Raw genomic sequence first — 49,661 nt, forward strand, 5'->3', positions numbered from 1 at the left:
GTTGATACGCCTGAACGCCATGGCGCGGGATGGAACCCCGTGGAGGGATCAGCCGGTATGACGACGCCCGGATGAGGCGGGCTGCGCCCGCTCATCGGAGAGAGTCGAAAGACAGTTGGCTCCTACAAACACCCATCTCGTAGGAGCGGATTTATCCGCGATAGGCCGGTACGTCAGCTCGTGAGCCGTACCAAACCCGCAGGTCAGCGGTTCAGCAGTCTGGTCAGCCCGACCCGCAGCGGCGTCGGCTCATCCAGCGTGAACCGCGACAACAGCCGCTGGTTGTTGGCTCGGGAATGGCGGATGTCCCCTGAGCGCGGCGTCGCGTAGGTGACTTCAGGCGACCTGCCAACCACCGCCGACAACTCAGCCAGCAGCTGATTGAGCGATGTCGCCTGGTTCAATCCCACGTTGATCGCACCTTCAGCAGTTTCCGGCTGGTTCAGCGCCTGCACCAGCAACTTGACCAGATCGCCCACGTAGAAGAAGTCGCGAGTCTGCTCGCCATCGCCGAACACGGTGATCGGCATACCCTTTTCGATACGCTCGGCAAAGATGCTGATCACGCCTGAATAAGGCGACGACGGGTCCTGGCGTGGACCAAAGATATTGAAAAAGCGGAACACCACGGGCTCCAGCCCATGCTGACGACGGTAGAAATCCAGGTATTGCTCGCTCGCCAGTTTGTCCGAAGCATACGGGGTCAGCGGCGCTTTGGTGGTGTCTTCGACGATCGACTCGCCTTCGCCGTTATTGCCGTAGACCGCGGCGCTCGACGCGAAGACCACGCGTTTGATGCCAGCCTCGCGCATGGCTTCGCACACGTTAAGCGTGCCGATGAAATTGCTCTGGTGGGTGTGCACCGGATCGTCGACAGAAGCCTGCACCGACGCGACCGCTGCCAGATGCACAACCGCCTTGCAGCCGCTCGCGGCGCGTCGTACCAGTGTGGCATCGGCCACGTTGCCTTCGATCAGCTCGATCCGGGGGTTGTCGAGCTGCAGATTGGCGCGCTTGCCGGTCGAAAGATCATCGAGGATGCGCACGGCATGCCCTTCGGCCAGCAAGGCGTCGGCCAGATGCGAACCGATGAAACCCGCGCCGCCGGTGATGAGGATTGGAGCGTCAGCCATGTCGATAGTACCGGTCCAGCAAGCTCGGCAGGCCGGCGCGCCAGGCGCGAGGCTTGATGCCAAAGGTGTGAAGTATTTTCTTGCAGGCCAACACCGCATGCTGCGGTTCGTCGGCTGCGTCGGGACGCGCGGCGTGGGCCTGCGGCGTTGGCGATTCGATCGCCAGCGGGTGCAGCAGCCGGGCTTCGGTCAGGATCGCCTGACCCAGGGCGACCGGAGTCGTCGCCTCATGTCCGGCGTAATGGTAGGTCCCCCACAAAGGCGCATCGCAGTCCAGCTGCTTGAGCACGGACAGGATCACCCGTGCCGCGTCATCCACCGGCGTGGGATTGCCGCGTCGATCATCGGCGAGAAACAGTTCTTCGGCACGCTGGGCGCGGGTCAGAAATCGACCCAGCACGCCATCGATGCTGTCGTCCAGCAGCCAGCCGAAACGCACCAGCACATGTTGCGGGCACGCCGCCCGCACGCTTTGTTCGATGCGCCACAGTGCCTGGCCGCGCAGGCCGAGCGGAACCGGCTCGTCCTTCTCGCTGTAGGCGGTCGCACGCGAACCATCGAACACGCGATAGCTCGATGGCTGGACCAGAACGATATTGTGGTGCTGGCACAGCTCCGCCAGACGCTCGACGGAGCGCTCCTGGTGGGTCAGACGTGATTCGCTCACGTTTTCTGCCTGAAACCAGTCGAAGTAATAAGCCAGGTTGATCAGGGCATCGGGACGGGTGTCGTCAAGCAGTTGCGTCAGGCTCGCTGCGTCCCAGCCATCTTGTGGAGGACGTGGTGCGAGGAAATTAATGTCTTCCTCGGCACCCAGACGAATCAGCGCCTGCCCGAGGGCATTCCCGCCGCCCAACAGCATAAGGCGCATTCGCATAAGGTCAGCAGGCTCGGTATCAGAGTCATCGATGATTTGGGTAAAAAAACGCTTGCAAACATACCACGTTGGCCGCCGTCACCCAACAGCCTCGGCGCGTGCCCGTCGACGAACGAGCCGCGCCGTCAATGGCTGTCCTCAGGCGTTACCCGGCTTGTCCAAGCTGGGTTGCTCTGCGGCGGCAGGCACTGGCTGCGCTGCCGGTTGCGCCTGCTGCAATGCTGCCGGGTTCATGACCACTTGTGGATAAGTCTGGGCAAAGCGCACGTTCTCGCTTTTATCCACAAGTCGCTTGAGCCGCTCGTTGAATGCCCGGCCCACGGCATACTGCCCGCCTGAAGAGGTACGGAACTGTCCGGTAAGCACCACGCCGTTGAGGTCCATCCGGTCGACCCCGAACACCTCCAGCGGTCCTTGCAGGTTGTTCTTGAGCAGGATGTCTTCGGTGATCGACTGCCCGGTCTGGCGAATCAGCGACAGCGCCTCGTCGATGTTGGAATCGTAGGTGAACTGCACCGAGAAGAACGCATAGGCGAACTGACGGGACTGGTTGGTAACCGCCTTGATCTGGCCGAACGGCACCGAATGCACGAAGCCCTTGCCGTCGCGCAGGCGCACGGTGCGGATGGTCAGGCTTTCCACCGAGCCGGAATGTCCGGTGCTGAGCACCACCCAATCGCCCACCGAGAAGGTGTCTTCGATGATGATGAACAGACCGGTGATCACGTCCTGAACCAGTTGCTGCGAACCGAAACCGATTGCCAGACCGACCACCCCGGCACCGGCCAGCAACGGCGCGACGTTGATACCCAGGTTCGCCATCGTGGTGATGGCGCAGATCACCACCAGAACGATCTTGATCGCATTGCGCAGCAACGGCAGGATCGTCTTGACCCGCGTGCTCGGCGCCCGTGCGTGACGATGATTGGTCGGCGGCTTGAGCGCTTCCTGAATCGCGGTATCGAGCACTACCCACAATAGCCACGTCACCAGGAAAATCAGCCCGATACTGCTCAACGAGTCGCTGATCACCCGGCCGACGGTATTGCGCTGGGCGAACTCGAACAACGAGAAGCCCCAGATTCGCCCGAGGATTTCAATGAAGGACACCGCCAGCACGATACGCAGAACGGCGTACGCCAGGCTCAGCAGCCGGGCCTTGTAGACATGGCCGCCCCGCCCGGCGCCGTCTTCCACCGGTTTGAAAACCTGCTGGAAAACGGTGCTCAGGAACACCGTCGCGATCAGCAGAATGGTGGTGTAGAGCGCGCAGCGCAGCGCTTCCTGACTGTCCTCGCCTGCACCGATGAGATTGATGGCCGACACCAGAATCATCAGCAGGATGGGCAGGTGCCAGAGGTTGGAGAACACTTTGAGCGACTGCTGCAGTGCCGGACGCTGCATGCGGCTGCTCAGGGAGCGATTGCGAATCAGGTGCGCGATGGGCCGACGAACCTTGATCACCAGCATGCAGAACACGGCCGAAGCGAACAGTCCGGTGAATACCGCGACGCTGGTGGTGACGTTGCTGCCGATCTGCCTGGCGATTTGCGGGCTGGTCAGCGCATCGCTCAGCGCGGCCAGGAAGCCGATGATGAACAGCGGTCGGGGCGCGTATCGGCGAATCATGCGCACCGCGGCGCGCTTGTGGCCATAGTTGAACATCACGATGACGCAGAGCAGTACCGAGGTTGACACGATACCGCTGCTGGTCGCATATGCCAGACAGAGCGCCAGCGCCCGTCCCACCGAAGTCGGCATGAAGTGACTGACCCACAAAGTCAGCGGCAGGCAGACGATCGCGGGCAAGGTGAACGGCAGCACGTACTTGATCAGCGCCTTGCTGCGCTCGCGACCTTCGAAGAATCGTCGACGGCAGATTCTGACCGCAATGAATCGCCCAACAGTGGTCAGCAGCGCGAAGGCGCCCATCCAGACGACTGTAAGAATGAGAAAATCGCCCACCACACTCCAGGGAGAGCGCGAGGTGCGCTTGTTCACCAGCCGATCCAGCTCGCCGACGGCCCGGTCGGCACGCAAACGCCAGGCGTCCCACAGGTTGTCGTCCAGATTGAGTTTTTCCTGGACGTCATCGATACCTGAACTGATCGCGCCGAGCAGGCCACCTTGCAGAATGGGCTCGGCGGCGGCCTCGGTTGCGGCCGCTTCTTCCTTGGCCGGTTCCTTGGTTTCTTCCTTCGCGTCCTTGGCGTCCTTGGCGGCGTCCTTGGCATCGCTCTTTTCGGCTGCCTTGTCGTCCACAGGCGCCGCCGCGGCCATTGGCAGAGCCGGAACGTCAGCGGCCTGAAGGTGGAAACTGCCCGCGCAGAACAGCACACCTATCAGGATCAGGTTTCTCAGCGGTGGTAGCACGCAGTTTCCTCCTTTGTTGAACGCAGCCGCGCCTCGGTCACTAGGAACTGAGTCCCGGAGAGGCGGCAAGTTCGGTCAGCAGGGAAAATACGTGAGGCGTATTCCGGCCGCGTTACAGCGAGCGCCGACGCAGGTTGCCAACCACCAGCGGACCAGGCCCGGTCAGCGCCAGCCCGCCAAACAGGATGATCAACAGCCAGGCGAATTGCCCCTGATCCAGCGTCCAGTCCGGGTGCACGACGCCAAGCGCCACGGCAAGCACCGCCAATACCGGCAAGCAGGCCAGTCGCGCGTAGATCCCCAGCATCAGCAGCAACGGACACAACACCTCGGCGAACACCGCAAGCCCAAGTGTCAGATTCGCACCCAGCCCGAACGGATCCTCGATGCGCTGCAATTCGAGGTTCCAGTTCAGCAATTTCGGCAGGCCGTGCACCCAGAGCAACAACAAGGCGGCGCTGACCCGCATGAACAGCAACCCCCAGGCGATCGACGCGCCGGTCGGCTCAGAGATTCGGCCCATTGCCAGGCGCGATGTGATCGATGACATGCCAGTGCTCTCCGTCGGTTTGAACAGAACGCATTGAACGGCCGAGCGGGTCTGGCGGCTTGTAGGTATGTGCTGAAATCCGCTCGTGCGCACAAAAGCACATGCGGGCAATTTTTCATGACTGCCCCAGTCGATACTCTAGGTGCGCACCTGTCCGGCAGCGCGCCTAGAGCCCTCTTACAGGCGTTCACACATCAGCGATTCACCCCACAGAGGAACCCGCATGAGCACCTTCACTACCCGCGATGGCACCGAGATCTATTTCAAGGACTGGGGTACCGGCAAACCTGTTCTGTTCAGCCACGGTTGGCCGCTGGACGCCGATATGTGGGAATACCAGATGGAATACCTGAGCAGCCGCGGCTACCGGACCATCGCCTTTGACCGCCGTGGCTTCGGCCGGTCGAGCCAGCCGTGGAACGGCTACGACTACGATACCTTCGCCGACGACATCGCCGCCCTGATCGAACACCTCGATCTGCGCGACGTGACCCTGGTGGGCTTCTCCATGGGCGGTGGCGACGTAGCACGCTACATCGGCCGTCACGGCACCGAGCGGGTCTCGAAGCTGGCGCTGCTGGGCGCGGTCACTCCGCTGTTCATCAAGACCGAAGACCATCCGCAAGGCGTCGACAAATCCGTGTTCGACGGCATCAAGGCCGGCCTGCTCAAGGATCGGGCGCAGTTCATCGCCGATTTCTCCAGTCCCTTCTACGGCACCAACCAAGGCCAGAAGGTATCGGACGGCGTACTGACCCAGACCCTGAACATTGCGCTGATGGCATCGCTCAAGGGCACCGTCGACTGCGTGACTGCGTTCTCCGAGACCGACTTCCGCCCGGACATGGCGAAAATCGATGTGCCGACGCTGGTTATCCACGGCGACGGCGACCAGATCGTACCCTTCGAGGCCACGGGCAAACTGGCCGCCGAAATGATCCAGAATGCCACGCTCAAGGTGTACCCCGGCGCCCCTCACGGCTTTGCGGTGACCCATGCGCAGCAGCTCAATGAAGACCTGTTGGCGTTCATCGCCGACTGATCTTTCGGCACCGCGTGGCTGCGGCTTGCCGCAGCCCGTCCGCTTCTACCGGCAGTCGCATTGCCCGGCGTCGACGCTTCACTTATCCGACAGGATAATTGCCTCCCTCACGCGCTTGGTCTAGTTTGTCCACTCCAACGCACACGCGCGAACGGGACCGGCGGCCCGACCTCTACACTGGCAAGGAAAGGGACATCATGATCCGAGTGGGCCTGGCCTCAGTCTCCCTGGAACGGCGGGAAGCATTCCGCGACGGCCAGATGCTGCGCATGGGCGGCCGAGCCTTCGATATTCTGGCCACGCTGATCCGCGCCGAAGGCCGGATCGTCAGCAAGGACACACTCATCAGCCAGGTCTGGCACAACACGGTGGTTGAGAACAACAACCTCGAAGTCCACATCTCGCACTTGCGCAAGTTGCTCGGCGGCAAGGATTTCATCCAGACCGTGCCTCGTCGCGGTTACCGGCTGCAACCTTCCGATGTACCCGCCCCGACCAGCGCGGCAACACAGATCCACACCCCGCCTTCATATCGCGAGCCGCGTGCCAGTATTGGCACCGCGAATCCCGGCGCTTCAGCAACGGTCTACATCATCGACGACGACGCGCCCGTGCGCACGGCCTTGAGCCGCCTGCTGCGTGCCGAAGGCATTCCTCACGCGCTGTTCACTTCGGCGGAAGATTTCCTGGGCACCCCGCTCCCTTGCGGCCCGGCGTGCCTGTTGCTGGATGTCGACCTGCCGGCGGCAACCGGGCTGGACCTGCAAGCCGAACTGGTCCGCCGCGGCCTGCCCTGGCCCATCATCTTCATGACCGGGTTCGGGACAATTCCCATGTCCGTCCAGGCCATCAAGGCGGGTGCCGTCGAGTTTCTCACCAAGCCCTTCGACGACGACAAGCTGCTGTCGACCCTGCATCAGGTGATGCGCCAGGCGCACGACCAGCGCGAGGTCTGGCATCAGCTCAAGGGGATACGCGAGCGTATTGACCTGCTCACGCCCCGCGAACGCGAAATCTTCCTGCTACTGGTGACCGGTATCAGCAACAAGCAGATTGCCAATCAGCTGAACATCAGTGAAGTGACCGCCAAGGTGCACAAAAAACACATCATGGCCAAAATGCAGGCCCGCACACTGATCGATCTGGTCACTCAGTATCAACAGATCGACAGCAACGCCGTCGACGCCCGCGCGTCCTGACTCTGAGTTTTCGATGAGACCGAAATCCTTTTCAACCGCAAGCCGGGTCGCGACGTACTGCCTATGACAACCATTTGCGTGGTGGACGACGACCTTTCAGTGCGTAAAAGTCTGGTCAATCTGCTCAAATCCGCCGGTTATCGCGCGCTGAGTTTCGATTCCGGCGAAGCGCTGCTGGCGAGCCCTGAACTCACTGGTCTGGCGTGCGTGGTACTCGATCTGCGCATGAAGGGGCTGCATGGCCTCGAAGTGTTGAGAGCGCTGGGCCTGGCGGGCAATCGCGCGGCGGTGATCTGCATGTCCGCACATTGGGATGACCCGGCAATGGCCGAGGCCATCGGTCACGGTGCCAGTGCCTGCCTGCACAAGCCGTTCAGCGACGAAACCTTGCTGACCGCCATCGAGGAAGCGCTGCAAAGCGCCAGCGGCCATTGATCGACTGACAAGTTCCTCCGATTAAGGATTTTTAAGCTTCGCCTAAGGACTCTACGACCGCCATTTCGTCAGACTTTTCCTGTCACTTCGCAGGAGAGTTACCATGCATCCCACGGTCACCGCCCCCGATGAGTCTCTGGACCCACAGCTGCTCGGCCACTTCAAAAGTCTGCACAGCGCCATCCTGCGTCACAAGTGCCTGGTGTTCGGCGCGCAGCTGCTGGCCTTGCGCCCTGCCGAACAGCGCCCTCCCCAGCGCATCGCCCTCGCCCCCTGGCAGGAGCGCCGCGCCAAGGAGCTGATGATGAATTCGATCACTCGCCCCTTGAGCATCAGCCAGGTGGCCGAGCGCTGCTCGCTGTCGCGCAGCCACTTCTCCCGGGCGTTCAAGAAGAACACCGGGTACTCGCCTCAGGAATGGTTTCTTCTCGCCAAGATCGAGCGATCCAAGGCGCTGCTCGAATCGGGCATGGCGATTACCCAGGTCAGCCTGGAATGCGGATTCGCCGACCAGTCCCACTTCACCCGCACCTTCACCCGCAAGACCGGCCAGAGCCCGATGGCCTGGCGGCGCGCACAAAGACTGCCTGCCTGAAAAGCGCCGATTAAGGTCTTACCTGCCCCTGCGGGTAACATCTCAAGGGGCAGTCTGGTACGGGATCGCCTGCGGTCCGGGCTGTCGCTTAAGGACAAGGCGGTAACCAAATAAAAAACTGACCCCTTCTGTAAACAGAGTCAGCTCAAGCATGACTTAAAGACCCAGCTCAGTCAGACCTGGGTGATCATCCGGGCGGCGGCCCAGTGGCCAGTGAAACTTGCGCTCGTTCTCCTGGATGGGCATATCGTTGATGCAGGCGAAGCGGCGGTGCATCAGACCATCGGTTTCAAACTCCCAGTTTTCGTTGCCATAGGAGCGGAACCAGTTACCTGAATCGTCGTGCCACTCGTAGGCGTAACGAACGGCAATGCGGTTGTCGGTGAAGGCCCAGAGTTCTTTGATCAGACGGTAGTCCAGCTCTTTCTTCCACTTGCGAGTGAGGAAGGCCTGCGCTTCTTCACGATTGGTTGCAAACTCGGTACGGTTGCGCCATCGGGTGTCCAGCGTATAGGCAAGTGAAATTTTTTCAGGATCACGAGTATTCCAACCATCTTCGGCAAGTCGAACCTTTTTAATCGCTGATTCGCGAGTGAAAGGAGGAAGTGGCGGGCGAGCAGGTTCGTTGGACATGGGTGGACCTCCAATCTTTTTGGATCATTTAGTAAAGATGGTGTTTCTGGAACTTCAGGCGCTGACGCGTTGTTCATTACGCCTTGTCAGTGCGGCATAAACTTTCTTCCATGCAATAAAAAAGCGAAGCCAATGAATGGCTTCGCTTCTCATGTTTGCGGTTCTGAAAAAGCTGCGGGTCAGAACGGAATATCGTCATCGAAGCTGTCGAAATCAGCGGCGGGCTGTGGAGCCTGCTGCTGGGGCGCCGGGCGCGAATCGCGCTGTGGCTGCGAGTACGACTGCTGCTGTTGCTGCTGTGGAGCAGGACGCGATTGCTGCTGGCGTGGCGCGGAGTTGCCGTAGCCACCCTGACCTTGCTGGCCGTCGCCCTGCTGAGGACGGCCGCCAAGCAGCTGCATGGTGCCCTGCATGTCGACGATGATTTCAGTGGTGTAACGCTTGATGCCGTCTTTTTCCCACTCGCGGGTCTGCAGCTTGCCTTCGATGTAGACCTGCGAACCCTTGCGCAGGTATTCGCCGGCGATTTCGGCAACCTTGCCGAACATCGACACGCGGTGCCATTCGGTCTTTTCGACCTTCTGACCGCTCTGCTTGTCGGTCCACTGCTCGCTGGTCGCCAGACTCAGGTTGGTCACGGCGTTGCCGTTCGGCAGGTAGCGTACTTCGGGATCCTGGCCGCACGTACCGACCAATATGACTTTGTTAACCCCACGGGCCATGATGTTCTCCTAGGCTTCGCACGCTTGCTGCGCTGGATTGACCAGCTGTTCCAGTGACGCGCGATCCAATAATTTTGTATCCAGTTTGATATAGACGGCCGCCTCTTCGGCAACCACCACGGCATCCGTTACGCCTGCTACGGACATCAATCTTGCTGCCAGGCCCGCATCACGCTGTGCCTGGGGCGACAACGGCAGACGTAGACTGGTCACGTAGGGCGGTTCACGCATGGTCATCGCAAAAGCGAACCAGATGGCCGCCATGGCTGCTCCACCGAGGAACACCACATCGAGCCCGCCATGCTGGAACAACCAGCCGCCCAGTATCCCACCTGCCGCCGAGCCAAGAAACTGACTTGTCGAATAAACGCCCATCGCGGTGCCTTTTCCGCCAGCCGGCGAAACTTTGCTGATCAGTGACGGCAAGGACGCTTCGAGCAGGTTGAATGCTATGAAGAATACCACTGTCCCGATGACCAGCGCCCGCAACGTGTTACCAAATGCCCAGAAGTACAGTTCGGTGAGCATCAAGACCAGCACCGCACCCAGCAGTACGCGCTTCATCTGACGCTTCTTCTCGCCGTAGATGATGAACGGAATCATCGCGAAGAACGAAATCAGCAACGCGGTCAGGTAGACCCACCAGTGCTGTTCCTTGGGCAGGCCGGCTTTCTCGACCAGCGCCAGCGGCAAGGCGACGAAGCTGGACATGAGCATGGCATGCAGGACGAAGATGCCCAGGTCCAGACGCAGCAGGTCGGGATGGCGCAAAGTCGCGCCCAGTGCCTGCTTTGCCACTCCGGATTCGCGATGCAAAAGCGGGCCGCTGGCCTTGGGCACCACGAACGCCACGATCAGCATGCCCAGCAATGCCATACCGCCGGTCGCCAGGAACAGGCCTGACAGGCCAAAGGTACGGGTAACCAGCGGGCCAACCACCATGGCGACGGCGAACGACAGCCCGATGGTCATGCCGATCATCGCCATGGCCTTGGTCCGGTGCTGTTCCCGAGTGAGGTCGGAGAGCAGTGCCATTACGGCAGCGGAAATCGCGCCCGCGCCCTGCAGGACACGTCCGGCGATGATGCCCCAGATCGAGTCGGCACCGGCGGCAACCACGCTGCCGATGGCAAATACGATCAGGCCGAGGTAAATGACCGGGCGCCGGCCGATACGGTCGGACACGATCCCGAACGGAATCTGCAGCACAGCCTGAGTCAGACCGTAGGCACCGATGGCCAGCCCGATCAAGGCAGGGCTCGCGCCGGCCAGATCCATCCCGTACGTTGCCAGAACCGGCAGAACCATGAACATGCCGAGCATGCGGAAAGCGAACACCAGGGCCAGACCGCCTGCCGCGCGTGTCTCGCCACTACTCATGCGCTCGCTGAGGGGATCGTGCATGAAGAAACCTCGTGTGAACCGGCGGCGATTCTACCAGTCCCATCGATTGACAGGGTATATCGCGACGCTTTGACGCGTGCAGATGACAGAGTCTTCATCTTCAGCTCATCGCAACATGGATAGTGTGTATCCATCCAGTATTTCGCCGTATACTACTACGTTTTCGACGCCCGCCGTGCGAGGCCATTTTGGACAAGATCCTGATTCGTGGGGCACGCACCCACAACCTGAAGAACATCGACCTCACCCTGCCACGCGACAAGCTGATCGTTATCACCGGCCTGTCCGGCTCCGGCAAATCCTCGCTGGCTTTCGACACGCTCTACGCCGAAGGGCAGCGACGCTATGTCGAATCGCTCTCCGCCTACGCGCGGCAGTTTCTGTCCATGATGGAAAAGCCGGATGTCGATACCATCGAGGGATTGTCGCCGGCGATTTCCATCGAACAGAAGTCCACATCCCACAACCCGCGCTCCACCGTGGGGACCATTACCGAGATCTACGACTATCTGCGTCTGCTGTACGCGCGAGTCGGCCAGCCTCGCTGCCCGGATCACGACACTCCGCTGGAAGCCCAGACCGTCAGCCAGATGGTCGATCTGGTCCTGGCTCAGCCGGAAGGCAGCAGACTCATGCTGCTGGCGCCGGTCATCCGCGAGCGCAAAGGCGAGCACCTCTCGGTGTTCGAAGAGCTGCGCGCCCAGGGTTTCGTGCGCGCACGGGTCAATGGCAAGCTGTGCGAGCTCGATGAGCCGCCCAAACTGGACAAGCAGAAGAAACATACCATCGACGTGGTGGTGGACCGCTTCAAAGTACGTGCCGATCTTCAGCAACGTCTGGCAGAGTCTTTCGAAACGGCTCTCAAACTTGCCGACGGCATCGCCCTGGTAGCGCCGATGGACGACGAAGCCGGCGAAGAGACGATCTTCTCAGCACGCTTCGCCTGCCCTGTCTGCGGCCACGCGATCAGCGAGCTTGAGCCCAAGCTGTTTTCCTTCAACAACCCTGCGGGCGCCTGCCCGACCTGTGACGGGTTGGGGGTCAAACAGTTCTTCGACATCAAGCGACTGGTCAATGCAGAGCTGACCCTGGCCGAAGGCGCCATACGCGGCTGGGACCGACGGAACGTCTACTACTTCCAGATGCTGGGGTCGCTGTCGAAACATTACGGCTTCAGCCTGGAAGTCCCGTTCAAGGAACTCCCGGCCGACCAGCAGAAGATTCTGCTCAGCGGCAGCGGCACGCAAAAGGTCGATTTCCGCTACCTGAACGACCGTGGCGATATCGTCAAGCGCGCGCATCCTTTCGAAGGTATCGTGCCTAACCTCGAGCGCCGCTATCGCGAAACAGAATCGGCCACCGTGCGCGAAGAGCTGGCCAAGTTTCTCGGCACCCAGCCGTGCCCGGACTGCCGTGGTACGCGTTTGCGTCGCGAGGCTCGGCATGTCTGGGTAGGCGAGAAGACCCTGCCGGCCGTGACCAGCCTGCCCATCGGCGACGCCACCGATTATTTCGAAGTGCTCAAGCTGACCGGCCGCCGGGGCGAGATCGCCGACAAGATCCTCAAGGAAATCCGCGAGCGGCTTCAGTTCCTGGTGAACGTCGGCCTGGACTACCTCACGCTGGATCGCAGCGCCGACACGCTATCAGGCGGCGAGGCGCAACGGATTCGACTTGCGAGCCAGATCGGCGCCGGCCTGGTTGGGGTCATGTACATCCTCGACGAGCCGTCCATCGGCCTGCACCAGCGTGACAATGATCGCCTGCTCGGCACCCTCAAGCATCTGCGTGACATCGGCAATACCGTGATCGTGGTCGAGCATGATGAAGATGCCATTCGCCTCGCGGACTACGTGGTAGATATCGGCCCGGGCGCCGGCGTGCATGGCGGCCATATCGTGGCCGAAGGTACGCCGCAGGAGGTGATGGCGCATCCTGATTCGGTTACCGGCAAGTACCTGTCCGGACGGGTCAAGATCGAGGTGCCGGCCAAGCGTACCCCGCGTAACAAGAAGCTGTCCCTGACCCTCAAAGGCGCACGCGGCAACAACCTGCGCGACGTGAACCTGGAGATTCCGATCGGACTGCTGACCTGTGTCACGGGCGTTTCCGGCTCCGGAAAGTCGACGCTGATCAACAACACGCTCTTCCCGCTCAGCGCCACGGCGCTCAACGGCGCGACCACGCTGGAAGCGGCCACTTATGACAGCATCAAGGGCCTGGAGCATCTCGACAAGGTCGTGGATATCGACCAGAGCCCTATCGGCCGGACGCCTCGCTCGAACCCGGCGACCTATACCGGGTTGTTCACGCCGATTCGCGAGTTGTTCGCCGGGGTGCCGGAGTCGCGCTCGCGCGGTTATGGCCCAGGCCGGTTCTCGTTCAACGTCAAGGGCGGCCGCTGCGAAGCCTGTCAGGGCGATGGTCTGATCAAGGTCGAAATGCACTTCCTGCCGGACATCTACGTGCCGTGCGACGTCTGCAAGAGCAAGCGTTATAACCGTGAAACCCTCGAAATCAAGTACAAGGGCAAGAACATTCACGAGACCCTGGAAATGACCATCGAAGAAGCCCGTGAATTCTTCGATGCCGTTCCAGCACTGGCGCGCAAGCTGCAGACGCTGATGGATGTGGGGCTCTCCTATATCAAGCTCGGACAGTCGGCGACGACTCTCTCAGGCGGAGAGGCCCAACGGGTCAAGCTCTCCCGCGAGCTGTCCAAGCGCGACACGGGCAAGACGCTGTACATCCTTGACGAACCTACCACCGGGCTGCACTTCTCCGATATCCAGCAATTGCTGGACGTGCTCCACCGTCTGCGGGATCACGGCAATACCGTCGTGGTCATCGAGCACAACCTCGATGTCATCAAGACCGCCGACTGGCTGGTGGACCTGGGACCGGAAGGTGGCTCGCGTGGCGGACAGATCATCGCGACGGGTACCCCGGAACAGGTCGCCGAGATGAAGCAGTCCTACACCGGCCACTATTTGAAACCACTGCTATTGCGAGACAAGGCGTGAGTTAAACGCAGGAGCGTGCAGGCAATAAAAAAGCCCCCGGCATTTCGATGCACGGGGGCTTTTCTTTGTTGCACTCGGCGATCAGTACTGCGATTGCAGATAGTTCGGCAGTCCGATCGACTTGATCAAGCGCAACTGCTGCTCCAGCCAGTAGGCATGGTCTTCTTCCGTATCAGCCAGCTGGGCACGCAGGATGTCACGACTGATGTAGTCATTGTGCTGCTCGCACAGCTCGATGCCTTTGCAGAGCGCGGCTCGTACTTTGTATTCAAGACGCAAATCGCTCGCAAGCATCTCCGGCACAGTAGTGCCGACGTCCAGGTCATCCGGACGCATGCGCGGAGTCCCTTCGAGCATCAGAATCCGGCGCATCAGCGCATCAGCGTGCTGCCCTTCTTCTTCCATTTCGTGATTGATGCGCTCGTAGAGCTTGGCGAAGCCCCAGTCTTCGTACATGCGCGAGTGGATAAAATACTGATCACGCGCAGCCAGTTCGCCAGTGAGCAATGTGTTGAGATAATCGATTACGTCTGGATGGCCTTGCATCGCGCCAGATCTCCTTGCTGAAAGGCCATAGTTTGAACCAAGCGCCGGATCAGGTCACTGATAAAAACGCAATAAACAGACAACAGGCATCGATTTTCGGCCATCCAGAAGCGAAAAACCGCCCAATTGAGGGCGGTTCTGTTTATCACTTCGACTTAGCCAAGTGTAACGCCCAAGGCCTTGGCGATGCCTTCGCCATAAGCAGCGTCAGCCTGGTAGAAGTACTGCAGCTGGCGCTGCACCACGTCGCTGCTGACCCCTGCCATTGCCCCGGCGATGTTGCTGATCAGCAAAGCCTTCTGCTCATCGCTCATCAGGTTGAAGAGCTTACCGGCCTGAGAGTAATAGTCGGTGTCTTCACGATGGTCGTGACGGCCCGCCGCGCCGCTCAGAGCCAAGGCAGGCTCGGCATAGCGAGGATCCTGCTTGGGCGCATCGGCATAGCTGTTCGGCTCGTAATTAGGCGCAGCGCCGCCGTTGCTGCCGAACGCCATCGAACCATCACGCTGGTAACTGTAAACCGGGTTACGCGGCGAGTTGATCGGCAGCTGCTGGTGGTTGGTACCGACACGGTAGCGGTGCGCGTCCGCATACGCAAACACACGGCCTTGCAGCATACGGTCAGGTGACAGACCTACACCCGGGACCATATTGCTCGGGCCGAACGCCGCCTGCTCGACCTCGGCGAAGTAATTCAGCGGGTTGCGGTTGAGCTCAAGCTCGCCGACTTCGATCAGCGGAAACTCTTTCTGCGACCAGGTCTTGGTCACGTCGAACGGGTTTTCGTGGTGGTTGGCCGCTTGCTCTTCGGTCATCAGCTGAATGCAGACCTTCCACTTGGGGAAGTCGCCACGCTCAATGGCTTCGAACAGATCGCGCTGGGCGTAATCCGGATCGGTACCGGCGATACGAGCGGCATCCGCTGGAGCGAGGTTCTTGATGCCCTGCAGGGTTTTGTAGTGCCATTTCACCCAATGACGCTGGCCGTTGCCGCTGATGAGGCTGTAGGTGTGGCTACCGAAGCCGTGCATGTGGCGATAGCCATCCGGAATACCGCGGTCGGAAAACAGGATGGTGACCTGATGCAGGGCCTCTGGCGAGTGCGACCAGAAGTCCCACATCATCTGCGCGCTCTTCAGATTGCTCTGCGGCAGACGCTTCTGAGTGTGGATGAAATCCGGGAATTTGAGCGGGTCGCGAATGAAGAACACGGGGGTGTTGTTACCCACGATGTCCCAGTTACCTTCTTCGGTATAGAACTTGACCGCAAAGCCACGTGGGTCGCGTTCAGTATCGGCGGAGCCGCGCTCGCCACCGACTGTGGAAAAGCGCAGGAAGATCGGCGTCTGCTTACCAACGGTGTCGAACAGTTTTGCGCTGGTGTAGGGAGTGATATCGCGGGTGACAGTGAATGTACCGTGGGCGCCCGAGCCTTTCGCGTGAACGCGGCGCTCTGGGATATTCTCACGGTTGAAGTGGGCGAGCTTCTCGATCAGATGAAAATCGTCCAGTAGCAAAGGCCCACGAGGACCTGCAGAACGGGAGTTCTGATTGTCTGCGACCGGTGCACCACTGGCAGTCGTAAGGGTTTTGTTCTGGCTCATGCGATCTCTCTCGGTAGGCTGCCGGCTGTCCCGGCTTGAGCGAGAGTATTATTCAGATCAATCAATCCCTTCAAATTCATTAAGTTTTTTTAAGCAATAGCTTTTAATAATTACAGAAAACAAAAAACCGGGCGCTGGGCCCGGTTTCTTGTTCAAGACTGATGTCTTATTCAGCGGCTTCTACAGAACCACCGACAGGACGATCAACCAGCTCGACGTACGCCATAGGCGCGTTGTCGCCAGCGCGGAAACCGCACTTGAGGATACGCAGGTAGCCGCCCTGACGGGTTGCATAGCGCTTGCCCAGATCGTTGAACAGCTTGCCGACGATTTCTTTCGAACGGGTACGGTCGAAAGCCAAACGACGGTTAGCTACGCTGTCTTCCTTGGCCAGGGTGATCAGCGGCTCGGCAACGCGGCGCAGTTCCTTGGCTTTCGGCAGGGTAGTTTTGATCAGCTCGTGCTCGAACAGCGACACTGCCATGTTTTGGAACATGGCCTTACGGTGCGAGCTGGTACGGCTCAGGTGACGTCCACTTTTACGATGACGCATGGTTCATTCCTTACCAAACTGACGTTCGGTGATTACGACGATCAGGCCGTAGCCTTGTCGTCCTTCTTAAGACTTGCCGGCGGCCAGTTGTCGAGGCGCATGCCGAGGGAGAGACCACGGGAGGCCAGAACATCTTTGATCTCAGTCAAAGACTTCTTCCCAAGGTTTGGAGTTTTCAACAGCTCTACTTCGGTACGCTGAATCAGGTCGCCGATGTAGTAGATGTTCTCCGCCTTGAGGCAGTTAGCCGAACGTACAGTCAGTTCCAAATCGTCAACCGGACGGAGCAGGATCGGATCGATCTCGTCTTCCTGTTCGATTACCACTGGCTCACTGTCACCCTTGAGGTCGACGAACGCAGCCAACTGCTGTTGCAGGATGGTTGCAGCACGACGGATGGCCTCTTCAGGATCCAGGGTACCGTTGGTTTCCAGATCAATAACCAGCTTGTCCAGGTTAGTACGCTGCTCGACACGGGCGTTTTCCACCACGTATGCGATACGACGTACCGGGCTGAACGAAGAGTCGAGCTGCAAGCGACCAATGCTGCGGCTTTCGTCTTCATCGCTTTGACGCGAGTCTGCCGGCTCATAACCACGACCACGAGCTACGACGAGCTTCATGTTCAGGACGCCGTTAGACGCCAGGTTAGCGATTACGTGATCGGGATTAACGATCTCGACATCATGATCCAGCTGAATATCGGCAGCGGTAACCACCCCCGAACCCTTCTTCGACAAGGTCAGCGTAACTTCGTCTCGACCGTGCAGCTTGATAGCCAGACCTTTAAGGTTCAACAGGATTTCAATGACGTCTTCCTGTACACCTTCGATGGCGCTGTACTCGTGGAGCACACCGTCAATCTCGGCCTCGACTACTGCACAGCCGGGCATGGAGGACAACAGAATGCGGCGAAGCGCGTTGCCCAGGGTATGGCCGAAACCACGCTCGAGAGGCTCGAGCGTGATTTTGGCGCGGGTTGGACTGACAACCTGCACATCAATGTGGCGGGGTGTCAGGAACTCATTTACCGAAATCTGCATGGATGCACCTATTTTCTAGCCCTTACTTGGAGTAGAGCTCGACAATCAGGCTTTCGTTGATGTCGGCGGATAGATCACTGCGAGCTGGAACGTTCTTGAAAACGCCCGACTTCTTCTCAGTGTCTACTTCTACCCATTCTACGCGGCCACGCTGGGCACACAGTTCGAGAGCCTGGACAATACGCAGCTGATTCTTGGCCTTTTCGCGGATAGCGACGACGTCACCAGCGCGTACTTGGTAAGAAGGAACGTTAACGGTCTTGCCGTTGACGCTGACCGACTTGTGCGAAACCAGCTGACGCGATTCGGCACGAGTCGAGCCGAAGCCCATGCGGTATACGACGTTGTCCAGACGGCATTCGAGCAGTTGCAGCAGGTTTTCACCGGTTGCACCTTTCTTGCCGGCGGCTTGCTTGTAGTAGCCGCTGAACTGACGCTCGAGAACACCGTAGATACGACGTACTTTTTGCTTTTCACGCAGCTGGGTGCCGTAATCGGACTGGCGACCGCGGCGCTGACCGTGGATGCCTGGAGCTGCTTCGATGTTGCACTTGGATTCGATAGCGCGAACGCCGCTCTTCAGAAAGAGATCGGTGCCTTCACGACGAGCAAGTTTGCATTTTGGACCAATGTAACGAGCCATTTCTTACAGTCTCCTGGATTACACGCGGCGCTTCTTCGGCGGACGGCACCCGTTGTGCGGGATTGGCGTCACGTCGGTGATGCTGGCGATCTTATAGCCACAGCCGTTCAATGCACGGACAGCGGATTCACGACCTGGGCCTGGACCCTTGACATTGACGTCGAGGTTCTTCAGACCGTACTCCAGCGCAGCTTGACCAGCGCGTTCAGCAGCTACCTGAGCAGCGAACGGCGTGGACTTGCGGGAACCACGGAAACCCGAACCGCCGGAGGTAGCCCAGGACAGAGCGTTACCTTGACGATCGGTGATGGTGACGATGGTGTTGTTAAAAGACGCGTGGATGTGGGCGATGCCATCAACCACTGTCTTTTTAACTTTTTTACGAGGACGAGCAGCAGGTTTTGCCATGACTAAATTCCTGTCGTTGCGCTGGTGCGATTACTTGCGGATCGGCTTACGCGGACCTTTGCGAGTACGCGCGTTGGTCTTGGTACGCTGACCGCGAACCGGCAGACCACGACGATGACGCAGACCGCGGTAGCAGCCCAGGTCCATCAAGCGCTTGATTTTCATGTTGATTTCGCGACGCAGGTCACCTTCAGTGGTGAACTTCGCCACTTCGCCACGCAGCTGTTCAATCTGCTCGTCGCTCAGATCCTTGATCTTCGCAGCCGGGTTTACCCCGGTGGTCGCACAGATTTTCTGTGCGGTGGTGCGACCAACACCATAGATGTAGGTCAGCGAGATAACAGTATGCTTGTTATCTGGAATGTTAACGCCTGCAATACGGGCCATTCAGTGGGACTCCAATTGACAGCTACCTACGCCCCGGAAGCCAAGAAATAGGGCGCGAGATAATATCGCTGTAGTAACGATTAATCAACCCAGCAGCGCACTAGCTGCTGGGCTTGAGCACAAATCACAATCAGCCTTGGCGCTGCTTATGACGTGGTTCCGCGCTGCAAATTACTCGAACCACACCTTCGCGGCGAATAATCTTGCAGTTACGGCACAGCTTTTTCACCGATGCACGAACTTTCATCACCAACTCCTCGAACCTTATGGGTGCTTCAGCGCAGCATGCCGCCGCTGCCGTAGCCCTTCAGGTTGGCTTTCTTCATCAGGGATTCGTACTGGTGCGAAACGAGGTGAGATTGCACTTGAGACATAAAGTCCATCACAACCACGACCACGATCAGCAACGAGGTCCCGCCAAGGTAGAACGGTACGTTTGCCGCGACCACCAGGAACTGGGGAAGCAGACACACGGCCGTCATATAAAGAGCACCGAACATGGTCAAGCGGGTCAGAACGCCATCAATGTAGCGCGCAGACTGCTCGCCTGGACGAATGCCCGGAATAAAGGCACCGGACTTCTTCAGGTTTTCCGCTACGTCTTTCGGATTGAACATCAACGCCGTATAGAAGAAGCAGAAGAAAATAATCCCTGCACTAAACAGCAGAATATTCAACGGCTGACCAGGAGCGATCGACTGCGAGATGTCCTGCAACCAGCCCATACCTTCAGACTGACCGAACCAGGAACCCAACGAAGCCGGGAACAGCAAGATGCTGCTCGCAAAAATGGCCGGAATCACACCAGCCATGTTTACTTTCAGCGGCAAGTGGCTGGTCTGCGCAGCGAAGACCTTACGGCCCTGCTGACGCTTGGCGTAATGAACAGCGATACGACGCTGACCACGCTCAATGAACACCACGAAACCGATAATCGCTACTGCCAGCAGACCGATGGCGACCAAAGCGAAAATGTTGATATCACCCTGACGTGCAGACTCGAAAGACTGCCCGATCGCCCTCGGAAGACCGGCGACGATACCCGAAAAAATCAGCATCGAGATACCGTTGCCAACACCGCGCTCAGTAATCTGCTCGCCCAGCCACATCATGAACATTGCACCGGCCACGAAGGTGGTGACAGCCACGAAATGGAAACCCAGGTCGCCAGAGAAAGAGACGCCCTGCCCCGCCAAGCCAACGGACATGCCGATCGCTTGAACCAGAGCCAGGACGACGGTGCCATAGCGGGTGTACTGGCTGATCTTGCGACGACCAGCCTCACCTTCCTTCTTCAACTGCTCCAGCTGCGGGCTGACTGCGGTCATGAGCTGCATGATGATCGAAGCCGAGATGTACGGCATGATCCCCAGTGCAAAAATGCTCATCCGCTCCAGCGCGCCGCCGGAAAACATGTTGAACAAGCTAAGAATGGTCCCCTCATTCTGTCGAAACAGTTCCGCCAGACGGTCGGGGTTGATACCTGGAACTGGGATATGCGCACCTATCCGGTAGACGATAATCGCCAGGAACAGGAAACGCAGTCGAGCCCAGAGCTCGGACAACCCGCCTTTGCTGAGCGCTGAGAGAGCACCTTGCTTAGCCATTTATTCCTCGAACTTGCCGCCAGCTGCTTCGATAGCCGCGCGCGCACCCTTGGTGGCGGCGATACCCTTGATGGTGACAGCGCGAGTAACTTCGCCCGACAGCATGATTTTCACGCGCTGTACGTTCTGGTTAATCACGTTGGCATCTTTCAGGGACTGCACAGTTACGATGTCGCCTTCCACTTTAGCCAGCTCGGACAGACGCACTTCTGCGCGATCCATGGCCTTCAGGGATACGAAACCGAACTTCGGCAGACGGCGATGCAACGGCTGTTGGCCGCCTTCGAAACCTGGAGCAATGGTGCCACCGGAACGGGAGGTCTGACCTTTGTGACCGCGGCCACCAGTCTTACCCAAACCGCTACCGATACCACGGCCCGGACGATGCTTCTCGCGACGGGAACCCGGCGCAGGACTCAGATCATTGAGTTTCATCGATTAACCCTCGACTCGCAGCATGTAGTAAGCCTTGTTGATCATCCCGCGATTCTCGGGAGTATCCAGTACTTCTACAGTGTGACCGATGCGACGCAGACCCAGACCCTTAACGCACAGTTTGTGGTTAGGGATACGGCCGGTCATGCTTTTGATCAGCGTTACTTTAACGGTAGCCATGATCAGACGATCTCCTCAACGCTCTTGCCGCGCTTGGCAGCAATGGATTCAGGAGACTGCATGCCCTTCAGACCCTTGAAAGTGGCGTGAACCACGTTTACAGGGTTAGTCGAGCCGTAGCACTTGGCCAGAACGTTCTGGACACCAGCCACTTCCAGCACGGCGCGCATGGCGCCGCCGGCGATGATACCGGTACCTTCGGAAGCAGGCTGCATGTACACCTTCGAAGCGCCATGAGCGGACTTCATTGCGTACTGCAGAGTGGTGCCGTTCAGATCCACCTGGATCATGTTGCGGCGAGCAGCTTCCATCGCTTTCTGGATTGCAGCAGGCACTTCACGTGACTTGCCACGGCCGAAGCCAACACGCCCTTTACCATCACCTACCACGGTCAACGCGGTGAAAGTGAAGATACGGCCGCCTTTTACGGTTTTGGCCACGCGGTTAACTTGAACCAGCTTCTCGATGTAGCCTTCGTCGCGTTTTTGGTCGTTATTTGCCATAACTTAGAACTCCAGCCCGCCTTCACGAGCAGCATCAGCCAGCGCTTTGACACGGCCGTGGTACTTGAAGCCAGAACGGTCGAAAGCCACTTGCGATACGCCCGCGGCTTTAGCGCGCTCGGCGACCAGCTTGCCAACCTTAGTGGCCGCGTCGATGTTGCCGGTGGCACCATCACGCAGTTCTTTGTCCAAAGTCGAGGCGCTTGCCAGGACTTTGCTGCCGTCGGCCGAAATGACCTGGGCATAAATGTGCTGCGAAGAGCGGTGCACGCAGAGACGAACGACTTCGAGTTCGTGCATCTTCAGGCGTGCTTTGCGAGCGCGACGCAGTCGGGTAACTTTTTTGACGGTCATTTGCTATGCCCTACTTCTTCTTGGCTTCTTTACGACGGACGACTTCGTCCGCGTAACGCACACCCTTACCTTTGTAAGGCTCAGGACGGCGGAAGTCGCGGATCTCAGCGGCCACTTGACCAACCAACTGCTTGTCGATACCACGAATCAGGATATCGGTCTGGTTGGGGGTCTCAGCGGTGATGCCATTCGGCAGTTCGTAATCCACAGGGTGCGAGAAGCCAAGTGCCAGGTTCAGGACCGAGCCTTTTGCCTGCGCCTTGTAACCAACACCGACCAGCTGCAGCTTGCGTTCGAAGCCTTGGCTAACGCCCTGGACCATGTTGCTGACCAGTGCACGGGTGGTGCCAGACATCGCGCGGGCTTGCTGATCGCCGTTGCGAGCAGCAAAACGCAGCTCACCAGCTTCTTCAACAATCTCAACAGACGAATGGACGTTCAGTTCCAGAGTGCCCTTGGCACCCTTCACCGAAAGCTGCTGACCGACGAGTTTGATCTCGACGCCGGCTGGCAACTTAACGGGGTTCTTAGCTACGCGTGACATGCTTATCCCCCCTTAGAACACAGTGCAAAGCACTTCGCCGCCGACACCGGCAGCGCGCGCAGCACGATCCGTCATCACACCTTTGTTGGTGGAGACGATAGACACACCGAGGCCGCCACGTACTTTCGGCAGATCGTCGGAGGACTTGTACTGGCGCAGGCCTGGACGGCTGACGCGCTTAACTTCTTCAATGACCGGACGGCCTTCGAAGTACTTAAGCTCGATGGACAGCGAAGGCTTGGTTTCGCTGCTGATCTGATAACCCGCAATGTAACCCTCGTCCTTCAGGACTTTGGCTACAGCCACCTTCAACGTGGAAGACGGCATGCTTACGACGGGCTTTTCAGCCATCTGGGCATTACGGATACGAGTTAGCATGTCCGCTAACGGGTCCTGCATACTCATGGGCTAGACGCTCCTAATACAAAATAATTAGCCTTTCGGCTACAGCTTGTCGCAGAGATGTTCCGGGCAGGTAAAAACACGGGCTCAGGCGAGCCGGCAATTCTAGACCTCCGCCAGAAATGAATCAAGCCCCATAAGGGGCTTGATTCAAGCTCAGGCTCTACTCCCGGTCGGTTTCTGACGAAACCGCCGGGTTCGAACTTGATGTACGGCTTACCAGCTGGCCTTGACCAGACCTGGTACGTCACCACGCATTGCAGCTTGACGCAGCATGTTACGGGCGAGGCCGAACTTGCGGTATACGCCGTGCGGACGACCAGTCAGGCGGCAGCGGTTACGCATGCGCGCAGCGCTTGCGTCACGTGGCTGCTTCTGCAGAGCAACAGTGGCTTCCCAACGGGCTTCTGGACTTGCGTTCAGATCCACGATGATTGCCTTCAGCTCTGCACGCTTCTTGGCGTACTTGGCAACGGTGAGCTGACGCTTCAGCTCACGGTTCTTCATGCTCTTCTTGGCCATTTTCCTACTCCAATCAGTTGCGGAACGGGAATTTGAAAGCACGCAGCAGTGCGCGGCCTTCTTCATCGTTCTTGGCAGTGGTGGTCAGGGTAATGTCCAGACCGCGGAGAGCATCGATCTTGTCGTAGTCGATTTCCGGGAAGATGATCTGCTCTTTTACGCCCATGCTGTAGTTGCCACGACCGTCGAAGGACTTGGCATTCAGGCCGCGGAAGTCGCGGACCCGAGGCAGGGAGATCGACAGCAGACGATCCAGGAATTCATACATACGGTCACGGCGCAGAGTCACCTTGACACCGATCGGCCAGCCTTCGCGGACTTTGAAGCCAGCGATGGATTTCCGAGCGTGAGTCACAACGACTTTCTGACCGGTGATCTTTTCCAGGTCGGCAACAGCGTTTTCGATGACTTTCTTGTCACCGATCGCTTCACCCAGACCCATGTTCAGGGTGATTTTGGTAACGCGCGGAACTTCCATCACGTTCGCCAGCTTAAGTTCTTCCTTAAGCTTCGGAGCGATTTCCTTCCGGTAAATCTCTTTTAGTCGTGCCATGGTCTTCTACCTAGCAGTGTTCAAGCATCAACCGCTTTTTGGGTCGACTTGAAGACACGAATTTTCTTACCGTCTTCTACTTTGAAACCAACGCGGTCAGCCTTGTTGGTTTCGCCGTTGAAAATGGCGACGTTGGAAGCGTGCAGAGGCGCTTCTTTCTCGACGATACCGCCTTGTACGCCCGACATCGGGTTAGGCTTGGTATGACGCTTCACCAGGTTGACACCACCAACGACCAGACGGTCGTCAGCGAGAACCTTGAGCACCTTACCGCGCTTGCCTTTGTCTTTGCCGGCGATCACGATGATCTCGTCGTCACGACGAATCTTTTGCATGTCGGATCTCCTTACAGCACTTCTGGGGCGAGCGAGACGATCTTCATGAACTTCTCACTACGAAGTTCACGGGTCACTGGCCCAAAGATACGGGTGCCGATCGGCTCTTGCTTGTTGTTCAGCAGAACAGCAGCGTTGCCATCGAAGCGGATGATGGAGCCGTCTGCACGACGAACACCGTGGCGAGTGCGGACTACGACAGCAGTCATCACCTGGCCTTTCTTCACCTTACCGCGCGGAATTGCTTCCTTGACGGTCACTTTGATGATGTCACCGATACCAGCGTAACGACGATGGGAGCCACCCAGCACCTTGATGCACATAACGCGGCGAGCGCCGCTGTTATCGGCCACATCGAGCATGGATTGAGTCTGAATCATATAATTTCTCCGACCCCTAGCCCTTAGACTTCCACAGCGCGTTCGAGAATATCAACCAGTGCCCAGGACTTGGTCTTGGCTACCGGACGAGTTTCACGAATCGTGACCTTGTCGCCGATATGGCACTGATTGCTTTCGTCGTGCGCGTGCAGCTTAGTCGAACGCTTAACGTATTTACCGTAGATTGGGTGCTTTACGCGACGCTCAATCAAAACGGTGATGGTCTTGTCCATCTTGTCGCTGACGACGCGGCCGGTCAGCGTGCGGACGGTTTTTTCGGCTTCAGCCATGATTACTTACCTGCCTGCTGGTTGAGCACAGTCTTCACGCGAGCGATGTCACGCTTAACTTGCGAGAGCAGGTGAGACTGCCCCAACTGGCCAGTTGCTTTCTGCATGCGCAGATTGAACTGGTCGCGCAGCAGGCCGAGCAGTTGCTCGTTCAGCTGCTGTGCTGATTTTTCACGAAGTTCATTCGCTTTCATCACATCACCGTCCGCTTAACAAAGGAGGTGGCGAGCGGCAGCTTTGCAGCGGCCAGGGCGAATGCCTCACGCGCCAGCTCTTCAGAAACACCCTCGATTTCGTACAGGACTTTGCCTGGCTGAATCTGGGCTACCCAGTACTCGACGTTACCCTTACCTTTACCCATACGAACTTCGAGGGGCTTCTTGGAAATAGGCTTGTCCGGGAATACACGGATCCAGATCTTACCGCCACGCTTAACGTGACGGGTCAGTGCACGACGCGCTGATTCGATCTGACGAGCGGTGAGACGACCACGAGCTACAGACTTCAGCGCGAACTCGCCGAAGCTGACTTTGCTACCGCGCAGTGCCAGACCACGGTTGTGGCCGGTCATCTGCTTGCGGAACTTCGTACGCTTTGGTTGCAACATTTGGCGTACCCCTTACTTAGCAGCTTTTTTACGAGGCGCTGGTGCTTGCGGCTTCAGCTCTTCCTGGCGACCACCAATTACTTCGCCTTTGAAGATCCAAACCTTTACACCGATCACACCGTAGGTGGTGTGAGCTTCGTAGTTGGCATAGTCGATGTCGGCACGCAGGGTGTGCAGTGGCACACGACCTTCGCGATACCATTCAGTACGTGCGATTTCAGCACCGCCGAGACGACCGCTCACTTGGATTTTGATGCCCTTGGCACCAATGCGCATTGCGTTCTGTACGGCACGCTTCATAGCGCGACGGAACATTACACGGCGCTCCAGCTGCTGAGCTACGCTCTGGGCAACCAGCATACCGTCGAGCTCCGGCTTGCGGATCTCTTCGATATTGATGTGCACAGGCACACCCATTTGCTTGGTCAGGTCCTGACGCAGTTTTTCAACATCTTCACCTTTCTTGCCGATCACGATGCCGGGACGAGCGGTGTGGATGGTGATACGTGCTGTTTGAGCCGGACGATGGATATCGATACGGCTAACGGACGCGCTTTTTAGTTTGTCTTGGAGATACTCACGCACCTTCAGATCTGCGAGCAAATAGTCCGCATAAGTCTTACCGTCTGCGTACCAGACGGAGGTGTGCTCCTTGACGATTCCCAGGCGAATGCCAATGGGATGTACTTTCTGACCCATCTCTTCGACTCCGTTACTTGTCAGCAACCTTGACAGTGATATGGCAAGACCGCTTGACGATGCGATCAGCCCGGCCCTTGGCACGTGGCATGATGCGCTTCAGCGAACGCCCTTCGTTGACGAAAACGGTGGAGACCTTCAGGTCATCAACGTCTGCGCCTTCGTTATGCTCGGCGTTGGCTACAGCCGACTCCAGCACTTTCTTCAGGATCTCGGCGGCTTTCTTACTGCTGAAAGCCAACAGGTTGAGCGCTTCGCCCACCTTCTTCCCGCGGATCTGGTCGGCGACCAAGCGGGCTTTCTGGGCGGAGATTCGAGCGCCCGACAACTTAGCGGCTACTTCCATCGTTCCTTACCCCTTAACGCTTGGCTTTCTTGTCTGCCACGTGCCCACGATAAGTGCGGGTACCGGCAAACTCGCCCAGTTTATGGCCGACCATGTCTTCGCTCACGAGAACGGGTACATGCTGACGACCGTTATGCACAGCAATGGTCAGACCGACCATTTGTGGCAGGATCATCGAACGACGCGACCAGGTCTTAACTGGTTTGCGATCGTTCTTTTCCGCCGCCACTTCGATCTTCTTCAGTAGGTGAAGATCAATAAAAGGACCTTTTTTCAGAGAACGTGGCACTGTCGTATCCCTCTATTTACTTGCGACGACGGACGATCATTTTGTCGGTACGCTTATTACCACGAGTCTTCGCGCCCTTAGTCGGGAAGCCCCACGGCGATACCGGATGACGACCACCGGAGGTACGACCTTCACCACCACCATGTGGGTGGTCAACCGGGTTCATGGCAACACCACGAACGGTTGGGCGAACGCCACGCCAGCGTTTGGCACCAGCTTTACCCAGGGAACGCAGGCTGTGCTCGGAGTTCGAGACTTCGCCCAGCGTTGCACGGCATTCAGCCAGTACTTTACGCATTTCACCGGAGCGCAGACGCAGAGTAACGTACACACCTTCACGAGCGATCAGCTGAGCCGAAGCACCAGCGGAACGTGCGATCTGTGCGCCTTTACCTGGCTTCAGCTCGATACCATGTACGGTGCTACCAACTGGAATGTTGCGCAGCTGCAGGGTGTTACCCGGCTTGATCGGTGCCAGAGCGCCCGAGATCAGCTGGTCGCCAGCGCTCACGCCTTTAGGAGCGATGATGTAGCGGCGTTCACCATCTGCGTACAGCAGCAGAGCGATGTGAGCAGTACGGTTTGGATCGTATTCGATACGCTCGACGGTGGCAGCGATGCCATCCTTGTCGTTGCGACGGAAGTCGACCAGACGGTAATGCTGCTTATGACCACCACCCACGTGACGTGTAGTGATACGGCCATTGTTGTTACGACCACCGGACTTCGATTTTTTCTCGAGCAGCGGTGCGTGAGGAGCGCCTTTATGCAGCTCCTGGTTGACCACCTTGACCACAAAACGGCGGCCAGGGGAAGTCGGTTTGCATTTAACGATTGCCATGATGCGCCCCTTCCTTACTCAGCACTGCTGCTGAAATCGAGATCTTGGCCTGGCTGAAGGGAGATAACTGCCTTCTTCCAGTCATTACGCTTGCCCAGACCGCGAGCAGTGCGCTTGCTCTTACCCAGAACATTCAGGGTAGTGACACGCTCTACTTTCACGCTGAACAGGCTTTCGACGGCCTTCTTGATTTCCAGCTTGGTTGCATCGGTTGCAACTTTGAAAACGTACTGGCCTTTCTTGTCAGCCAGACCTGTGGCCTTCTCGGAAACGTGCGGGCCAAGTAGAACTTTAAATACGCGTTCCTGGTTCATCCCAGCAGCTCCTCGAATTTCTTCACGGCCGACACAGTGATCAACACTTTGTCGTATGCGATCAGACTAACTGGATCGGAACCCTGGACGTCACGAACATCAACGTGCGGCAGGTTGCGAGCAGCCAGGTACAGATTCTGGTCAACAGCGTCAGACACGATCAGGACGTCAGTCAGGCCCATGCCATTCAGCTTGTTCAGCAGGTCTTTGGTCTTCGGCGCTTCAACAGCGAAGTCCTGAACGACAACCAGACGGTCGGTACGGACCAGTTCAGCAAGGATGGAGCGCAGAGCTGCGCGATACATCTTCTTGTTGAGCTTCTGGGTGTGATCTTGAGGACGAGCTGCGAAAGTAGTACCACCGCCGCGCCAGATCGGGCTACGGATAGTACCGGCACGAGCACGGCCAGTACCCTTTTGACGCCATGGGCGCTTACCGCCACCGGATACGTCAGAACGGGTTTTCTGCTGCTTGCTGCCCTGACGACCGCCAGCCATGTAGGCCACGACTGCCTGGTGCACCAGCGTCTCGTTGAATTCGCCGCCAAATGTCAGTTCGGAAACTTCGATTGCCTGAGCGTCATTTACATTTAATTGCATGTCAGCTTCCCCTTAACCGCGAGCCTTGGCTGCCGGACGCACAACCACGTTGCCGCCAGTAGCGCCAGGAACAGCGCCCTTGACCAACAACAGATTGCGTTCAGCGTCCACGCGCACTACTTCGAGGGACTGCACGGTCACGCGCTCAGCGCCCATGTGACCGGACATTTTCTTGCCCTTGAATACACGACCAGGAGTCTGGCACTGGCCGATAGAACCTGGAACGCGGTGGGAGACGGAGTTACCGTGGGTGTTATCCTGACCACGGAAATTCCAGCGCTTGATCGTACCCTGGAAGCCTTTACCCTTGGACTGACCGGTTACATCAACCAGTTGACCAGCAGCGAAGATTTCAGCGTTGATCTGATCGCCGGCCTGGTAGTCGCCTTCTTCAAGACGGAATTCCATGACGGTACGACCGGCGGCTACGTTCGCCTTGGCGAAGTGACCAGCCTGAGCAGCTGTAACACGCGAAGCGCGACGCTCACCGACAGTGACTTGCACTGCACGATAGCCATCGGTTTCTTCGGTTTTGAACTGAGTGACGCGATTCGGCTCGATCTCAATGACCGTGACCGGAACGGAGACACCTTCTTCGGTGAAAATACGGGTCATACCGCATTTACGACCGACTACACCAATAGTCATGTTGTAAACCTCATGAGTGTACGGGGCTTTCACCCGCTATGGCCGCCCATTTCAGAGCGTTACACGACCAAGACCCGAGTCTTAGCCGAGGCTGATCTGTACTTCCACACCGGCCGCAAGATCGAGCTTCATAAGAGCATCAACGGTTTTATCCGTTGGCTGGACGATGTCCAGAACACGCTTATGAGTACGGATCTCGTACTGGTCGCGCGCGTCTTTGTTGACGTGCGGGGAAACCAGAACGGTGAACCGCTCTTTACGGGTCGGCAGTGGGATCGGACCACGCACCTGTGCCCCAGTACGTTTCGCGGTTTCCACGATTTCCTGGGTTGATTGGTCGATCAGGCGATGGTCAAAAGCCTTCAACCTGATACGGATTTGCTGATTTTGCATTGGATTCCAGACTCCGATTGCTGTTCCCACCGAGCGCAATACGCCCGATTAAAGGAGGCGCAATTCTATAGACGACCTACCACAGTGTCAACCCAATAAAAAAGCCCCCGCAAGCGGGGGCTTTTTCATGAATCAACGCTTAGGCGATGATTTTGGCTACGACGCCAGCACCGACGGTACGACCGCCTTCACGGATAGCGAAACGCAGACCGTCTTCCATTGCGATTGGCTTGATCAGGGTAACGGAAACCTTAACGTTATCACCTGGCATAACCATTTCTACGCCTTCCGGCAGTTCGCAGCTACCGGTTACGTCGGTAGTACGGAAGTAGAACTGTGGACGGTAGCCTTTGAAGAACGGAGTGTGACGACCGCCTTCTTCCTTGCTCAGAACGTAGATTTCAGCTTCGAACTGAGTGTGCGGCTTGACGGTGCCTGGCTTGACCAGAACCTGGCCACGCTCAACGTCGTCACGCTTGGTGCCACGCAGCAGAACGCCGCAGTTCTCACCAGCACGGCCTTCGTCCAGCAGCTTGCGGAACATTTCAACGCCAGTGCAAGTAGTCTTGGTAGTGTCGCGCAGACCTACGATTTCTACTTCTTCCTGGATCTTGATGATACCGCGCTCAACACGACCGGTAACAACAGTACCGCGACCGGAGATCGAGAACACGTCTTCGATTGGCATCAGGAACGGCTTGTCGATAGCACGCTCAGGCTCTGGGATGTAGGTATCCAGAGTCTCAACCAGCTTCTTGACAGCAGTGGTGCCCATCTCGTTGTCGTCTTGGCCGTTCAGAGCCATCAGAGCCGAACCGATGATGATCGGAGTGTCGTCGCCCGGGAAGTCGTAGGTGCTCAGCAGGTCACGAACTTCCATCTCGACCAGTTCCAGCAGCTCAGCGTCGTCAACCATGTCAGCCTTGTTCAGGAAGACAACGATGTACGGAACGCCAACCTGACGGGACAGCAGGATGTGCTCACGGGTTTGTGGCATCGGACCATCGGCAGCCGAGCAGACCAGGATAGCGCCGTCCATCTGGGCAGCACCGGTGATCATGTTCTTGACGTAGTCGGCGTGGCCTGGGCAGTCAACGTGCGCGTAGTGACGAATGTTCGAATCGTACTCTACGTGTGCGGTGTTGATGGTGATACCACGAGCTTTTTCTTCTGGTGCGCTGTCGATCTTGTCGAAGTCAACACGAGCCGAACCGAAAACTTCGGAGCAGACGCGAGTCAGAGCAGCGGTCAGAGTGGTTTTACCGTGGTCAACGTGACCGATGGTGCCAACGTTGACGTGCGGTTTGTTACGTTCAAATTTTTCTTTAGCCACGACAGTGAACTCCTAGCCTAAAGGGGCTGAATCAGCCTTGTTTTTTAACGATAGCTTCGACGACATTCGACGGAGCTTCGGAGTATTTGGAGAATTCCATAGAGTAGCTCGCGCGACCCTGGGACATGGAACGAACGTCGGTCGCATAACCGAACATCTCGCCCAGCGGAACTTCGGCGCGGATGACCTTGCCGGAGACCGTATCTTCCATACCCTGGATCAGACCACGACGACGGTTCAGGTCTCCCATCACGTCACCCATGTAGTCCTCAGGTGTAACAACTTCAACCTTCATGATCGGCTCAAGTACAACACCACCGCCTTTGGCAGCGAGTTGCTTGGTCGCCATGGAGGCTGCCACCTTGAACGCCATCTCGTTGGAGTCGACGTCGTGGTAAGAACCATCAAAGACGGTTGCTTTCAGACCGATGAGCGGATAGCCGGCAACGACGCCGTTCTTCATCTGCTCTTCGATGCCTTTCTGAATAGCAGGGATGTATTCCTTCGGAACCACACCACCTACTACCTCGTTGGTGAACACCAACCCCTCAGTGATGTTGCCCTTGTCGTCCACGTCAGGCTGCGAGAAACGAATCCAGCAGTGACCGAACTGACCGCGACCACCGGACTGACGAACGAATTTACCTTCGATCTCAATGTTGTCCTTGGTGATCTTCTCGCGGTAGGAAACCTGAGGCTTACCGATGTTGGCTTCGACGTTGAACTCACGGCGCATCCGGTCAACCAGGATGTCCAGGTGCAATTCGCCCATGCCGGAGATGATCGTCTGACCAGTCTCTTCGTCGGTCTTGACGCGGAAAGACGGGTCTTCCTGAGCGAGTTTGCCCAGTGCGATACCCATTTTTTCCTGGTCGTCCTTGGTCTTCGGCTCAACAGCTACCGAGATGACCGGCTCCGGGAAGTCCATCCGCTCGAGGATGATCGGCTTCTCGAGCGAGCAGAGGGTTTCACCAGTGGTGACGTCCTTCATGCCGATCAAGGCCGCGATGTCGCCCGCGCGAACTTCTTTGATCTCTTCACGGCTGTTGGCGTGCATCTGAACCATACGGCCCACACGCTCTTTCTTGCCTTTTACGGAGTTCAGGACAGCATCGCCCGAGCTCAGTACGCCGGAGTAAACGCGCGCAAAGGTGATCGAGCCGACGAACGGGTCGGTTGCGATCTTGAACGCCAGCGCCGCGAACGGCTCGGAGTCGTCTGCGTGGCGCTCGGACTTCGGCGCATCTTCGTCTTCCACGTGATCCGGGTGGATACCCTGGATCGCAGGAATTTCGGTCGGAGCAGGCAGGTAGTCGATAACGGCGTCGAGAACCAGGGGCACGCCCTTGTTCTTGAACGAGGAACCGCAAACAGCCAGGACGATTTCGCCAGCGATAGTACGCTGACGCAGCGCCGCCTTGATTTCCTCGGTGGTGAGCTCTTCACCTTCGAGGTACTTGTTCATCAGCTCTTCGGTCGCTTCAGCCGCAGCTTCGATCATGTTGCTGCGCCATTCTTCAGCCAGCTCCTGCAGCTCGGCAGGGATCGGCTCACGGCGAGAAGTCATGCCCTTGTCAGCGTCGTCCCAGTACACCGCTTCCATGGTGATCAGATCGATCTGACCCTGGAAGTTGTCTTCTGCACCGATGGCCAGCTGGATCGGCACCGGGGTGTGACCCAGGCGCTGCTTGATCTGACCGATCACGCGCAGGAAGTTCGCACCGGCACGGTCCATCTTGTTCACGTAAACGAGACGCGGAACGCCGTACTTGTTGGCCTGACGCCATACGGTTTCGGACTGAGGCTCAACACCGGAGGTGCCGCAGAACACTACGACAGCGCCGTCGAGCACACGCAGCGAACGCTCTACTTCAATGGTGAAGTCAACGTGGCCGGGGGTGTCGATGATGTTGAAGCGGTACTTGTCGAACTGCTTGTTCGAACCAGCCCAGAAGGCGGTAGTAGCAGCGGAAGTAATGGTGATACCCCGCTCCTGCTCCTGCACCATCCAGTCCATGGTCGCAGCGCCGTCGTGCACTTCGCCCATCTTGTGATTTACGCCAGTGTAAAAAAGGACGCGCTCGGTGGTGGTGGTTTTACCAGCATCCACGTGAGCCACGATACCAATGTTACGGTAGCGGTTAATCGGAGTAGTACGAGCCATAAAGCCCTCGCAAAATTAGTGACGCTGAATTTAGAAGCGGTAGTGCGAGAAAGCCTTGTTGGCTTCGGCCATACGGTGCACGTCTTCACGCTTCTTGACCGCAGCACCTTTGCCTTCAGCGGCGTCCAGCAGTTCGCCAGCCAAACGCAGAGCCATGGACTTCTCACCGCGCTTGCGCGCGAAGTCTACCAGCCAACGCATTGCCAGAGCATTACGACGGGACGGACGAACTTCGACAGGAACCTGGTAAGTAGCACCGCCAACACGGCGCGACTTTACTTCGACCAGCGGAGCGATGGCGTCGAGAGCTTTCTCGAAGATTTCCAGGGGGTCGCTGTTCTTGCGTTCTTTAACCTTGTCCAGCGCGCCATAAACGATACGCTCGGCAACGGCTTTCTTGCCGCTTTCCATCACGTGGTTCATGAACTTCGCCAGGATCTGGCTTCCGTATTTTGGATCGTCAAGCACTTCGCGCTTGGCTGCTACACGTCTTCTTGGCATGGATAAGCCCTCAAACGGTCTTCAGGTTAGCCCGGGACAACCATCCCCAGAGGAATGCGCCCGACCTTACTCTTATCGACTCAGAAAAATAGAAATCTGCAATTTTACCCAGGAGCCAAAGACTACTTAGGCTTCTTGGTACCGTACTTGGAACGACCCTGGTTACGGCCTTTGACGCCGGAGGTATCCAGAGAACCACGAACGGTGTGATAACGAACACCTGGCAAGTCTTTTACACGACCGCCGCGAATCAGTACCACGCTGTGCTCTTGCAGGTTGTGGCCTTCACCACCGATGTACGAGGAAACCTCGAAACCGTTGGTCAGACGCACACGGCATACTTTACGCAGTGCCGAGTTAGGTTTTTTCGGCGTGGTGGTATACACACGAGTGCACACACCGCGACGCTGCGGGCAGTTCTGCAGCGCAGGTACGTCGGATTTCTCGACGATACGCTTGCGCGGCTGACGTACCAGCTGGTTGATAGTTGCCATCTACTAGCTCCACTGTTGTCTTGCGACGCTATTGTCTTACAAGAAAAGCAAATGACAGGGCGCAAGCCCCGCCAAATTTAGGGGTACAAGAGTCTAAAGAGGATTCTGCCCCCAGTCAAGACAGCGCCCTGACGCGCCCCGCCGCTACCGTCGAGCTGTTGTCGTCGGTAGCGGCGGGTCAAACATCAGGGCTCAGTCTCAATTACCGCTGGAGTTGAGCGCCTCGGTCAAAGCCGCTTCAACTTCGCTTGCGCTCACGCGCAACGGCTTGTCGATATCGCGGCGACGCTTGCGCTCGCTGTGATACGCCAGACCGGTACCGGCCGGGATCAGACGACCCACGACCACGTTCTCCTTCAGGCCACGCAGGTAATCGCGCTTGCCGGTTACCGCTGCTTCGGTCAGTACGCGGGTTGTCTCCTGGAAGGAGGCCGCGGAGATGAACGATTCAGTCGACAGCGACGCCTTGGTGATACCCAGCAGGACGCGCGTGAACTTCGAGATGAACTTGTCTTCGGTGCTCAGACGCTCGTTCTCTACCAGCACGTGAGTCAGTTCCATCTGGTCGCCCTTGATGAAGCTGGAATCACCCGACTCGGAGATCTCGACCTTACGCAGCATCTGACGCAGGATGGTCTCGATGTGCTTATCGTTGATCTTCACGCCTTGCAGACGGTAAACGTCCTGAATCTCGTTGACGATGTACTTGGCCAGCGCGCTCACACCCAGCAGACGCAGGATGTCGTGCGGATCGCTAGGACCGTCCGAGATGACTTCGCCGCGGTTTACCTGTTCGCCTTCGAAGACGTTCAGGTGGCGCCACTTCGGAATCAGCTCTTCGTACGGATCGCTACCGTCGTTCGGCGTAATGACCAGACGGCGCTTGCCCTTGGTTTCTTTACCGAATGCGATGGTACCGCTGACTTCCGCCAGGATCGACGCCTCTTTCGGACGACGAGCTTCGAACAGGTCGGCAACACGCGGCAGACCACCGGTGATGTCACGGGTCTTCGAAGTTTCCTGTGGAATACGAGCGATAACGTCACCGATCGCGATCTGTGCACCGTCCGCCACACCTACCAGGGCGTTAGCCGGCAGGAAGTACTGAGCAGGTACGTCGGTACCCGGCAGCAGCAGATCCTTGCCATCCAGGCCGACCATCTTGACGGCCGGACGAATGTCCTTGCCGGCAGCTGGACGATCCTTGACGTCGAGCACTTCAATGTTGGTCATACCGGTCAATTCGTCTGTTTGACGCTTGATGGTGATGCCTTCTTCCATGCCTACGTAGGTAACGGTACCTTTCATCTCGGTAACGATCGGGTGAGTGTGCGGATCCCACTTGGCCACGATAGAGCCAGCGTCGACCTTGTCGCCTTCCTTCACCGAAATCACTGCACCGTACGGCAGCTTGTAACGCTCGCGCTCACGACCGAAGTCGTCCGCAATTGCCAGCTCACCGGAACGGGAAACCGCAACCAGGTGACCGTCGACACGCTCAACGTGCTTCAGGTTGTGCAGACGGACGGTACCGCCATTCTTCACCTGAACGCTGTCAGCGGCCGAAGTACGGCTTGCCGCACCACCGATGTGGAACGTACGCATGGTCAGCTGGGTACCCGGCTCACCGATCGACTGTGCAGCGATAACGCCGACAGCTTCACCGATGTTGACCAGATGACCACGAGCCAGATCACGGCCGTAGCACTTGGCGCAAATGCCGTAGCGGGTTTCACAGCTGATCGGCGAACGTACGACGACTTCGTCGATGCTGTTCAGCTCGATGAACTCGACCCACTTCTCGTCAACCAGGGTGCCAGCCGGCACGATGACGTCTTCGGTGCCAGGCTTGAATACGTCACGAGCCATTACACGGCCCAGTACGCGCTCGCCCAGCGGCTCGACGACGTCACCGCCTTCGATGTGCGGAGTCATCAGCAGACCGTGTTCGGTGCCGCAGTCGACTTCGGTCACGACCAGATCCTGCGCGACGTCTACCAGACGACGAGTCAGGTAACCGGAGTTCGCGGTCTTCAGTGCGGTATCCGCCAGACCCTTACGAGCACCGTGAGTCGAGATGAAGTACTGGAGTACGCTCAGACCTTCACGGAAGTTCGCGGTGATCGGCGTCTCGATGATGGAGCCGTCCGGCTTGGCCATCAGACCACGCATACCGGCCAGCTGACGGATCTGGGCCGCGGAACCACGCGCACCGGAGTCAGCCATCATGTACATCGAGTTGAACGATTCCTGATCGACTTCTTCGCCATGGCGGTCGATGACCTTCTCTTTCGAGAGGTTGGACATCATCGCCTTGGAGACTTCGTCGTTCGCCTTGGACCAGAGGTCGATCACCTTGTTGTACTTCTCGCCCTGGGTGACCAGGCCGGAAGCGTACTGGCTTTCGATCTCTTTCACTTCGTCAGTGGCCGCATTGATGATGCGAGCCTTCTCGTCCGGGATAACGAAGTCGTTAACGCCGATCGATACGCCGGAAATGGTCGAGTAAGCGAAACCGGTGTACATCAACTGGTCAGCGAAGATGACGGTCTCTTTCAGACCAACCACGCGGTAGCACTGGTTGATCAGCTTGGAGATCGCCTTTTTCTTCATCGGCTGGTTGACGACGTCGTAGGACAGGCCGGCCGGAACCACCTGGAACAGCAGCGCACGGCCGACAGTGGTGTCGACGATACGGGTGTTCTTGACGCTGCCACCATCACGATCGTTGACGGTTTCCTGGATACGAACCTTGACCTTGGCGTGCAGTGCTGCCTCGCCGGCGCGGAACACACGGTCCACTTCCTGCAGGTCAGCGAATACACGACCTTCGCCCTTGGCGTTGATCGCTTCACGGGTCATGTAGTACAGACCTAGTACAACGTCCTGGGACGGAACGATGATCGGCTCACCGTTCGCAGGCGACAGGATGTTGTTGGTCGACATCATCAAAGCGCGAGCTTCGAGCTGAGCTTCCAGGGTCAGAGGCACGTGAACGGCCATCTGGTCACCGTCGAAGTCGGCGTTGTACGCGGCACAGACCAGCGGGTGCAGCTGAATCGCCTTACCTTCGATCAGAACCGGCTCGAATGCCTGGATACCCAGACGGTGGAGCGTAGGCGCACGGTTGAGCAGTACCGGGTGTTCGCGAATCACTTCGGCGAGAACGTCCCAGACTTCCGGCAGCTCGCGCTCGACCATCTTCTTGGCAGCCTTGATGGTCGTGGCCAGGCCACGCATTTCCAGCTTGCCGAAGATGAACGGCTTGAACAGTTCCAGAGCCATCTTCTTCGGAAGACCGCACTGGTGCAGACGCAGGGTCGGACCTACGGTAATTACCGAACGACCGGAGTAGTCGACGCGCTTACCGAGCAGGTTCTGACGGAAACGACCTTGCTTACCCTTGATCATGTCAGCCAGGGATTTCAGAGGACGCTTGTTGGAACCGGTGATCGCACGACCGCGACGGCCGTTGTCGAGCAGCGCATCGACAGCTTCCTGCAACATACGCTTTTCGTTGCGCACGATGATGTCCGGAGCGGACAGATCGAGCAGACGCTTCAAGCGGTTGTTACGGTTGATCACTCGACGATACAGATCGTTGAGGTCGGAAGTCGCGAAGCGGCCGCCGTCCAGAGGAACCAGTGGACGCAGATCTGGCGGCAGAACCGGCAGAACGGTCAGCACCATCCACTCTGGAAGGTTGCCGGAACCCTGGAAGGCTTCCATCAGCTTCAGACGCTTGGACAGCTTCTTGATCTTGGTTTCGGAGTTGGTCTGCGGAATCTCTTCGCGCAGGCGGCCGATTTCGTGCTCCAGATCGATAGCGTGCAGCAGCTCACGAACGGCTTCCGCACCCATGCGGGCGTCGAAGTCGTCACCGAACTCTTCCAGCGCTTCGAAGTATTGCTCGTCGTTCAGCAGCTGACCTTTTTCCAGCGTGGTCATGCCCGGATCGATAACGACATAGCTCTCGAAGTAGAGAACGCGTTCGATATCACGCAGGGTCATGTCCATCAGCAGGCCGATACGGGACGGCAGTGACTTCAGGAACCAGATGTGAGCGACCGGCGAAGCCAGTTCGATGTGAGCCATACGCTCGCGACGAACCTTGGCCAGCGCGACTTCAACGCCGCACTTCTCGCAGATCACGCCACGGTGCTTGAGGCGCTTGTACTTACCGCACAGGCACTCGTAATCCTTGACCGGGCCAAAGATCTTGGCGCAGAACAGACCGTCACGCTCAGGCTTGAACGTACGGTAGTTGATGGTTTCCGGCTTTTTAACTTCACCGAACGACCACGAACGGATCATCTCAGGCGACGCAAGCCCGATGCGGATCGCGTCGAATTCTTCGACTTGACCCTGGTTTTTCAGCAAATTCAGTAGGTCTTTCAAGGCCTTTCCTCCTGGCGGAGCAAGGAGGGGGCGTTGCCGCCCCGCTCCAGATCACGTCACGTGTTATTCGGTTTCCAGATCGATATCGATACCGAGCGAACGGATTTCTTTGATCAACACGTTGAAGGACTCGGGCATGCCCGGCTCCATACGGTGATCGCCGTCCACGATGTTCTTGTACATCTTGGTACGACCGTTCACATCGTCCGACTTCACTGTGAGCATTTCCTGCAGAGTGTAAGCCGCGCCGTATGCTTCCAGCGCCCAGACCTCCATCTCCCCGAAACGCTGACCACCGAACTGCGCCTTACCACCCAGCGGCTGCTGGGTAACCAGGCTGTACGAACCCGTGGAACGCGCGTGCATCTTGTCGTCCACCAGGTGGTTCAGTTTCAGCATGTACATGTAGCCAACGGTTACCGCACGCTCGAACTTGTTGCCGGTACGGCCATCGAACAGCTGCATCTGGCCGCTCTCCGGCATATCTGCCAGCTTGAGCATCGCCTTGATTTCGCGTTCCTTGGCACCGTCGAACACCGGAGTCGCCATTGGCACGCCGTTGCGCAGGTTCTTCGCCAGATCCAGAACTTCCTGGTCGGAGAACTCGTCCAGGTTTTCCTGGCGGCCGCCGATCTCGTTGTAGATCTCGGTCAGGAACTTGCGCAGCTCGACCACTTTACGCTGCTCTTCGAGCATGCGGTTGATCTTCTCGCCCAGCCCCTTGGCCGCAAGGCCCAGGTGGGTTTCGAGGATCTGGCCAACGTTCATACGCGATGGTACGCCCAGCGGGTTGAGTACGATGTCCACCGGAGTACCGTTGGCGTCGTGCGGCATGTCTTCAACCGGCATGATCACGGAGACCACACCTTTGTTACCGTGACGACCGGCCATCTTGTCACCCGGCTGGATGCGACGGCGGATTGCCAGGTAGACCTTGACGATCTTCAGGACGCCTGGTGCCAGGTCATCGCCCTGCTGCAGCTTGCGCTTCTTGTCTTCGAACTTGTCGTCCAGCAGACGGCGACGATCGACGATGTACGCCTGAGCCTTTTCGAGCTGCTCGTTCAGAGCATCTTCGGCCATGCGCAGTTTGAACCACTGACCGTGCTCCAGACCGTCCAGGACTTCATCGGTGATGTCCTGGCCTTTCTTCAGGCCGGCGCCGCCTTCGACCTTGCGGCCAACCAGCGCAGCACGCAGACGCTCGAAGGTCGCGCCTTCGACGATGCGGAACTCTTCGTTCAGGTCCTTGCGGATCTCGTCCAGCTGGGCCTTCTCGATGGACAGTGCACGAGCATCGCGCTCGACGCCGTCACGGGTGAAGACCTGAACGTCAATGACAGTACCCTTGGTGCCGGTTGGCACGCGCAGGGAGGTGTCCTTCACGTCGCTCGCCTTCTCACCGAAGATCGCGCGCAGCAGTTTTTCTTCCGGCGTCAGCTGGGTTTCGCCTTTCGGGGTAACCTTGCCGACCAGAATGTCGCCCGCGCCGACTTCGGCACCGACGTAAACGATACCGGCCTCGTCCAGCTTGTTCAGCGCAGCTTCACCCACGTTCGGGATGTCCGCGGTGATTTCTTCCGGGCCAAGCTTGGTGTCACGCGCCACACAGGTCAGTTCCTGAATGTGGATCGTGGTGAAACGGTCTTCCTGAACGACGCGCTCCGACAGACAGATGGAGTCTTCGAAGTTGAAGCCGTTCCAGGCCATGAACGCGATGCGCATGTTCTGACCCAGTGCCAGTTCACCCATGTCGGTGGACGGGCCGTCGGCCATGATGTCGCTGCGCTGAACGCGATCGCCTTTGCTCACCAGCGGACGCTGGTTGATGCAGGTGTTCTGGTTCGAACGGGTGTACTTGGTCAGGTTGTAGATATCTACACCCGCTTCGCCCGGCTCGACTTCATCGTCGGCAACACGAACCACGATACGGCTGGCATCGACGGAATCGATCACGCCGCCACGACGAGCCACGACGCAAACGCCGGAGTCGCGCGCCACGTTGCGCTCCATGCCGGTACCTACCAGCGGCTTGTCGGCACGCAGGGTCGGTACAGCCTGACGCTGCATGTTGGAACCCATCAATGCACGGTTGGCGTCGTCGTGCTCGAGGAACGGAATCAACGATGCCGCGACGGAAACGACCTGCTTGGGCGAAACGTCCATCAGGGTCACATCGGCCGGCGCCTTGACGGTGAATTCGTTCAGGTGACGTACGGCGACCAGCTCGTCGATCAGTTCCTGCTTTTCGTTCATTGCAGCCGAGGCCTGTGCAATGACGTGATCGGCTTCTTCGATCGCCGAGAGGAACACGATTTCGTCGCTGACCAGACCGTCTTTCACCACGCGGTACGGGCTTTCGAGGAAGCCGTACTGGTTGGTGCGAGCGTAGGCTGCCAGGGAGTTGATCAGACCGATGTTCGGACCTTCCGGCGTTTCGATCGGGCACACGCGACCATAGTGAGTCGGGTGGACGTCACGAACTTCAAAGCCGGCTCGCTCACGAGTCAGACCGCCTGGGCCGAGTGCGGAAACACGGCGCTTGTGGGTGATCTCGGACAGCGGGTTGTTCTGGTCCATGAACTGGGACAGCTGGCTGGAACCGAAGAACTCTTTCACCGCGGCCGCAACAGGCTTGGCGTTGATCAGGTCCTGAGGCATCAGGCCTTCGCTTTCCGCCATCGACAGACGTTCCTTGACCGCACGCTCGACGCGCACCAGGCCAACGCGGAACTGGTTCTCGGCCATTTCACCTACGCAGCGAACACGACGGTTACCCAGGTGGTCGATGTCGTCGACGATGCCCTTGCCGTTACGGATGTCCACCAGCGTCTTGAGGACGGCAACGATGTCTTCCTTGTTCAGCACGCCCGAACCTTCGATCTCGGTGCGACCGATACGACGGTTGAACTTCATCCGGCCTACAGCCGACAGGTCGTAGCGCTCTGGGCTGAAGAACAGGTTGTTGAACAGGGTCTCGGCAGCATCCTTGGTCGGCGGCTCACCTGGACGCATCATGCGGTAGATCTCGACCAGTGCTTCCAGCTGATTGCTGGTAGAGTCGATCTTCAGCGTGTCGGAGATGAACGGACCGCAGTCGATGTCGTTGGTGTACAGAGTCTCGATCCGTACAACCTGAGCCTTGGCGATCTTGGCCAGGATCTCGGTGTTCAGCTCGGTGTTGCACTCGGCGATGATTTCGCCGGTCGCCGGATGCACGATGGCCTTGGCGGTCGTACGACCCAGGACATAGTCCAGAGGTACGTCCAGCTCTTTGATGCCGGCTTTTTCCAGCTGGTTGATGTGGCGCGCGGTAATACGGCGGCCCTGCTCGACGATGACCTTGCCCTTGTCGTCCTGAATGTCCAGAACGGCAACTTCACCACGCAGGCGCTGAGGCACCAGCTCCAGGCTCAGGCTCTCGCCGCGAACGTGGAATACGTTGGTGGTATAGAAGGCGTCGAGCACTTCTTCAGTGGTGTAGCCCAGCGCGCGCAGCAGCACGGACGCAGGCAGCTTGCGACGACGGTCGATACGGACGAATACACAGTCCTTCGGATCGAACTCGAAGTCCAGCCACGAACCACGGTAAGGAATGATGCGAGCGGAGTAGAGCAGCTTGCCGGAGCTGTGCGTCTTGCCACGGTCGTGGTCGAAGAATACGCCAGGCGAACGGTGCAGCTGAGACACGATAACGCGCTCGGTACCGTTGATGACGAAGGTACCGTTCTCAGTCATCAGGGGGATTTCACCCATGTAGACTTCTTGCTCTTTGATGTCCTTGATCGCTTTGTTCGACGATTCTTTGTCGAAAATGATCAGACGAACCTTGACTCGCAGAGGTACAGCGTAAGTCACACCGCGCAGCACGCACTCTTTGACATCAAATGCCGGTTCGCCCAAGCGATAACCCACATACTCCAGCGCAGCATTGCCGGAGTAGCTGATGATCGGGAAAACGGATTTGAAGGCTGCATGCAGACCGACGTCGCGGAACTGATCTTTGGTCGCTCCCGCCTGCAGGAATTCGCGATACGAATCCAGCTGGATGGCCAGGAGATACGGCACATCCATTACGTCCGGCAACTTGCTAAAGTCCTTGCGGATACGTTTTTTCTCAGTATATGAGTAAGCCATCAGCGTTCCCCAGCTTGGTCACCTGCTTGTTTGGCTCCCTCCGACGGAAGCAGCCGAAAAATCTTGCAAACCCCATGGTTTGCGCCACCTCACCGGTGGGTCCTGCACGTTATCGACGTCGACCTGGTCGACCGTCTATAACGGAAAAAGGCCGGTGGCAAAAGCCACCAGCCATCAGCCTTTCGCTTAACGCTTGGGCTGGACGCTCAAGGTCGATGCTTATTTCAGCTCGACTTTAGCGCCTGCTTCTTCCAGAGCGGCCTTGGCCTTGTCTGCTGCGTCTTTAGCAACAGATTCCAGGACCATTGCTGGAGCGCCGTCAACGACTGCCTTGGCTTCTTTCAGGCCCAGACCGGTCAGTTCACGAACTGCCTTGATCACGTTGACTTTCTTCTCGCCAGCTTCGGTCAGCATGACGTTGAATTCGGTTTGCTCTTCAACAACTGCAGCAGCAGCAGCTGGACCAGCCGAAGCGGCTGCAGCGGTAACACCGAACTTCTCTTCGAAAGCCTTGATCAGTTCTACAACCTGCAGAACGGACATTTCAGCTACGGCGTTAAGGATATCGTCTTGAGAGATGGACATGACTCAATTTCCTGAATTGGGGGACGGCCTCTGCGACCATCAAAATAAACAAAAATACGCGAAAGGAGATGCTTCAGCCTCAGGCTGCAGCGGCTTCCTTCTGATCGCGAACAGCCGCCAGAGTACGAGCCAACTTGCTGGTAGCGCCTTGCATCACGCTCATCAGCTGGGAAATTGCTTCGTCACGGGTCGGCAGGCTTGCCAGTACGTCGATCTGATTAGCTGCGAGGAACTTGCCCTCGAACGCAGCTGCCTTGATCTCGAACTTGTCCTGACCTTTGGCGAACTCTTTGAACAGACGGGCAGCAGCGCCCGGATGCTCGTTGGAGAATGCGATCAAGGTCGGGCCGGTGAACACGTCGTTGAGGACACTGAATTCAGTGTCGGCAACAGCGCGCTTGAGCAGGGTGTTACGTACGACACGTACATAAACGCCAGCTTCACGAGCCTCTTTACGGAGTCCGGTCATAGCGCCGACTGTCACACCACGGGCATCAGCCACGACAGCGGACAGACCAGCTTTGGCAGCCTCGTTGACTTCAGCGACGATGGCCTTCTTGTCTTCGAGTTTAATTGCCACGGGTTTAACTCCTGCTTGTTACCGTTTCATCCAACCGGAGTCAGATGTCGTTTTGGTGTCTGATTCGGTAAGGAACCGGGAGCACCATCTGCGTAGGCTTGTGGTTTAAGACTTGCGTCGCCTACGGTCTTGGATAGCCCCCGCCAGGCAGGGACCCCAATCTTGGAAAGGCACGGCGTACCGTGCCGATCTGTCTTACGCGTCCAGCGAACCCTGGTCGATGACCAGGCCTGGGCCCATGGTGGTGCTCAGGGTAACGCGCTTGACGTAGATACCTTTCGACGAAGCTGGCTTGATACGCTTGAGGTCAGCGATCAGCGCTTCAACGTTTTCCTTCAGCTTGACAGCGTCGAAACCGACCTTGCCAACGGAAGTGTGGATGATGCCGTTCTTGTCGGTGCGGTAGCGAACCTGACCAGCCTTGGCGTTCTTGACAGCGTTGGCTACGTCTGGAGTCACGGTACCGACTTTCGGGTTAGGCATCAGGCCACGTGGACCCAGAACCTGACCCAGCTGACCGACAACGCGCATGGCATCCGGGGAAGCGATGACGACGTCATAGTTCAGATCGCCGCCCTTCATTTCAGCAGCCAGATCATCCATACCAACGCGATCGGCGCCGGCAGCCAGAGCAGCTTCGGCAGCCGGGCCCTGGGTGAAGACAGCAACGCGTACGGTCTTGCCAGTGCCGTGCGGCAGCACGGTAGCGCTACGTACGACCTGGTCGGATTTACGCGGGTCAACGCCCAGGTTTACAGCAACGTCTACCGACTCGCTGAACTTGACGGTCGACAGCTCGGCCAGCAGAGCGGCGGCGTCGACGAAGTTGTAGACCTTGCCAGCTTCAACCTTGCCAGCGATTGCCTTTTGACGCTTGGTCAACTTAGCCATTACACACCCTCCACGTTAAGGCCCATGCTACGAGCGGAACCGGCGATGGTACGCACGGCCGCTTCCATGTCAGCTGCAGTCAGATCCGCATTTTTTACTTTTGCGATTTCTTCGAGCTGAGCACGGGTAACGGTGCCGACTTTAACGGTGTTCGGGCGAGCCGAGCCGCTGGTCAAACCTGCTGCTTTCTTCAGCAGAACCGACGCAGGTGTACTCTTGGTTTCGAAAGTGAAGCTACGGTCGCTGTAGACAGTGATGATCACTGGAGTCGGCAAGCCTGGCTCAAGACCCTGAGTACGGGCGTTGAACGCTTTGCAGAATTCCATGATGTTCACACCGTGCTGACCCAGAGCCGGGCCGACTGGCGGGCTAGGGTTAGCCTGAGCGGCCTTCACTTGCAGCTTGATGTATGCAGTTATCTTCTTGGCCATGAGGCACTCCAATTACGGGTACAAGCGCCAATACAGGCTCCCCGGCTTATGACACGTATATCCCAGTGACGAAAAAACCCCACAGCCTTAGACTGCGGGGTGTGGGATTCCAGCTCAGTTATGCCTTTTCGACCTGACTGAACTCCAGCTCTACCGGAGTAGAACGACCGAAAATGAGCACAGCCACCTGGATCCGGCTCTTTTCGTAGTTAACTTCTTCGACAGTACCGTTGAAGTCAGCGAACGGACCATCGGTAACCCGAACGACCTCACCCGGCTCGAACAGTGTCTTCGGCTTCGGCTTGTCACTACCGTCGGCGACGCGACGCAGGATTGCCTCAGCTTCTTTGTCAGTGATGGGAGCTGGCTTATCGGCAGTACCGCCAATGAAACCCATGACACGAGGCGTGTCCTTGACCAAGTGCCAAGTGCCTTCGTTCATGTCCATCTGGACCAGCACGTAGCCAGGGAAGAATTTGCGTTCGCTTTTGCGTTTCTGGCCATTACGCATTTCAACCACTTCTTCAGTGGGGACCAGAATCTCGCCAAAGCCATCTTCCATGCCTGCGAGCTTCACACGCTCGATCAACGAGCGCATTACATGCTTCTCGTAACCCGAGTAAGCATGCACTACGTACCAACGCTTAGCCACGGGACACCCTTAGCCAACTATCAAGGAAACAAGCCAGCCGAGCAGGGAATCAAGACCCCACAGCAGCAACGCCATAACCAGCACCACAGCTACAACGATCAGCGTGGTTTGCGTGGTTTCTTGGCGAGTTGGCCAAACGACTTTGCGAATCTCTGCGCGAGCTTCCTTCGCCAGAACGGAGAAAGCCTTGCCCTTGCCTGTTTGCAGCGCAACGAAGGCAGCAACAGCGGCAATCACGAGGAGAGCGAGAACACGATACAGGATCGGCTGCGCAGAGTAATACTGATTACCGACAACACCGACAACTACCAAAACGACTACCAGGAGCCACTTCAGCAAGTCAAAGCGAGAGTCCGATGCTTCAGCCTTGGGATTCATCTACGAAGATCCTGTGAAAAGAAAGCCAGATTACATCTTGGGAATCTGGCAGGTCAGGAGGGAATCGAACCCCCAACCTACGGTTTTGGAGACCGTCGCTCTGCCAATTGAGCTACTGACCTAAAACAAAATCAGGCCGACCATTATGCGGACCCGACAAGAGTTTTTCAACACCCATTTCAGCAGCCGTGAACCACCCGCCACTTCCTGGGCCAAGCGCCGTGCAAGGGCAGCACGACCGCTTAAAACAAAGGCAGATATTTGCATATCTGCCTTCGGTAATGGAGCTCTTGAGCGGATTTGAACCGCTGACCTCACCCTTACCAAGGGTGTGCTCTACCAACTGAGCTACAAGAGCGAAACACTTTGCATGAGCTGCAAACTTGGAGCGGGTAGCGGGAATCGAACCCGCATCATCAGCTTGGAAGGCTGAGGTTCTACCACTAAACTATACCCGCACGATTTGCAGATCGCGCTAAATCTGGTGGAGGGGGAAGGATTCGAACCTTCGAAGTCGTAGACGTCAGATTTACAGTCTGATCCCTTTGGCCGCTCGGGAACCCCTCCTAAGCGAGGCAGCATTCTCAACTCATGCTGCCCTTCTGTCAACCATTTTCTCATTAAAAACTTGAGGTTACATGCGTTGACACTTACAACCCCGTTCGCGTGACTTACACCACGCTGCGAAGCGGGCGCCATTCTATGCAAACTAAATGGCAGATGCAATGCCTTCGCATAACATTATTTGGTTTTTTATCTGGGGGAAATCCTGGGCCAGCTGAGCCAGCAGATCGGCGCCAATCAGACGACGACTCTCCGGCAGTACCTTCAGCCAATAGACGGAAGAGGCTCCGACCGTCTGCGCATGAAAACTCGACTGCACATCCAGGCTAGTGAGCCGCTGCTCGATCGCCCTGACCTGATCCTCGGCTGGAAGACCTCCCAGATACAGACATTCACGCGCCTCCGCCTGCCCGGAAGGACGAGACTCGCTGAGCAGCCGTATGTCCTGACCCTGGTTGCGCTGCATGGCCAGCGGCATGATTTCCTTGGGTCTGGGCGGCGCCTCCTGCTGATGCCAGATGTAGTAGAAAGCATTGAGCATCAACAGCAGCAATAACAGCCAGCGCATGTGCACCTCAGCGTAGTGGACAGGCCAATGCCAGCCCGATGAAAACCAGATCAGGAACGATTCGAGCATCTGGGAGCACGTCCCCCACGAGCGCGGCGTCGCCCCCTGTCACGAATACGCAGAAATCGCTTCCCCAGTATTCTCGCGCCAGATCAACCTGAGTGGCCGCGAATCCTCTGAGCATGAGTGAACAGCCCCGCTCCACCGCCTCGGCAGTTGCGCGACCGGGAATGAAATTCGCCAGAGCCCGTTCGGCTGTCGCATCGTCATAGCGAATGCGCCGGGTGTGCGTTCGCAGCTGGTTGCGCATCAACGGCATGCCTGGACAGATGAAACCGCCCAGGTGCTCGCCGCTCGGCGACACGAAGTCGGAAGTTACCGCAGTCCCTAGATCGAGCACCAGACAGGCTCGTTGAGCCAGGTGCCACCCACCTACCAGCGCGAGCCAGCGATCAAGCCCCAAGCGTGAGTAGTCTTCATATCCGTTGACGACTCCGGCGAGCTCCTGGGCCGGCTCTGCACATACAGCCTCGAAACCGAAAGCCTGGTTCAGCACCGCGCAAAGGCTGCGGGTCTCCTCCTCGCTTCGCACGCTGACCAGTCGGCAGGCGCTCAAGCTGAGGTCCGGAACCTGCTTGAGGTGCTCCAGGAGGGATTGATCTGAATCAACGACGCCTCCCGCAACTATCGCCACGCCGCCCTTACCGGTGACTCGCCATTTGATGAAACTGTTGCCGCAATCAAGCTCAAGAATCATTGCGCAACCTCAAGCTCAGCTCGCCGCCGCTGAAGCTTCGCTCCTCGCCATCCACGCTCAGGCGCAATGCACCCAGCCTGTCGACGCCCAGCACAACGCCCTTTATAGCGTTTTCTCCGGACAGAAGAGTCACTTCTCGACCTTGCCAGAGGTGTGCGCGCTCCCAGACCTCCTGGAAGGCAGCAAAGCCCTCCACACGATGTCGGACCAGCAGCTCTTCAAGCGTGCGGCTTATTTTTCCTGCGAGCTCGTTACGGTCCACCGGATTTCCTTGCTCGATACACATGGATGTCCAGGCTTGATCGACCTCGGTGCAATCTCGCATATTCGCATTGATCCCCACGCCGATAATCACGTGGCAGACGTCGGCCGGATCGCCTATCAGTTCGAGCAATATGCCGGCGATCTTGCGGTCACCTACGAGCACATCATTCGGCCACTTCAAACCTGCTTTCGAGACACCCATCGAGTGAAGGACTTCCATGACAGCCAGGCCTACCAACAGACTCAGGCCTTCGAGCTGACGCATTCCACCGTCTACTCGCAGCACCAGGCTGTAGTACAGATTCTCGGCGAACGGACTTACCCATTTGCGGCCGCGGCGACCTCGGCCCGCCGTCTGCTGCTCGGCCATGACCAAGAGCGGAGTATCGGCGCCCTGGGCCACCAGGCGTACTGCCTGGGCATTAGTGGAATCAACCGTTTCCTGGAGGTGAGCAGACCACGAGCTCGGGAAACCGAACTTCCTCAGGGAGTCTTCATCGAGCAGTGACAGGGGATGCGCAAGCCTGTAGCCACGGCCGCGTACTTTGTGAGTTTCTATCCCCAGCTCGGCTTCCAGTTGCTGCAACTGTTTCCAGACTGCCGCCCGGGTAATGCCCATGGCCTGCCCAAGGACTTGTCCGGAATGAAACTCGCCGTCGGCCAGTAGCTTTAACAAGGTCAGCATGTACGTCTCGCTCGGCAATGAGGGACGCATGATAGCCACGCGTACCCGCAATGCATAGGCCGCTGCATGCCCCAAAAGCAGAATGCGAAGGAGGCAGTTCTGAAACAGGACCCGGAAAAGACAAAACCCCTGACTGCATGCGCAATCAGGGGTTTCGGAATGAATCTTGACGATGACCTACTCTCACATGGGGAAACCCCACACTACCATCGGCGATGCATCGTTTCACTGCTGAGTTCGGGATGGGATCAGGTGGTTCCAATGCTCT

The 49,661-nt window shown here is 57.8% G+C and carries 57 protein-coding genes, 4 tRNA genes and 1 rRNA gene; 5 read left to right on the top strand and 57 right to left on the bottom strand.

What is annotated here, in order from left to right:
• Positions 1 to 203: 203 nt before the first annotated feature.
• The 4 genes from TRP66_RS22410 to TRP66_RS22425 all read right to left on the bottom strand — a co-directional run bounded on the left by TRP66_RS22410 (position 204) and on the right by TRP66_RS22425 (position 4,906).
• Positions 204 to 1,133 carry an NAD-dependent epimerase/dehydratase family protein gene (locus tag TRP66_RS22410; protein WP_333407424.1) on the bottom strand — a complete coding sequence of 310 codons (930 nt, stop codon included), beginning with the start codon at positions 1,131 to 1,133 and terminating at the stop codon, positions 204 to 206.
• Positions 1,126 to 2,010 (bottom strand): sugar nucleotide-binding protein, encoded by an 885-nt coding sequence (locus TRP66_RS22415; RefSeq protein WP_333407426.1) that lies wholly within the window; start codon positions 2,008 to 2,010, stop codon positions 1,126 to 1,128. Before TRP66_RS22415 ends, TRP66_RS22410 begins: the two co-directional genes overlap by 8 nt.
• A 138-nt stretch (positions 2,011 to 2,148) precedes the next feature.
• On the bottom strand, positions 2,149 to 4,290 hold the full coding sequence (locus tag TRP66_RS22420; RefSeq protein WP_442965249.1) for a mechanosensitive ion channel family protein: 2,142 nt from the start codon (positions 4,288 to 4,290) through the stop codon (positions 2,149 to 2,151).
• A gap of 205 nt (positions 4,291 to 4,495) precedes the next feature.
• Positions 4,496 to 4,906, bottom strand: a complete 411-nt coding sequence (locus tag TRP66_RS22425; protein ID WP_333407660.1) for a DoxX family protein — start codon at positions 4,904 to 4,906, stop codon at positions 4,496 to 4,498.
• 250 nt (positions 4,907 to 5,156) lie between these two features.
• Here TRP66_RS22425 and TRP66_RS22430 point away from each other — a divergent pair, with 250 nt between their 5' ends.
• The 4 genes from TRP66_RS22430 (at position 5,157) to TRP66_RS22445 (ending at position 8,204) form a co-directional block, all read left to right on the top strand.
• Complete coding sequence (locus tag TRP66_RS22430) at positions 5,157 to 5,975, top strand: alpha/beta fold hydrolase (protein ID WP_333407430.1); 819 nt, start codon at positions 5,157 to 5,159, stop codon at positions 5,973 to 5,975.
• A 197-nt stretch (positions 5,976 to 6,172) separates the two neighbouring features.
• Positions 6,173 to 7,174 carry a response regulator gene (locus tag TRP66_RS22435; RefSeq protein ID WP_333407432.1) on the top strand — a complete coding sequence of 334 codons (1,002 nt, stop codon included), beginning with the start codon at positions 6,173 to 6,175 and terminating at the stop codon, positions 7,172 to 7,174.
• Positions 7,175 to 7,237: 63 nt separating this feature from the next.
• The gene (locus tag TRP66_RS22440) at positions 7,238 to 7,609 is read left to right on the top strand and encodes a response regulator transcription factor (RefSeq protein ID WP_333407434.1); all 372 of its coding nucleotides are present in this window, start codon (positions 7,238 to 7,240) and stop codon (positions 7,607 to 7,609) included.
• Between the two features lie 103 nt (positions 7,610 to 7,712).
• Positions 7,713 to 8,204, top strand: coding sequence for an AraC family transcriptional regulator (locus TRP66_RS22445; RefSeq protein WP_442965248.1), 492 nt, complete (start codon positions 7,713 to 7,715; stop codon positions 8,202 to 8,204).
• A 156-nt stretch (positions 8,205 to 8,360) separates the two neighbouring features.
• On the opposite strand, the gene TRP66_RS22450 is transcribed toward TRP66_RS22445, so the two are convergent.
• From TRP66_RS22450 to TRP66_RS22460, 3 genes are all read right to left on the bottom strand, one after another.
• Positions 8,361 to 8,837, bottom strand: a complete 477-nt coding sequence (locus TRP66_RS22450) for a nuclear transport factor 2 family protein (RefSeq protein ID WP_333407436.1) — start codon at positions 8,835 to 8,837, stop codon at positions 8,361 to 8,363.
• Between the two features lie 179 nt (positions 8,838 to 9,016).
• Complete coding sequence (locus TRP66_RS22455; RefSeq protein ID WP_333407438.1) at positions 9,017 to 9,559, bottom strand: single-stranded DNA-binding protein; 543 nt, start codon at positions 9,557 to 9,559, stop codon at positions 9,017 to 9,019.
• Between the two features lie 9 nt (positions 9,560 to 9,568).
• Positions 9,569 to 10,963 (bottom strand): MFS transporter, encoded by a 1,395-nt coding sequence (locus TRP66_RS22460; RefSeq protein WP_333407440.1) that lies wholly within the window; start codon positions 10,961 to 10,963, stop codon positions 9,569 to 9,571.
• Between the two features lie 188 nt (positions 10,964 to 11,151).
• Here TRP66_RS22460 and uvrA point away from each other — a divergent pair, with 188 nt between their 5' ends.
• Entirely contained in the window at positions 11,152 to 13,986 is a 2,835-nt protein-coding gene (uvrA, locus tag TRP66_RS22465) for an excinuclease ABC subunit UvrA (RefSeq protein ID WP_333407442.1), read from the top strand.
• Between the two features lie 81 nt (positions 13,987 to 14,067).
• Here the strand turns inward: uvrA and bfr are convergent, their stop codons facing one another.
• The 50 genes from bfr to rrf all read right to left on the bottom strand — a co-directional run.
• Complete coding sequence (gene bfr, locus TRP66_RS22470) at positions 14,068 to 14,532, bottom strand: bacterioferritin (protein ID WP_333407443.1); 465 nt, start codon at positions 14,530 to 14,532, stop codon at positions 14,068 to 14,070.
• 155 nt (positions 14,533 to 14,687) lie between these two features.
• Positions 14,688 to 16,136: a catalase gene (locus TRP66_RS22475; protein ID WP_333407445.1), complete on the bottom strand. Its 1,449-nt coding sequence runs from the start codon at positions 16,134 to 16,136 to the stop codon at positions 14,688 to 14,690.
• A gap of 166 nt (positions 16,137 to 16,302) precedes the next feature.
• Positions 16,303 to 16,689, bottom strand: coding sequence for a 50S ribosomal protein L17 (gene rplQ / locus TRP66_RS22480; RefSeq protein ID WP_002555463.1), 387 nt, complete (start codon positions 16,687 to 16,689; stop codon positions 16,303 to 16,305).
• Positions 16,690 to 16,730: 41 nt separating this feature from the next.
• Positions 16,731 to 17,732 (bottom strand): DNA-directed RNA polymerase subunit alpha, encoded by a 1,002-nt coding sequence (locus tag TRP66_RS22485; protein ID WP_333407473.1) that lies wholly within the window; start codon positions 17,730 to 17,732, stop codon positions 16,731 to 16,733.
• Positions 17,733 to 17,754: 22 nt separating this feature from the next.
• Entirely contained in the window at positions 17,755 to 18,375 is a 621-nt protein-coding gene (gene rpsD, locus TRP66_RS22490; RefSeq protein WP_333407476.1) for a 30S ribosomal protein S4, read from the bottom strand.
• Positions 18,376 to 18,393: 18 nt separating this feature from the next.
• Entirely contained in the window at positions 18,394 to 18,783 is a 390-nt protein-coding gene (gene rpsK, locus TRP66_RS22495) for a 30S ribosomal protein S11 (RefSeq protein ID WP_002555466.1), read from the bottom strand.
• Positions 18,784 to 18,813: 30 nt separating this feature from the next.
• Positions 18,814 to 19,170 (bottom strand): 30S ribosomal protein S13, encoded by a 357-nt coding sequence (gene rpsM / locus TRP66_RS22500; RefSeq protein ID WP_004883692.1) that lies wholly within the window; start codon positions 19,168 to 19,170, stop codon positions 18,814 to 18,816.
• Between the two features lie 130 nt (positions 19,171 to 19,300).
• Positions 19,301 to 19,417, bottom strand: coding sequence for a 50S ribosomal protein L36 (gene rpmJ / locus TRP66_RS22505; RefSeq protein WP_002555468.1), 117 nt, complete (start codon positions 19,415 to 19,417; stop codon positions 19,301 to 19,303).
• 28 nt (positions 19,418 to 19,445) lie between these two features.
• On the bottom strand, positions 19,446 to 20,777 hold the full coding sequence (gene secY / locus TRP66_RS22510) for a preprotein translocase subunit SecY (protein ID WP_333407559.1): 1,332 nt from the start codon (positions 20,775 to 20,777) through the stop codon (positions 19,446 to 19,448).
• A complete protein-coding gene (gene rplO, locus TRP66_RS22515; protein ID WP_007924183.1) occupies positions 20,778 to 21,212 on the bottom strand; it encodes a 50S ribosomal protein L15 in 435 nt (144 codons plus the stop codon).
• 3 nt (positions 21,213 to 21,215) lie between these two features.
• The gene (gene rpmD, locus TRP66_RS22520; RefSeq protein WP_003186033.1) at positions 21,216 to 21,392 is read right to left on the bottom strand and encodes a 50S ribosomal protein L30; all 177 of its coding nucleotides are present in this window, start codon (positions 21,390 to 21,392) and stop codon (positions 21,216 to 21,218) included.
• A 2-nt stretch (positions 21,393 to 21,394) separates the two neighbouring features.
• Positions 21,395 to 21,895, bottom strand: coding sequence for a 30S ribosomal protein S5 (gene rpsE, locus TRP66_RS22525; RefSeq protein WP_333407563.1), 501 nt, complete (start codon positions 21,893 to 21,895; stop codon positions 21,395 to 21,397).
• 3 nt (positions 21,896 to 21,898) lie between these two features.
• Positions 21,899 to 22,249: a 50S ribosomal protein L18 gene (gene rplR, locus TRP66_RS22530; RefSeq protein WP_002555473.1), complete on the bottom strand. Its 351-nt coding sequence runs from the start codon at positions 22,247 to 22,249 to the stop codon at positions 21,899 to 21,901.
• 10 nt (positions 22,250 to 22,259) lie between these two features.
• Positions 22,260 to 22,793, bottom strand: coding sequence for a 50S ribosomal protein L6 (gene rplF, locus TRP66_RS22535; RefSeq protein ID WP_333407574.1), 534 nt, complete (start codon positions 22,791 to 22,793; stop codon positions 22,260 to 22,262).
• A gap of 12 nt (positions 22,794 to 22,805) precedes the next feature.
• Complete coding sequence (gene rpsH, locus TRP66_RS22540) at positions 22,806 to 23,198, bottom strand: 30S ribosomal protein S8 (protein ID WP_333407576.1); 393 nt, start codon at positions 23,196 to 23,198, stop codon at positions 22,806 to 22,808.
• 213 nt (positions 23,199 to 23,411) lie between these two features.
• Positions 23,412 to 23,717, bottom strand: coding sequence for a 30S ribosomal protein S14 (gene rpsN, locus TRP66_RS22545; RefSeq protein ID WP_333407578.1), 306 nt, complete (start codon positions 23,715 to 23,717; stop codon positions 23,412 to 23,414).
• A gap of 13 nt (positions 23,718 to 23,730) precedes the next feature.
• A complete protein-coding gene (gene rplE / locus TRP66_RS22550; RefSeq protein ID WP_333407580.1) occupies positions 23,731 to 24,270 on the bottom strand; it encodes a 50S ribosomal protein L5 in 540 nt (179 codons plus the stop codon).
• A gap of 20 nt (positions 24,271 to 24,290) precedes the next feature.
• Positions 24,291 to 24,605: a 50S ribosomal protein L24 gene (gene rplX / locus TRP66_RS22555; RefSeq protein WP_333407582.1), complete on the bottom strand. Its 315-nt coding sequence runs from the start codon at positions 24,603 to 24,605 to the stop codon at positions 24,291 to 24,293.
• A gap of 11 nt (positions 24,606 to 24,616) precedes the next feature.
• Positions 24,617 to 24,985 carry a 50S ribosomal protein L14 gene (gene rplN, locus TRP66_RS22560; protein ID WP_003243907.1) on the bottom strand — a complete coding sequence of 123 codons (369 nt, stop codon included), beginning with the start codon at positions 24,983 to 24,985 and terminating at the stop codon, positions 24,617 to 24,619.
• A 23-nt stretch (positions 24,986 to 25,008) separates the two neighbouring features.
• Positions 25,009 to 25,275, bottom strand: a complete 267-nt coding sequence (rpsQ, locus tag TRP66_RS22565; RefSeq protein WP_333407590.1) for a 30S ribosomal protein S17 — start codon at positions 25,273 to 25,275, stop codon at positions 25,009 to 25,011.
• 2 nt (positions 25,276 to 25,277) lie between these two features.
• Positions 25,278 to 25,469: a 50S ribosomal protein L29 gene (gene rpmC, locus TRP66_RS22570; RefSeq protein ID WP_002555481.1), complete on the bottom strand. Its 192-nt coding sequence runs from the start codon at positions 25,467 to 25,469 to the stop codon at positions 25,278 to 25,280.
• Positions 25,469 to 25,882, bottom strand: a complete 414-nt coding sequence (gene rplP / locus TRP66_RS22575) for a 50S ribosomal protein L16 (RefSeq protein WP_003228729.1) — start codon at positions 25,880 to 25,882, stop codon at positions 25,469 to 25,471. Before rplP ends, rpmC begins: the two co-directional genes overlap by 1 nt.
• A 12-nt stretch (positions 25,883 to 25,894) precedes the next feature.
• A complete protein-coding gene (gene rpsC / locus TRP66_RS22580; RefSeq protein ID WP_333407605.1) occupies positions 25,895 to 26,581 on the bottom strand; it encodes a 30S ribosomal protein S3 in 687 nt (228 codons plus the stop codon).
• 13 nt (positions 26,582 to 26,594) lie between these two features.
• On the bottom strand, positions 26,595 to 26,927 hold the full coding sequence (gene rplV, locus TRP66_RS22585) for a 50S ribosomal protein L22 (RefSeq protein ID WP_002555485.1): 333 nt from the start codon (positions 26,925 to 26,927) through the stop codon (positions 26,595 to 26,597).
• A gap of 13 nt (positions 26,928 to 26,940) precedes the next feature.
• A complete protein-coding gene (gene rpsS / locus TRP66_RS22590; protein WP_004883670.1) occupies positions 26,941 to 27,216 on the bottom strand; it encodes a 30S ribosomal protein S19 in 276 nt (91 codons plus the stop codon).
• A 16-nt stretch (positions 27,217 to 27,232) separates the two neighbouring features.
• Positions 27,233 to 28,057 (bottom strand): 50S ribosomal protein L2, encoded by an 825-nt coding sequence (gene rplB / locus TRP66_RS22595; RefSeq protein WP_117163585.1) that lies wholly within the window; start codon positions 28,055 to 28,057, stop codon positions 27,233 to 27,235.
• 14 nt (positions 28,058 to 28,071) lie between these two features.
• Positions 28,072 to 28,371 (bottom strand): 50S ribosomal protein L23, encoded by a 300-nt coding sequence (gene rplW, locus TRP66_RS22600; protein WP_333407615.1) that lies wholly within the window; start codon positions 28,369 to 28,371, stop codon positions 28,072 to 28,074.
• The gene (rplD, locus tag TRP66_RS22605) at positions 28,368 to 28,970 is read right to left on the bottom strand and encodes a 50S ribosomal protein L4 (protein ID WP_125831864.1); all 603 of its coding nucleotides are present in this window, start codon (positions 28,968 to 28,970) and stop codon (positions 28,368 to 28,370) included. Before rplD ends, rplW begins: the two co-directional genes overlap by 4 nt.
• Before the next feature lie 12 nt (positions 28,971 to 28,982).
• Positions 28,983 to 29,618 carry a 50S ribosomal protein L3 gene (rplC, locus tag TRP66_RS22610; protein ID WP_333407618.1) on the bottom strand — a complete coding sequence of 212 codons (636 nt, stop codon included), beginning with the start codon at positions 29,616 to 29,618 and terminating at the stop codon, positions 28,983 to 28,985.
• A gap of 81 nt (positions 29,619 to 29,699) precedes the next feature.
• Positions 29,700 to 30,011 carry a 30S ribosomal protein S10 gene (gene rpsJ / locus TRP66_RS22615; RefSeq protein ID WP_003186070.1) on the bottom strand — a complete coding sequence of 104 codons (312 nt, stop codon included), beginning with the start codon at positions 30,009 to 30,011 and terminating at the stop codon, positions 29,700 to 29,702.
• A 139-nt stretch (positions 30,012 to 30,150) separates the two neighbouring features.
• The gene (tuf, locus tag TRP66_RS22620; RefSeq protein WP_333407620.1) at positions 30,151 to 31,344 is read right to left on the bottom strand and encodes an elongation factor Tu; all 1,194 of its coding nucleotides are present in this window, start codon (positions 31,342 to 31,344) and stop codon (positions 30,151 to 30,153) included.
• A gap of 31 nt (positions 31,345 to 31,375) precedes the next feature.
• Positions 31,376 to 33,508: an elongation factor G gene (gene fusA / locus TRP66_RS22625; RefSeq protein WP_333407622.1), complete on the bottom strand. Its 2,133-nt coding sequence runs from the start codon at positions 33,506 to 33,508 to the stop codon at positions 31,376 to 31,378.
• 30 nt (positions 33,509 to 33,538) lie between these two features.
• Positions 33,539 to 34,009 (bottom strand): 30S ribosomal protein S7, encoded by a 471-nt coding sequence (gene rpsG, locus TRP66_RS22630; protein WP_010490886.1) that lies wholly within the window; start codon positions 34,007 to 34,009, stop codon positions 33,539 to 33,541.
• Between the two features lie 122 nt (positions 34,010 to 34,131).
• On the bottom strand, positions 34,132 to 34,503 hold the full coding sequence (gene rpsL / locus TRP66_RS22635) for a 30S ribosomal protein S12 (RefSeq protein ID WP_002555494.1): 372 nt from the start codon (positions 34,501 to 34,503) through the stop codon (positions 34,132 to 34,134).
• A 198-nt stretch (positions 34,504 to 34,701) separates the two neighbouring features.
• The gene (gene rpoC / locus TRP66_RS22640) at positions 34,702 to 38,901 is read right to left on the bottom strand and encodes a DNA-directed RNA polymerase subunit beta' (protein WP_333407637.1); all 4,200 of its coding nucleotides are present in this window, start codon (positions 38,899 to 38,901) and stop codon (positions 34,702 to 34,704) included.
• 63 nt (positions 38,902 to 38,964) lie between these two features.
• Positions 38,965 to 43,038: a DNA-directed RNA polymerase subunit beta gene (gene rpoB / locus TRP66_RS22645; RefSeq protein WP_333407639.1), complete on the bottom strand. Its 4,074-nt coding sequence runs from the start codon at positions 43,036 to 43,038 to the stop codon at positions 38,965 to 38,967.
• A 219-nt stretch (positions 43,039 to 43,257) separates the two neighbouring features.
• Positions 43,258 to 43,623: a 50S ribosomal protein L7/L12 gene (rplL, locus tag TRP66_RS22650; protein ID WP_333407641.1), complete on the bottom strand. Its 366-nt coding sequence runs from the start codon at positions 43,621 to 43,623 to the stop codon at positions 43,258 to 43,260.
• A 79-nt stretch (positions 43,624 to 43,702) separates the two neighbouring features.
• Complete coding sequence (rplJ, locus tag TRP66_RS22655) at positions 43,703 to 44,203, bottom strand: 50S ribosomal protein L10 (protein WP_333407643.1); 501 nt, start codon at positions 44,201 to 44,203, stop codon at positions 43,703 to 43,705.
• A gap of 195 nt (positions 44,204 to 44,398) precedes the next feature.
• Positions 44,399 to 45,094 carry a 50S ribosomal protein L1 gene (rplA, locus tag TRP66_RS22660; protein ID WP_333407645.1) on the bottom strand — a complete coding sequence of 232 codons (696 nt, stop codon included), beginning with the start codon at positions 45,092 to 45,094 and terminating at the stop codon, positions 44,399 to 44,401.
• Positions 45,094 to 45,525, bottom strand: a complete 432-nt coding sequence (rplK, locus tag TRP66_RS22665; protein WP_081569201.1) for a 50S ribosomal protein L11 — start codon at positions 45,523 to 45,525, stop codon at positions 45,094 to 45,096. The genes rplA and rplK overlap by 1 nt, the downstream gene beginning before the upstream one ends.
• Positions 45,526 to 45,643: 118 nt before the next feature.
• Positions 45,644 to 46,177, bottom strand: coding sequence for a transcription termination/antitermination protein NusG (nusG, locus tag TRP66_RS22670; RefSeq protein ID WP_002555501.1), 534 nt, complete (start codon positions 46,175 to 46,177; stop codon positions 45,644 to 45,646).
• Positions 46,178 to 46,186: 9 nt separating this feature from the next.
• A complete protein-coding gene (secE, locus tag TRP66_RS22675) occupies positions 46,187 to 46,555 on the bottom strand; it encodes a preprotein translocase subunit SecE (protein ID WP_333407652.1) in 369 nt (122 codons plus the stop codon).
• Positions 46,556 to 46,601: 46 nt separating this feature from the next.
• A tRNA-Trp gene (locus tag TRP66_RS22680) sits at positions 46,602 to 46,677 on the bottom strand.
• Positions 46,678 to 46,837: 160 nt separating this feature from the next.
• Positions 46,838 to 46,913: transfer RNA gene (locus TRP66_RS22685), tRNA-Thr, on the bottom strand.
• A gap of 26 nt (positions 46,914 to 46,939) precedes the next feature.
• Positions 46,940 to 47,013, bottom strand: a tRNA-Gly gene (locus TRP66_RS22690).
• 24 nt (positions 47,014 to 47,037) lie between these two features.
• A tRNA-Tyr gene (locus TRP66_RS22695) sits at positions 47,038 to 47,122 on the bottom strand.
• Positions 47,123 to 47,264: 142 nt separating this feature from the next.
• Complete coding sequence (locus TRP66_RS22700) at positions 47,265 to 47,687, bottom strand: hypothetical protein (RefSeq protein WP_333407654.1); 423 nt, start codon at positions 47,685 to 47,687, stop codon at positions 47,265 to 47,267.
• A gap of 7 nt (positions 47,688 to 47,694) precedes the next feature.
• Positions 47,695 to 48,444 carry a pantothenate kinase gene (locus TRP66_RS22705; RefSeq protein WP_333407656.1) on the bottom strand — a complete coding sequence of 250 codons (750 nt, stop codon included), beginning with the start codon at positions 48,442 to 48,444 and terminating at the stop codon, positions 47,695 to 47,697.
• Positions 48,434 to 49,393, bottom strand: coding sequence for a bifunctional biotin--[acetyl-CoA-carboxylase] ligase/biotin operon repressor BirA (gene birA / locus TRP66_RS22710; RefSeq protein ID WP_333407658.1), 960 nt, complete (start codon positions 49,391 to 49,393; stop codon positions 48,434 to 48,436). Before birA ends, TRP66_RS22705 begins: the two co-directional genes overlap by 11 nt.
• 164 nt (positions 49,394 to 49,557) lie before the next feature.
• Positions 49,558 to 49,661, bottom strand: a 5S ribosomal RNA gene (gene rrf, locus TRP66_RS22715); the annotation flags it as partial.

Origin of the sequence: Pseudomonas sp. JDS28PS106 (assembly GCF_036706555.1) — a bacterium.
Lineage (GTDB): Bacteria > Pseudomonadota > Gammaproteobacteria > Pseudomonadales > Pseudomonadaceae > Aquipseudomonas.

Coding starts and splice junctions, on each gene's coding strand:
- rpsG (WP_010490886.1), bottom strand. CDS start 34,009: ATGCCAAGAAGACGTGTAGCAGCCAAGCGCGAAGTGCTTGACGATCCA.
- TRP66_RS22435 (WP_333407432.1), top strand. CDS start 6,173: ATGATCCGAGTGGGCCTGGCCTCAGTCTCCCTGGAACGGCGGGAAGCA.
- rplV (WP_002555485.1), bottom strand. CDS start 26,927: ATGGAAGTAGCCGCTAAGTTGTCGGGCGCTCGAATCTCCGCCCAGAAA.
- rplK (WP_081569201.1), bottom strand. CDS start 45,525: ATGGCCAAGAAGATAACTGCATACATCAAGCTGCAAGTGAAGGCCGCT.
- rplC (WP_333407618.1), bottom strand. CDS start 29,618: ATGACTATTGGTGTAGTCGGTCGTAAATGCGGTATGACCCGTATTTTC.
- rplQ (WP_002555463.1), bottom strand. CDS start 16,689: ATGCGTCATCGTAAAAGTGGACGTCACCTGAGCCGTACCAGCTCGCAC.
- TRP66_RS22410 (WP_333407424.1), bottom strand. CDS start 1,133: ATGGCTGACGCTCCAATCCTCATCACCGGCGGCGCGGGTTTCATCGGT.
- rpsL (WP_002555494.1), bottom strand. CDS start 34,503: ATGGCAACTATCAACCAGCTGGTACGTCAGCCGCGCAAGCGTATCGTC.
- TRP66_RS22415 (WP_333407426.1), bottom strand. CDS start 2,010: ATGCGAATGCGCCTTATGCTGTTGGGCGGCGGGAATGCCCTCGGGCAG.
- TRP66_RS22425 (WP_333407660.1), bottom strand. CDS start 4,906: ATGGGCCGAATCTCTGAGCCGACCGGCGCGTCGATCGCCTGGGGGTTG.
- rplW (WP_333407615.1), bottom strand. CDS start 28,371: ATGAACCAGGAACGCGTATTTAAAGTTCTACTTGGCCCGCACGTTTCC.
- rplP (WP_003228729.1), bottom strand. CDS start 25,882: ATGTTGCAACCAAAGCGTACGAAGTTCCGCAAGCAGATGACCGGCCAC.
- rpmC (WP_002555481.1), bottom strand. CDS start 25,469: ATGAAAGCGAATGAACTTCGTGAAAAATCAGCACAGCAGCTGAACGAG.
- fusA (WP_333407622.1), bottom strand. CDS start 33,508: ATGGCTCGTACTACTCCGATTAACCGCTACCGTAACATTGGTATCGTG.
- rplX (WP_333407582.1), bottom strand. CDS start 24,605: ATGCAAAAGATTCGTCGTGACGACGAGATCATCGTGATCGCCGGCAAA.
- rplF (WP_333407574.1), bottom strand. CDS start 22,793: ATGTCACGCGTAGCTAAGAACCCCGTTAAGTTGCCAGCCGGCGTCGAG.
- rplO (WP_007924183.1), bottom strand. CDS start 21,212: ATGAAACTCAATGATCTGAGTCCTGCGCCGGGTTCCCGTCGCGAGAAG.
- TRP66_RS22700 (WP_333407654.1), bottom strand. CDS start 47,687: ATGCGCTGGCTGTTATTGCTGCTGTTGATGCTCAATGCTTTCTACTAC.
- TRP66_RS22420 (WP_442965249.1), bottom strand. CDS start 4,290: ATGGCCGCGGCGGCGCCTGTGGACGACAAGGCAGCCGAAAAGAGCGAT.
- rpoB (WP_333407639.1), bottom strand. CDS start 43,038: ATGGCTTACTCATATACTGAGAAAAAACGTATCCGCAAGGACTTTAGC.
- rplE (WP_333407580.1), bottom strand. CDS start 24,270: ATGGCACGACTAAAAGAGATTTACCGGAAGGAAATCGCTCCGAAGCTT.
- rpsN (WP_333407578.1), bottom strand. CDS start 23,717: ATGGCCAAGAAGAGCATGAAGAACCGTGAGCTGAAGCGTCAGCTCACC.
- rpsD (WP_333407476.1), bottom strand. CDS start 18,375: ATGGCTCGTTACATTGGTCCAAAATGCAAACTTGCTCGTCGTGAAGGC.
- rplD (WP_125831864.1), bottom strand. CDS start 28,970: ATGCAATTAAATGTAAATGACGCTCAGGCAATCGAAGTTTCCGAACTG.
- rpsQ (WP_333407590.1), bottom strand. CDS start 25,275: ATGGCTGAAGCCGAAAAAACCGTCCGCACGCTGACCGGCCGCGTCGTC.
- rplN (WP_003243907.1), bottom strand. CDS start 24,985: ATGATTCAGACTCAATCCATGCTCGATGTGGCCGATAACAGCGGCGCT.
- TRP66_RS22460 (WP_333407440.1), bottom strand. CDS start 10,963: ATGCACGATCCCCTCAGCGAGCGCATGAGTAGTGGCGAGACACGCGCG.
- rpsJ (WP_003186070.1), bottom strand. CDS start 30,011: ATGCAAAATCAGCAAATCCGTATCAGGTTGAAGGCTTTTGACCATCGC.
- rplA (WP_333407645.1), bottom strand. CDS start 45,094: ATGGCTAAGTTGACCAAGCGTCAAAAGGCAATCGCTGGCAAGGTTGAA.
- rplB (WP_117163585.1), bottom strand. CDS start 28,057: ATGGCAATCGTTAAATGCAAACCGACTTCCCCTGGCCGCCGTTTTGTG.
- TRP66_RS22455 (WP_333407438.1), bottom strand. CDS start 9,559: ATGGCCCGTGGGGTTAACAAAGTCATATTGGTCGGTACGTGCGGCCAG.
- rpsH (WP_333407576.1), bottom strand. CDS start 23,198: ATGAGTATGCAGGACCCGTTAGCGGACATGCTAACTCGTATCCGTAAT.
- secE (WP_333407652.1), bottom strand. CDS start 46,555: ATGAATCCCAAGGCTGAAGCATCGGACTCTCGCTTTGACTTGCTGAAG.
- TRP66_RS22430 (WP_333407430.1), top strand. CDS start 5,157: ATGAGCACCTTCACTACCCGCGATGGCACCGAGATCTATTTCAAGGAC.
- bfr (WP_333407443.1), bottom strand. CDS start 14,532: ATGCAAGGCCATCCAGACGTAATCGATTATCTCAACACATTGCTCACT.
- secY (WP_333407559.1), bottom strand. CDS start 20,777: ATGGCTAAGCAAGGTGCTCTCTCAGCGCTCAGCAAAGGCGGGTTGTCC.
- rpsK (WP_002555466.1), bottom strand. CDS start 18,783: ATGGCAAAACCTGCTGCTCGTCCTCGTAAAAAAGTTAAAAAGACAGTG.
- TRP66_RS22445 (WP_442965248.1), top strand. CDS start 7,713: ATGCATCCCACGGTCACCGCCCCCGATGAGTCTCTGGACCCACAGCTG.
- rpmJ (WP_002555468.1), bottom strand. CDS start 19,417: ATGAAAGTTCGTGCATCGGTGAAAAAGCTGTGCCGTAACTGCAAGATT.
- birA (WP_333407658.1), bottom strand. CDS start 49,393: ATGCTGACCTTGTTAAAGCTACTGGCCGACGGCGAGTTTCATTCCGGA.
- rpsE (WP_333407563.1), bottom strand. CDS start 21,895: ATGGCAAATAACGACCAAAAACGCGACGAAGGCTACATCGAGAAGCTG.
- TRP66_RS22485 (WP_333407473.1), bottom strand. CDS start 17,732: ATGCAGATTTCGGTAAATGAGTTCCTGACACCCCGCCACATTGATGTG.
- rplL (WP_333407641.1), bottom strand. CDS start 43,623: ATGTCCATCTCTCAAGACGATATCCTTAACGCCGTAGCTGAAATGTCC.
- rplR (WP_002555473.1), bottom strand. CDS start 22,249: ATGACCGTCAAAAAAGTTACCCGACTGCGTCGCGCTCGCAAAGCACGC.
- TRP66_RS22450 (WP_333407436.1), bottom strand. CDS start 8,837: ATGTCCAACGAACCTGCTCGCCCGCCACTTCCTCCTTTCACTCGCGAA.
- rpsC (WP_333407605.1), bottom strand. CDS start 26,581: ATGGGTCAGAAAGTACATCCCATTGGCATTCGCCTGGGAATCGTCAAG.
- rpmD (WP_003186033.1), bottom strand. CDS start 21,392: ATGGCTACCGTTAAAGTAACGCTGATCAAAAGCATGACCGGCCGTATC.
- rpsM (WP_004883692.1), bottom strand. CDS start 19,170: ATGGCCCGTATTGCAGGCGTTAACATTCCAGATAACAAGCATACTGTT.
- TRP66_RS22705 (WP_333407656.1), bottom strand. CDS start 48,444: ATGATTCTTGAGCTTGATTGCGGCAACAGTTTCATCAAATGGCGAGTC.
- TRP66_RS22440 (WP_333407434.1), top strand. CDS start 7,238: ATGACAACCATTTGCGTGGTGGACGACGACCTTTCAGTGCGTAAAAGT.
- TRP66_RS22475 (WP_333407445.1), bottom strand. CDS start 16,136: ATGAGCCAGAACAAAACCCTTACGACTGCCAGTGGTGCACCGGTCGCA.